The organism is Halomonas elongata (assembly GCF_029081005.1).
Lineage (GTDB): Bacteria > Pseudomonadota > Gammaproteobacteria > Pseudomonadales > Halomonadaceae > Halomonas > Halomonas elongata_B.
In genome coordinates, this window is record NZ_JAJQTQ010000001.1 from 57,672 (window position 1) to 114,600 (window position 56,929).

A 56,929-nucleotide genomic window follows, 5' to 3' on the forward strand; every position below is an offset into this window, starting at 1 on the left:
GGCTTGATCTGACCCGCATGCATCAGTACGAAGAACTGACGGATCAGGGCCCCGGCGAAGATGAACAACGTCATGATCACCCAGGCCAGGTCATGGGAATACGCGAAGGAATAGTGGTTGCTGATCATCAGCAACACCACCGGCAGCGTAAAGTAGGTGTTGTGCACCGAGCGCTGCTTGCCTCGCTTGCCATCCAGCGGATTCGGCGTCTCACCGGCCTTCATCGCCTTCACCATGCGGCTCTGGCCGGGGATGATCCAGAAGAAGACGTTCGCCGACATGGCAGTGGCCATGACCGCGCCGGTCAACAGGAAGGCGGCCCGGCCGGAGAAGATCTGGGTGCTCAGGTAGGCGACCACCACCATCATCACGGCCACGGCGAGGCTCAGGATGCCATCGCGATCCATGTTGGGGCTGATGCGCTTGCACAGCTCGTTATAGACCACCCAGCCACCGAGCAGGAACAGCAGTGCCACCACATTGGCCTGCCAGCCGGTCAGATTGGCGGCCCAGGCCCAGTCGCTTCCCGGATTGACCAGATAGAAGCTCGGGTTGACCATGTACAGCAACACGAACAGCCCGAAACCGGACAGCCAGGTGGCATAGGATTTCCAGAACGACCAGTGCAGATCCTCAGGCAACTTGGCCGGCGCACTGGCGTACTTCTGGTTGTGGTAGAAACCGCCACCATGCACGGCCCACATCTCGCCGAACACGCCCTTCTCCTTGTCCTCGTCCGCCTTGGGAGGACGCAGGCCATTATCCAGCATCACGAAATAGATCGATTCGCCGATCCAGGCAATGGCGGCGATCACATGCAGCCACCTCAACAGGAGGTTGGCGAAATCCAGTAGGTAGGCTTCCATCGGTCAGGCCTCGTTGGAATTATGCGATTGTTGTCTCGATACTTGGGCAGGGTGAGCACTGCTGATTGATGTCGCGGAGGCTGATCGTCGAGCGCAGCAATGACTCAGTGTTCCCTCAGCTTCCCCGATAGGTGGAATAGCTGTAGGGCGACAGCAGCAGCGGCACATGATAATGCTGGGACGCATCGGCCACCCCGAACCGCAGGGGAATCACATCCAGAAAGCGCGGAGCGTCACCGGCCACGCCCTGTCGGTCCAGATACTCGCCAGCATGGAAGACCAGCTCGTATTCGCCGACACTGAAGGCCTCGCCTTCCAGGATGGGTGAATCACAACGACCATCGTCGTTGGTGACGACCTCGCTCAGCCGGGTGCGCTCATTGCCTTCGAGGCGATAGACCTCGATGCGGATGCCCTTGCCCGGGAGCCCCGATGATGTATCCAGCACATGTGTCGTCAGGTATCCCATGTGTTTCTCCTCCAGTCGATGGAACCGACGTGCCCGTGGTCTGCCAGGCGCTCGCCTCTCGACGGACACGCTGCTCTTGAAGACATTTTTAGTACCAATAAGGGTACATTTCAAAACATTTTTTGTATACAGTTTATCGAGGCACGATAACGCGAACCTGTTTCCCGACTCGCAAGGAGACTCCCATCATGAGTGACAAGCTGCTCTCTCCCCGTCCCAGCACACTGGATCGGGCCGCCTTCATCGACCAGTATGGCGATATTTACGAGCACTCACCCTGGGTGGCCGAACTCGCCTGGGAGCGTGGCCTGGAAACGGCACAGGACACGCCGGAAGGACTCGCCGCGGCCATGGGCGAGGTACTCACGTCAGCCGACGCCGAACGTCAGCTGGAAGTGATTCGCGCCCACCCCGATCTGGCCGGCAAGGCCGCGGTCGCCGGCGAGCTTACCGATGACTCCACCCGGGAACAGGCCGGCGCCGGCCTCGACCAGTGCACGCCGGAGGAGATGGCCCGCTTCGAGCGCCTGAACGAGGCCTACAAGGCCCGTTTCGGCTTCCCCTTCGTGATGGCCGTCAAGGGCAGCGACCGCCACGCCATCCTGGACGCCTTCGAGACACGTCTGAAGAACGACCTCGCCGAGGAACGCCGTACCGCGATCGAACAGATCAACCGGATCGCGGCCTTTCGTCTGCACGACCGGGTCGCCTGAAGGCTCGGCTCAGGACCACTATACTGACGGAACGGCAAGCGGCATTTGAGGAAAACGCGATGTTCCGTCATCGACAGGAAGCCGCCGAGTCGCTGGCCCGGCGGCTCACCCACCTGAAGGGCCAGAATCCGTTGATTCTCGCCATTCCCCGGGGTGGCGTGCCCATGGGTCGACGCATCGCCGATATTCTGGAAGGTGAGCTGGATGTCGTGCTGGTACGCAAGCTTGGCGCGCCGGGCAACCCGGAGTTCGCCATCGGTGCGGTCGGCGAGGGAGACCGAATCTGGCTGGAAGACGCCGCCAACCACTTCGGCGAGGCCGCGATCACTCGGGAAATCGAACGACAGCGCGCCCTGATCGCAGAACGCCGCCAGCGCTATACGCCGGTGCGTGCCCCCATCGATCCCGCCGAACGCCTCGTCGTCGTCGTGGATGATGGCAGTGCCACCGGCGCGACCATGACGACGGCCCTGGAAAGCCTGCGCCCCCGCGGGCCCGTTCGTCTGATCGCCGCCCTGGGGGTTGCGCCGCCGGAGACCCTGGCACGACTGGAACGCCTCGCCGACGAGGTCGCTTGCCTCGAGGCGCCGGCGTACTTTCGTGCCGTCGGTCAGTTCTACGCCGACTTCTCGCCGGTCGACGACGATGAGGTGATTCGCTTACTGGGGAGCCAACCGGGATAAGCCCTTCAGAACACCCTCTTCACCGGTAAGCGCCCTCGATGTCCGTCACCCGCGTCGCCTGACGCCCGAGCCCACCATAAAGGTCGAGCATGCGCTCGAGCCAGGCGTAGACGGGGTCGGCATTGGACACCAGGTCGGCACTGGAGACACAACGCGCCCACATGAAATTGCCGAAAACGATGTAGTCGGCCCCGCCCGGCGCCTCGCCGTCAAGATATGTCGACTCTTCGAGGCGTCCGCGCAACGGCCCCAGGGCGGTATCGAGCTGCGACAGCCCCCTCACCGGCGAATGCACCTCCTCCAGGGTACGGCCGAAGCGCTTCTCGCGAGTTTCGCGGAAATAGGCCCGATCATCCGGATGAATGGCGTTGAGCAGATCCATGATGATGATGTGCAGCATCGCCGGCGCCAGGGAGCGTTCGGCATAGTGCGCCATGAAGCGCCCGCGAGCATCCGCCATGCTGTCCCCCAGCAGCGGCGCTTCCGGGTAGGTGCGATCCAGATAGCGCAGGATCTCGTAGCTGTCGGCCACCACCGTCTCGCCATCGACGAGCACCGGGACCTTGTCATGGTTGGCGAAGGCCAGGGCCTGCTTCTCGCTGAAGCGCCAGGGACGCGTCTCGACGTCGAGCCCCTTGTGGGCAAGGGCGTAGCGAACCCGCCAGCAGTAGGGAGAGAAGCGCAGCGCTTCGTCGATACCACAGAGATCGTAGAGCACCCGTGTCATGCCGACTCCTCGCATTCGATAAAGGAAAGGGAAGTGCCGATAGTGCCAGCAGTCATCGTCTATCGCCAATGCACCGAGACTTGCCCCGGGCTCTTGCCGTCGAGCCTGTCGAGGGTTGCCCCCTCCTTGTCCATTGGTATAGCCATTCGATCGTCACGGCGTCCTTGCCGTGTTGGCCTCCATCGCCAACTCGTTGAATCGCCAGCCAAGTGAATCCAGCGAGGCTGGACTACCTGCGCACCTTGATTGGTAAAACCAATGATCCCTGGATCGTCATGGCCGCCACCAGGGCCTATCGTGGTAGGGGTCTCGGCATCCTTGTCCAGACATGCCAGGACCGCCTGACGACTCCGCCCAACGCGGGTCGTCGTGATATCCACTCCATCGACCACAAAAAACGGAAAATAATTCCATAGATTTATGATGCGCTTTTCCCTAGCATCGAGATCAGTGGATGCCATTCCGTGACACCGGAGCCGCCATGAACCTCCTCTTCGACGAGCGACTCGACGGCGAACTACCCCACCGCGACAAGACGGCAGTGCTCGCCGAGCTGCAAGCCACCTTGCCGACCCTGACCCTGCTGCATCGCGAAGAGGACCTGCGTCCCTTCGAGTGCGACGGCCTGGCCGCCTATCGCGTGCTGCCCATGCTGGTGGCCCTGCCCGATGACCTCGAGCAGGTCGCGACCCTGATGCGATGCTGCCATGAGCTCGGCGTTCCGGTGGTCACGCGTGGCGCCGGCACCGGACTGTCCGGCGGCGCCCTGCCGCTGGAACGCGGCGTGCTGCTGGTGATGTCGCGCTTCCAGCGCATCCTGGAACTGGATCCCGAGGCTCGCACCGCCCGCGTCCAGCCCGGCGTTCGCAACCTGGCGATCACCGAGGCGGCGGCCCCCCATGGACTCTACTACGCCCCCGACCCCTCGTCGCAGATCGCCTGCTCCATCGGCGGCAACGTGGCCGAGAACGCCGGCGGCGTGCACTGCCTGAAATACGGCCTGACGGTACACAATGTGCTGGCCCTGGAGATCATCACCCTCGAGGGCGAGCGGATGCGACTCGGCGGTGAGGCCCTGGACGCCCCGGGCTTCGATCTGCTCGCCCTGTTCAACGGCTCCGAAGGCATGCTCGGCGTGGTGACCGAGGTCACCGTCAAGCTGCTGCCGAGCCCGGAGACCGCCAAGGTGCTGATGGCCAGTTTCGACGACGTCGGCAAGGCCGGCCAGGCGGTAGGCGACATCATCGCCGCCGGCATCGTCCCCGGCGGCCTGGAGATGATGGACAACCTGGCGATCCGCGCCGCCGAAGACTTCATCCACGCCGGCTATCCGGTGGACGCGGAGGCGATCCTGCTCTGCGAGCTGGACGGCGTGGAGGCCGACGTGGACGACGACTGCGACACGGTACGCGGCGTGCTCGAGAACGCCGGCGCCACCGATATCCGGCTCGCCCGGGACGAGGCCGAGCGCACGCGCTTCTGGTCCGGACGCAAGAACGCCTTCCCGGCGGTGGGCCGCATCTCGCCGGACTATTACTGCATGGACGGCACCATTCCACGACGCGCCCTGCCCGAGGTCCTCGGCACCATCGCCTCGCTCTCGGCCGAATATGGCCTGCGGGTCGCCAATGTCTTCCACGCCGGCGACGGCAACATGCACCCGCTGATCCTGTTCGATGCCAATCGCGAAGGCGAACTCGAACGTGCCGAGGCGCTTGGGGGACGCATCCTGGAAGCCTGCGTGGCAGCCGGCGGTTCGATCACCGGCGAGCATGGCGTGGGGCGCGAGAAGATCAACCAGATGTGCGTCCAGTTTCCCACCGGCGAGCTGACCACCTTCCACGCCGTGAAGGCCGCCTTCGATCCGGTGGGCCTGCTCAACCCGGGCAAGAACATTCCCACCCTGGCCCGCTGCGCCGAGTTCGGTGCCATGCACGTGCATCACGGCGAGCTGCCGCACCCCGAACTGCCCCGTTTCTGAGGAGGTATCATGGCGTCACATCAAGGCTCCCTCCCGGATCGGGACATCAGCGAGGCGCTCGGCGAGCGCATCCGCCGTGCCGATGCCGAGGGCACGCCACTGCGCATCGTCGGTGGCGACACCAAGGCCTTCCTCGGCAACACCGTCGACAGCAAGCCACTCTCCACCCGCGAGCACCGCGGCATCACTCGCTATGATCCGGTGGAATTGATCGTCTCGGTACGCGCCGGCACGCCCCTGGCCGAGCTGGAGGCCCGCCTCGACGAGCAGGGCCAGCGTCTCCCCTTCGAGCCGCCCCACTTCGGCGACGCCGCTACCGTCGGCGGCATGGTCGCCACCGGCCTCTCCGGGCCGCGACGTCCCTGGGCCGGCGCCGTACGCGATTTCGTGCTCGGCATTCGCCTGATCGACCGACACGGCGCCTCCCTGCGCTTCGGCGGCGAAGTCATGAAAAACGTGGCCGGTTACGACCTGTCGCGGTTGATGGTCGGCGCCCAGGGCTGCCTCGGCCTGCTCGCCGAAGTCTCGCTCAAGGTACTGCCAAAGCCCGCGGCGCAGCACAGCCTGCGCCTCGAGATGCCCCTGGCCCAGGCGCGTCGCCACCTCATCGAATGGGGCCGGCAACCGCTGCCGATCACCGCCGCCGCCTGGTTGGACGGCGCCCTCCATCTACGCCTGGAAGGTGGCCCCGGTTCGGTCGACGCCACGGGTCGACACCTCGGCGGCGAGTCGCTGGACGCGACTTTCTGGTCGGCCCTGCGGGAACAGCACCTGACCTTCTTCACCCGGGAGGACGACTCGCGACCGCTGTGGCGACTCTCGCTTCCTCAGCAGGCGCCCGCGCCCGAGCTGGAGGACGTCGACGAGACCACCATGCTTCACGACTGGGCGGGCGCCCAGCGCTGGCTGCGCTGCGCCGCCCCCGAAGAGACGGTGCATGACGAGGCGATTCGCCTGGGGGGCCACGCCACGCACTGGAGATCCGGCACCGGTAGCCCCTTCACGCCACTGCCGCCGGTGCTCGCCAAGTATCACCGCCGGCTCAAGGCCGAGCTCGATCCCAACGGCATCTTCAATCCCGGGCGACTTTACGCGGAGCTTTGACATGCAGACCCATTTCACCGAGCGAGACCTGGAACAGCCGCACCTCCGCGAGGCGGAGCGGGTCCTGCGCACCTGCGTGCACTGCGGCTTCTGCAACGCCACCTGCCCCACCTACCAGTTGCTGGGCGACGAGCGCGATGGCCCGCGGGGCCGCATCTATCTGATGAAGACGCTGCTGGAGAGTCGCGACGACGATAACCAGGCCACCGAGGAGACACGGCTGCACCTGGATCGCTGCCTCAGTTGCCGCAACTGCGAGACCACCTGCCCTTCCGGCGTGGAATATCACAAGCTGCTCGACATCGGTCGCGCCGAAATCGAACGCCGCGTGCCGCGCAAGGCTCCCGAACGGGCCTTCCGCTTCGCCCTGCGCAAGGCCCTGGTGGAGCCCGGACGCTTCAAGGCCCTGCTCAAGCTCGGCCTGACCTTTCGCCCCCTGGTGCCCGGCCCGATCAAGGCCAAGCTGCCGCCTGAGCCGGTGAATGCCGGTGTCCGTCCCGAGGGACGGGACCATGAGCGCCAGATGTTGATCCTCGAAGGGTGCGTCCAGCCCAGCCTGTCGCCCAACACCAATGCCGCCACCGCCCGCGTGCTGGACCGGCTCGGCATCGGCCTGACCCCGGCCCCCGAGGCCGGCTGCTGCGGTGCCGTCGACTTCCACCTCGATGCCCAGGAAGCCGGTCGCGACCGGGCGCGGGCCAATATCGACGCCTGGTGGCCATATCTCGAGAAAGAGCTTGAGAAAGAGGGCGAGGCCGGCTGCGAGGCCATCGTCCAGACCGCCAGCGGCTGCGGCGCCTTCGTCAAGGAATATGGCGACATCCTCGCCGACGACCCGGCCTATGCCGACAAGGCCGCCCATGTCAGCGCCCTGGCCAAGGACCTGGTGGAGGTCATGGAGGGTGAATCGCTCGACGGCCTGGCCCTGGAGAACGGCAAGCGCCTCGCCTTTCACTGCCCCTGTACCCTCCAGCATGCCCAGCGACTCGGTGGCCACGCCGAGGGCCTGCTCAAGCGCCTCGGTTTCCAGCTGACCCAGGTACGCGACGCCCACCTCTGCTGCGGCTCGGCGGGCACCTATTCCATCACCCAGCCGGCGCTTGCCACCCAACTGCGCGACAACAAGCTCGACGCCCTGGAGGAAGGCCGACCGGACGTCATCGCCACCGCGAACATCGGGTGCCAGAGCCACCTCGCCGGCGCCGATCGCACGCCGGTACGCCACTGGATCGAACTCGTCGACGACGCATTAACCCCAGCGACGAGCTGCGGGCCACGAGCAGCCCGTAGTTCGAAGCTCGAAGCTCGAAGCTCGAAGCTCGAAGCCACTACAACCACAAGGAGTCATCCATGAAGACCAAAGCCATTCTCGGCCTCGCCGAGGTCAACGCCGTTCTCGACGCCGCTCAGCGCGAGGCCGAAGCCAACCAGTGGACCATCACCGTGGCCGTGACCGACGACAGCGGCGAATTGCTCGGCCTGCGCCGGCTCGACGGTGCCGCACCGATGACGGCCATGATCAGCGCGCAAAAGGCGCGCACCGCCGCCCTCAGCCACAAGGAAACCCAGGTCTTCGAGAACATGATCAACGAGGGGCGAACCGCCTTTCTTTCCGCGCCGCTGGAGGGGTTGCTCGAAGGCGGCGTTCCGGTGGTCGTCGACGGTCGAGTGATCGGGGCGGTCGGCGTTTCCGGCGTCAAGGCCGACCAGGATGCCCAGGTGGCGAAATCCGGCATTGCCGCCATGCGGTGAGTCGCTGGTCGACGCTCAAGCGAATCGTTAAGCTGGCAGGATAGACAGCAGCGATGACGCTCGGAGGACAGACATGGCCGGCGGCTGGTCGAAGGATGGCGATGTACAGCAGCAGATCGACGACAGTGTGCGCGACGAGCTCGAGCGCGCCAGACGTGCACTCCCGCAGGGAGACAGTGCGCATTTCTGCCATGAGTGCGACGAGCCGATTCCTCGCGCGCGTCGGGAAGCGATTCCCGGCGTGCGCCTGTGCATCGACTGCCAGGCCGAACGCGACAGGAAGGGAGGCCCCGCCGGCGGCTTCAACCGACGGGGCAGCAAGGACAGCCAGCTGCGGTGACTGCTCCCCGCCCTAAGCGCTGACGCGCTACGGGCGAGGCTTCCCACTTCTCAGGCAGCAGCCGGCGATATGCCGGACTTACGCAAGCCTCCATGGGCAGAGACGGACAGCCCTTCCGCCTTCAACTTCACGATGCCTTGATGCTTGATGTTCAACGCTGCGTTGATGTCCCGGTCGTGCTGTGTGTGGCAGGCGGGGCACTCCCACGACCGGACGTTCAACGGCATGGCGTCCATCTTGTGCTGGCAGACATGGCAGGTCCTGGAGCTGGCAAACCACGGGTCGATCTTGACCAGATGCTTGCCCTGCTCCCTGGTCTTGTCGTCCAGCTTGGCAGTCAAGGCATGCCATGACGCATCGCCGATGTGCTTGGCGAGCTTGGCGTTCTTCATCATGTTGCGGACCTTCAGCGTCTCAACGATCACCGCTTGGTTATCGTCAACGATCTGTCGAGAGAGTTTGTGCTGAAAGTCGTTGCGGGCATTGGCGACCCGCTCATGCGCCTTGGCGACGAGTAACCGTGCCTTGGCGCGGCGTCGGCTGCCCTTCTTCGTGCGTGACAGCGCCTGCTGTTTGCGCTTGAGGTTCTTCTGCGCCTGCTTGAGGAATCGCGGATTGGCGATCTTGCGCCCGCTGGAGTCAATGGCCAGATGCGACAACCCCATGTCGAGGCCGACGACACTGGCAGCGTCAACGTCCATCAGCGGTTCTGGGGCGACGTGAGCTGTTTCAAAGAGCAGCGAGGCGTAGTGCTTGCCGGTGACCGTTCGGGTCAGGGTGATGCTTTTCAGTCTGCCTTCGACCTGGCGATGCATCCTGGCCTTGATCGGCCCGAGCTTGGGCACCTTGATCCAGCTATCGCCGGCATTGACGCCGACGCAGTGATAGCTGGACTGCTGGCCCCGCTTACTCTTGAAGCGCGGATAGCCGGCCTTCTGCTTGGGGTCGAAGAAGCGCTGGAAGGCTTGGTCGAGATTGATGCACGACTGCTGGAGAGCCATGGAATCCGCTTCTTTCAGCCAGCCATACTTGCGGGACTTCTTGGCCACCGGCAGCAGTTTCTTGATGTCGTGTTTGGCGCTCAACGACTGGCCATGGCGCTTGTAGCGATGAGACATGATGCGAAGGCCGGTGTTGTAGCAGAAACGCACCGCGCCGAACTGGCGGTTCAGAAACGCCACCTGCTCGACCGTGGGGTAGATACGTATCTTGGTGGCCTTCAGCATGGAACGTCATCAACAACTGGATGTATGTTCAGCGTATACCGCCGTGCCCAATGCCGCAAACCCAGCAGTGCTACCGCACTGCCCGCTTGTATCCCCGCCCGAGTAGGCGAGGGTTCACGCGGATTTTACTGAGAGGCTCGCTTCCCCCGCCAAGCGTTATCCGGACCAGGGTCATCTGTGCGCTATCACCCAGTCGAGAAAGGCCCGCTTGGCCGGGGCCCCATCACTCGGGTCGACATCGATGAGCCCATAACCACTGGAGGTCGCCACCCTGAGGTGCTCCAGCCCCACCAGCATGTCGCGTTCAATCAGATCATCCACCAGACCCTGCCAGCCCAGTCCCACGCCCTGACCGGCAATCGCCGCCTGAATCAACAACGTATAGTTGTTGAAGACCAATTCCGATGGTTCCCCATACGTCATGCCGGCCAGGCGGTCGAAATAGCCCGACCAATCCAGCCAGCCCTGGCCTTGATCGGCCGTCAACATCAACAAGGGCAACTCGGCGAGTCTCGCCGAATCCTCGATGGCCCCATGCGTGTCGAGAAATCCCGGGCTACAGACCGGAAAGACGTCTTCATGAAACAGGCGAGGCCTGGTTTCCAGCGTCCGGGCATCACAGAACGCGATCGCCACATCGACCTCCTGTCCATGCCAGTCCACCTCCCCATGGTTGGTCATGATGCGCACGTCGATATGCGGATGATCACGTCGAAACGTCGGCAAACGCGGCATCAGCCAATACGACGCCAGGGAAAAGTCGGTCAGGATATTCAATCGGGGATTGCGGTGTCGCTGCTGCAATTGCTCGATGGTCTTCTCCATGATCGAGAAGCCTTCCCGAACGCTGGCAGAGAGCAACTGGCCGGACTCGGTCAACCTCACGCCCCGATAGACGCGATCGAACAGACGCACGCCAAGTTCTTCCTCGAGGGCACGAACCTGCTGGCTGACGGCAGACTGCGTGGAACGCAACTCCTGGGCCGCGGCGGTGAAACTCAGATGTCGAGCCGCCGATGCGAAGACACGCAAACCGTTCGGCGACACTTTTCTGTCCATCAACGACATTAGCTTACCTTATGGATGACATAAAAAAAGACCGAGTTTACAGGTCATGAGATTAGTAAGGAGACTGACATAACACCAGCCAACCACTAACGGGAGCCCAACAATGACCGCTCGCCAGCCCAATATCCTGTTCCTGATGGCCGATCAGATCGCCGCCCCTTCGCTGCCCTTCTACGGCCATCCCGTCGTCCAGACCCCCAACCTGTCGCGCCTGGCGAGCGAAGGCGTGGTCTTCGACTCGGCATACTGCAACAGCCCGTTATGTGCCCCCTCGCGTTTCGTTCTGATGGCGGGCCAGTTGCCGTCGCGTATCGGTGGCTACGACAATGCCGCCGACCTGCCGGCGGATACCCCGACCTTCGCCCACTACTTGCGCGATGCCGGTTATCTCACCGCCCTGTCCGGCAAGATGCACTTCTGTGGGCCGGACCAGTTGCATGGGTTCGAGGAGCGCCTGACCACCGATATCTATCCGGCCGACTACGGCTGGTACGTCGACTGGGAACATTTCGATGAGCGCCCCAGTTACTATCACAACATGTCCTCGGTCATTCAGGCGGGGCCCTGCGTGCGGTCCAATCAGCTCGACTTCGACGATGAAGTGACCTTTCGCGCCCAACGTTTTCTCTACGACTATGCCCGTAATGGGGAGACGCGTCCCTTCTGCCTGACGGTCTCGCTGACGCACCCGCACGACCCCTACACCATTCCGCGTGAATACTGGGATCGCTATGATCATGACGACATCGACATGCCGAGTGTTCCTTACTCGCGCGACCTGATGGACCCGCATTCCAGGCGGTTGCGCTATATCTATCAACTCGACGAGAACACGATCGACGACGCGCAGATTCGCAATGCGCGGCATGCCTATTACGGGGAAATCAGCTACGTCGATGATCAACTGGGCAAGGTGCTCAAGGCACTCGAGGAAACCGGGCTGGACGAGGACACCATCATCGTCTTTTCCGGTGACCATGGCGACATGCTCGGTGAGCGTGGCCTCTGGTTCAAGATGAGCTGGTTCGAGCGCTCGGCGCGTGTCCCCATGCTCGTTCATGCCCCCGGCCGCTTTGCGCCTGGCAGGGTCAGCCAATCGGTCTCCACCGTCGACCTGTTGCCGACCTTCGCCGAATTGGCCAACGGCGGACAAGCTCCCGACTATGCGGTTCCCGTGGATGGCCGCAGCCTTCTCCCCCACCTGACGGGCCAGGGCGGACACGACGAAGTGATCGGCGAATACTGTGGCGAAGGCGCCATCGCGCCGTTGCTGATGATTCGTCGCGGACGCTACAAGTTCGTCCATTCGACGCCGGACCCCGACCAGCTATTCGATCTCGAGGCCGATCCCCTGGAACTCACCAACCTGGCCGAACGGGACGACTACCAGGGCCTGCGCCAGGAATTTCGTGAGGAAGTGGCCCGGCGCTGGAACCTCGATGCGTTCTACGACCGGGTGATCGATAGCCAGCGTCGCCGCAAGATGATTGCTCGATCGCTCATGAAGGGGCAGGTCACGACCTGGGATCACCAGCCGCAATTCGATGCCAGTACGCAGTACATGCGCAACACCATCGACCTGGATGATCTCGAGGCACGCTCACGCTTTCCGACCCCTGCATCCGAGCCCGCATGAACCTATCATCAACCCATCGACAACACCCCGGACCAGACGAGCCAGCATCGCTGGCCCCTTGAAGGCCGGCCAGGTGACAGCCGGGCCTGGAGGAGCCCGGCAGTGGATGACATCAATGCCACCGATATCGTGATAACAATATGAGAGGCATTCAACATGACACGACAACCGACAACAATACGTCACATCAATCCGACCATCTTCCAGGAAGCCGTTATCGGAACACCTGCGGGTGACTCTTCCTTTCACATCAGGAGGAGTCTCCCATGAGCTTGCCAAGCGACCCGGCCCCCTCCGCGGCGATGGACAGCGACATGCAGACGGACTATGTGGTCGGCCAGGACAATATCGAGGGACACCTGGGGCCCATCGGCTTCGATATCCACAACCGGGTCTTCGTCGTCTCGGCCCTCGCCTCCCTCCTCTTCATCGTGCTCACCCTGCTGTTTCCGGAACGGGCGGGCAGTGTTTTCCAGTCCATCGTCGCCTTCTCCACCGGCACCCTGGACGGGTACTTCATGATCGTGGTGGATTTCTTCATCCTGTTCTGCGTGGCGCTGGTCGTCCTGCCCTACGGCAAGGTCAGGCTGGGCGGGCCCGATGCCCGGCCGGAGCACGGCTACCTGTCCTGGTTCGCGATGCTGTTCGCCGCCGGCATCGGTATCGGCCTGCTGTTCTTCGGCGTGCTCGAGCCGGTCTATCATGCCAACGTTTCCCTGCCGCTGGGCGTCGCCTCGCCGTTCGGAACCGATGGCGAGCTGAACCCGGCAGCCATCGCCGAGGCCAGCGCCCTGGGCCTCGCCGGCACCTTCCTCCATTGGGGCATTCATGGCTGGGCTGTCTATGTGGTCATGGCCCTGGCGTTGTCCATCTTTACCTACAACAAGGGCCTGCCCTTCTCCATCCGTTCAGCGTTCTTCCCGATCCTCGGCGACCGCGTCTGGGGCTGGTGGGGGCATGTGATCGATATCCTGGCGGTCTTCTCCACCCTGTTCGGCCTGGCCACGTCGCTCGGCCTCGGGGCCCAGCAGGCCAATGCGGGGATGAACTTCGTCTTCGGGCTGGACGTCAACGCCACCACCCAGGTCACCGTCATCGTGCTGGTCACGGCGGTGGCGCTGGTGTCGGTCTGGCGCGGGCTCGAAGGCGGCGTGAAGAAGCTCTCCGAGATCAACATGGCCCTGGCCGTGCTGTTCTTCTTCTTCGTGCTGTTCGCCGGCCCGACCCTGGTGGCCTTGAGCGGCTTCTGGACGGGGCTTTCGACCTATGTCACGGAATTCCTCCCGCTGTCGGCGCCCTTCGGTCGCGACGATGACGCCTACCGCCAGTCCTGGACCATCTTCTACTGGGCCTGGTGGATCAGTTGGGCCCCCTTCGTCGGCATGTTCATCGCCCGGGTGTCGCGGGGCCGCACGGTCCGCGAGTTCGTGATCTGCGTGCTGTTGATCCCCAGCCTGTTCATCTTTATCTGGATGGGCGTTTTCGGCGCCACTGCGCTCGACCAGCTCTATGCCGACCCGGCCGGCAGCCTGGTCAAGGACTATGTGATCGACAACTACAGCCCCGAGCTGTCGCTGTTCGGCATGCTCAACGAGCTACCTCTGACGGGCCTGATGTCGACCCTGGGCATCATCCTGGCGCTGATCTTCTTCGTGACGTCCTCGGACTCCGGCTCTCTGGTGATCGATACCATCACCGCCGGGGGCAAGGTCGACGCCCCCCGTCCTCAGCGGATGTTCTGGGCTGCGGTCGAGGGCCTGATCGCCATCGTGCTGCTGCTCGGCGGCGGGCTTTCGGCGCTGCAGGCCGGGGTCACGGCGACGGCGATCCCGTTTTCCATCGTGATGCTGCTGATGTGCTACTCCATCATCAGGGCCCTCAACGGCGAACTTCGCCTGATGCGCAGCAGGGTTGCCTGACGCCATCGCCCACCTCATGAAATTACCTCTCCCGGGCGTCGCCGGGTCCGCCCCGGCGACGCCATCAAGAGGGTGTTGACAAAAGTCACGAACGACGGCCAGGGCCAGGGCGGGCCCACGCATTCCATGAGCGGGCGCAGGCATTTTTCAGGCACACGACGTAGCACTCTTGCCGATTCCCCCGTATCGTCGACACTCATCCTCCAGTCCCCCCATCCGGGACCCCGTTTCGACATGCCAGGGACGTCATGCCGCTACTCCATTTCCTCCCTCCGCTCGGCGCCGTACTGATCTGGTCGGGCAACATGACCATCAACCAGCTCACCGTGGGCGCCATCGCGCCGAGCAGCATCGCCTTCCTGCGCTGGTTGCTGGCGCTCGCCGTCCTCACCCCCTTCGTGGCCCCCGTGGCCTGGCGTCACCGCGCAACCCTGTGCCGAGAGTGGCCCAGGCTGGCCGTCCTCGGCCTGCTCGGCATGGGCCTCTGGCAGGGCCTCGCCTACGTGGCTGCCGAGACCACCTCGGCCACCAACATGGGCATCCTCGCCGCCATGGTGCCACTGCTCACCGTGCTGCTCAGCGCCCTGATCCTGCGGGAGCCGCCCAGCATCGGCGGTATCGTCGGCGGGCTGTTCGCCCTCATCGGCGTCGCCCTTCTGCTGGGAAGCGGTAACCCACTGTCACTGCTCGACCTCGAGATCGCCAGTGGCGACGCCCTGATGCTGGTCGCGGCCACCTGCTATGCCCTGTACGGCGTGATGCTCAAGCGCTGGTCCTTCGACCTGCCGCCCTGGGTGCTGCTCTACGGGCAGGTGATCTGCGCCGTGCTGATCCTGCTACCCCCTTATCTGCTCGGCCCCATGACCCCGGTGAACCTGGGCAACGTCGGCTTGATTCTCTATGCCGGCATCCCCGCCTCCATTGTCACGACCTACCTGTGGATGCTCGCCATCCGCCGCATCGGCGCCAGTCGAGCCAGTATCTTCATCAACCTGATGCCGCTGTTCAGCGCCGTGATCGCGATGGTCGCCCTGGGCGAGCGCCTCGCCGCCTACCACGTTCTCGGCGGCGCCCTGGTGCTCGCCGGCGTCATCATGGCCCAGACATGGACATCCCCCTTGCGCCGGAGCTCGCTGATACCGACCGACACGTCACGGCGCCGGCCATGACGCTGGCGGCGCGGCCAGCCAGGCATGCTAGACTGCCCTTTCGCCGCCTCGACAGGAGAAAGGACGCGCCATGTCTCTCGACGATCTCCACCTCAACCTGCGCAACCTGACGCCGGATGACTATCCCCAGCTCAAGACGCTGATGGACGCCGTCTACGACGATATCGGCGGCGCCTGGCCGGAACACACCATGGAGCGCCTGATCGAGGAGTTTCCGGACGGCCAGATCGGCATCGAGGACGACGAGCGGCTGGTCGGCGTCGCTCTGACGGTGCGGGTGGACTACGACGACTTCTCCAATCCTCATCAGTACGATGACCTGATCGGCCAGCGCGAGATCATCCTCAACGATGCCGAGGGCGATGCCATGTACGGCCTCGACGTGCTGATCCACCCGGCCTATCGCGGCTATCGGCTGGGCCGGCGGCTCTACGAGGCGCGCAAGGAACTGTGCCGCTCGATGAATCTGCGGGCGATCCTCGCCGGCGGCCGCATTCCCCAGTACCACCAGTACGCCGATGAGCTGTCCCCCACCGAGTACATCGACAAGGTCGCCCGCAAGGAGATCCACGACCCCATCCTGTCGTTCCAGCTGGCCAACGACTTCCAGGTCAAGCGTCTGCTGCGCAAGTACCTACCCGAGGACGAGAAATCCCAGGGCTACGCCACCCTGCTGGAGTGGAACAACATCCTCTTCGAGCCGGCGGAGCGAGTGCTGGAGACGCGCCGCACCCAGGTGCGCGTCGGCGCGGTGCAGTGGCAGATGCGTGAATTCGCCTCGGTGGAGGCGGTCCTGCAGCAGGTCGAGTACTTCGTCGACGCCCTGGCCGACTACCAGAGCGACTTCGCGGTCTTCCCGGAGCTGTTCAATGCCCCGCTGATGGGCCTGCAGGATCGCGCTGCCCAGCAGGATCAACTGGCCGCCATCCGTTTCCTCGCCGGCTTCACCGAGCGCTTCAGGACCGAGCTGTCACGCATGGCGGTCTCCTACAACATCAACATCGTGGCCGGCTCGATGATCGAGGTGGGCGAGGACGACCACCTCTACAACGTTTCCTATCTCTGTCATCGCGACGGCACTGTCGAGCGCCAGGCCAAGCTGCACATCACCCCCCAGGAGCGTCGCGACTGGGTGATCGAGGGCGGCGACGAACTACAGGTCTTCGAGACCGACGCCGGTCGGGTCGGCATCCAGATCTGCTATGACGTGGAATTCCCCGAACTCTCGCGCCTGCTCGCCGACCAGGACATGGACATCCTCTTCGTGCCCTTCTGGACCGACACCAAGAACGGCTACCTGCGCGTACGCCATTGCGCCCAGGCGCGGGCCATCGAGAACGAGTGCTATGTCGTGTTGTGCGGCAGTGTCGGCAACGTGCCCTCGATCGAGAACCTCGACATCCAGTATGCTCAGTCCTCGGTGTTCTCGCCCTCGGACTTTTCCTTCCCCCACGATGCGGTGCTCGCCGAGACCACGCCCAACACCGAGATGATCATGTTCTCGGATCTGGACCTGAACCGCCTCAAGGTGGTGCGCAACGAGGGCTCGGTGACCAACCTCAAGGACCGCCGTCAGGACCTGTTCGACCTGCGCTTGCGCGACTGGTCCTGGAAGTCCGGGGGTCGTGACGTAGAGGAAGGCTGATACCGTGCTTCGACGCCTGCAACGCTGGCGTGCCGCGCGTTTCGAGGCGCGCCATCCTTTCCCCGAGCATGACTGGCGAGAGGCCCGGGCGAGGCTGCCGTTGCTCGCCGCCCTGCCCGATGCCACGGCCGGCCGGCTCGGCCACCGGGCCTGGCGCTTCGCGCACGACAAGCGCCTGAGCCTGCATCCCGACCTGGTGGCCGAGCATTTCGAGTTCGACGGCCCCGCACGCCTGGCCCTGGCCGCTCAGGCCTGCCTGTTGACCCTCGGCTGGGGCGAGCGTGACCATCACGATGCCCTGGCCAGTGTCCACGAGATCCTGGTCCTGCCCGAGGCCTTTCACCGTCGGGTCGAAGAAATGGACGAATTCGGCGTGATGCACGAGTACGACGACGAGCGCGCCGGCGAGACCTCGCACCAGGGGCCGGTGGTGGTCGCCTATCCGGACCTGATGGCCAGCGGTGGCCTGGACGGCTTCAATGTGTTGATCCACGAACTGTCCCACAAGCTGGACATGGGCAACTCGCTGGATGCCGACGGTTTTCCACCGCTCTCGAGCGACATGGATCCCCGGGAATGGCACCGCGTCTTCACCGCCGTCTGGGACGATCTTCAGGCAAGGCTCGCACGCGACGAGGCCACGCCCATCGACGACTACGCCGCCAGTCACCCCGGCGAATGCTTCGCGGTCGCCTGCGAATATTTCTTCACCGCGCCCCGGACGTTGCATGACGCCTATCCGGCCCTCTACGACCTGCTGTCACGCTACTTTCGTCAGGATCCAGCCTCCGAGTACGCGTATTAAGCGAACCGCCTACTCGGCAAGCAGACACCGCCCCGAGAGTGAACGGGGCAGTGTCCGGGGCTTCTCGGAGGCGCCCTACAAGGTCATGAAGGGCGCAGACTCACCATCGGTAAACCGATAGACATTCCAATCCTCCTGCTTCGGGCCGGGCATGCCAGGCGTACCGCTCGGCATGCCGGCAAGTCCGAGACCATCGATATCGGGTCGTTGCTCATACAAGGTTTCCAGGGCGGCCATGGGCACATGCCCTTCGATCCAGTAGTCGCCCATCTCGATGGTATGGCAAGCCCCGAGGCCATGGGGCAAGCCGGCGGCCGACTTGATCCGGTTCATCTCGGCGTCATCGACGATCGTCACCTCGATCCCCAAGTCCTCGAGATGTCGAGCATAGCCATCGCAGCAGCCGCACTGCGGGTTCTTGTAGAGCGTCGCCGTGTCGGGCAAGGCGGCATGGGCCGTGGAAGCGCCCGCCAGCAGCACAGTGGACAGCATCAGGGAAGCGAGACGACGGTTCATGAGCGAACTCCTCGGTCGGATTTGGAACGGGGCGCAAAGAGGTACTTGATCAGGGCCGCGATGCCCAGGCCAAGCAGCAGGATGACGGCGGCGGGCATTAGCCAGCCCAACCAGCCCATGGTTGCCATCATGGAAAAGCATTCATTGGTCGTCATGGCGAGATCCTCGACGAACGTACGATGAACTTACGGTGGCAGACACGTGCACCACCGGATAAGGGTCGATCGTTCGGTCAGGCTCTGGGCGGGCGGCGCGGCGGCTGGGGAATATGATCGATCATGGCCGGCGCAGGGCCACCGGCCAGCGGCTCGGCCCTGGTGTCCGGCAACACGGCGTGGGCCGGCACGGGGGAGCAGGCGACGCACTCCGGCTCGCCGACATCGCTCGGGTCGACCTGGCTCATAACGCAGTCCGACGCACATGCCGCCGTGGCGGGCGCCACCAGGAGCGGACCCGACACGACAAGCACGAAGAGCAGCGCCAGTAGACGGCTCCCTCGCGTTCGATATCGCAATGTCTCAGGTTCGCTCATGGTCATGTCCCGCCAGCATGGTCCCCATGCAACTCAAGTATCCTGCCACCCACCGGCCCGCCCCTCAAGACGCCCGAACGCGACGCCCGCCTCTTTCGACAAGCGCCCCACCAGCCAATCCCATAACCTGGCCGCCTCGTCGCGGGGACGTCGCCGCGCCGGACGTACCAGCCAGAATCCTTCATCGCTGGGCACCGCCAGGGCCAGCGGCGTCACCAGGTCGTCTCGCCCTTCGAGCAGGCGGCGATGCGTCAGGGCCACGCCTCCGCCCTGGGCGGCCAGTGCCAGGGTCATGACCTGGCTGTCGCAGGTCAGGGCAGAGCACCTCGTTTCCAGGCCCGGCTGACCGGCCTGTTCCAGCCATGTCGGCCAGCCCACGGCGAAGCCGACCGCATGCAGCAGGGTATGCCCCGCCAGGTCCGACGGCCCGGCGATCTCCCGGGCCAGTGCCGGAGCACAGGCCGGCAGCATCGATTCCTCGCCGAGCGACACCGCTTCCACTCCCTGCCAATCGCCACGCCCGTAGCGAATCTCGATATCCGCACCCTCCGGTCCAAAGTCGTCGGGCCAGATCGCGCTGACCAGGCGCACGGCGATCTCTGGATACGCCCGCAGAAAGGCCGGCAGGCGTGGCGCCAGCCAGTTCTGCTGAATCACCGGCGTCGTACGCAGCGTCACCTGGGCATCATTGCCGGCCCCGCCGAATACCTCGCTGGTGCCCTCGCCAAGGCGCATGAAGGCATCCTGGATGGAAGGCAGCCAGGCCTGGCCCACCGGCGTCAGACTCAGGCTGCGGGGATGTCGCACGAACAGCTTCTGCCCCAGGCGGTCCTCGAGCAGACGGATGCGTTGGCTGATCGCCGCCTGGGTCACGCCCAGTTCATGACCGGCGGCAGTGAAACTGAGAGTGCGTGCCGCCGCTTCGAAGGCCTGCAGCCATCCCAGGGGAGGCAATCCTGTCATGGAGCATATCTCATCATGGAAAAGTCACACATAAGCTGAGCTTGGTCATAGGGGCCAGATTAATCGTTTGTCAGTGCCTCGGGCAATCGCCACCCTGTGCACCACACGAATCACAGGAGGCAACCATGACGACTGCCACCCCGTCCGAGACCCGACAGACCCGCGCCATCTGGCCCATGGGCGAGTTGACCGATCACAGCGGCAGCTACGCCCTCGTCGACGCCCTGACCAGCGGTGCTCGGGTGACTCTGACCTGGGAGGACCGTCAACAGGCACACTTCCCGCTGAGCTGGCTGCGCGACCACTGCCCCTGCACAGAGTGCCGCCACACCGCGACCCGAGAGCGCCTGTACATTCCGCTCGAGCTTCCTGACTCGGCCCCCGAGGCACGCCTCGAAGACGGCAACCTCGAGCTTACCTGGGCCGACGGCCACCTCAGCCGTTTCGACGCCGGCTGGCTCCGACAGCGCCGCCCCGGCCAGGAGAGCGGCGACCATGTTCCCGCTCGCCGTCCCTGGACCGAAGGCTTCCAGCCGGCCCGTGTCGCCCACGTCGACTTCGTGGATGGCGCCGCCGGAGAGCGCGAATGGCTGACCGCCCTGCTGCGCGATGGCCTGGTGTTGCTCGAAGACGGCCCCCTGGCCGACGAGGAGGTCCGTCGCCTGGCCGAGCGCATCGGCCCCTTGCGCGCCACCAACTTCGGTGCCCGCTTCGACGTGCGCTCCAAGCCCAACCCCAACAACGCCGCCTACACGGCGATCGGCCTGCCGTTGCACACCGATCTGCCCAACTGGCGCCAGCCGCCGGACATCCAGTTGCTGTACTGCCTGGAAAACGACGCCGAAGGTGGCGAGTCGACCTTCACCGACGGCTTCGCCGCCGCCGAGGCGCTGCGTGAACGTTCACCGGAAGCCTTCCGGCTGCTCAGCGAGACGCCCATCGACTTCCGTTTCCAGGACGATGGCCACGACATCGCCTGGCGCGCGCCCATCATCACGCTGGACCATGACGGCCAACTGCTAGAGATCCGTTTCAACAACTGGATCCGCGACTCTCTCCGCCTGCCTCTGGAACAGGCCGACGCCTGGTATCGCGCCTATCGCGAATTCTGGGACCTGGTGCACGACCCGCGCCAGCGCCTCGAGTTCTCCCTGCTGCCCGGCCAGATGATCGCCTTCGACAACCGCCGCGTGCTCCATGGGCGCAACGCCTTCGACCCCAACAGCGGGCGTCGTCATCTGCAAGGCACCTATCTCGACCTCGACCTGCTCGAGTCGCGCCTCCGGGTCCTGGCACGTTCCGCCTGACGCACGGCATTTCCCGTTTGAACCCATCATCGCCGGGCGTACCCGCCCGGCCGCAAGGAGAATAATATGCGAGTCCGTTCGACATCCGCCCTGTTGAGTCTGCCCCTGACCCTCGGCCTTGCCGCGCCGACGGTGGCCGACGATGCCACCCTGGACTTCGGCGTGCCGGCCTGGCCCGGCATCACCGTCAAGACCGAGATCGCCGCGCAGTTGCTGGAACCCCTCGGCTATGAGACGCGTTCCGAAGAACTCGGCATGCAGGTCGTCTACCAGGGGCTCGACAGCGGGGATCTGGATGTCTTCCTCGGCGGCTGGCTGCCGGCTCAGGACAGCATCTACACCCCGCTCGAAGAAAGCGGCGCCATCACCTCGCTGGCCAACAATGTCGACGGGGCACGCATGACCCTGGCCGTTCCCGAGTATCTCCATGAACAGGGCATCCAGAGCTTCGACGATCTGGACGCCAACCGGGATCGCTTCGACGGCAAGATCTTCGGTTTCGGCGCCGGCTCCGCGGCCAGCGAGATCCTCAACGAGGCCATCGACAACGATGCCTGGGGCCTGGGTGACTGGCAACTGGTGGATACCAGCGTGGTCGGCATGCTCACCGCCGCCCGCGACGCCATCTCCCGCGAGAAGCCCATCGTCTGGGTCGGCTGGACGCCCCACTGGATGAACCTCGATCTGGACATGCGCTATCTCGACGATCCGAAGGACCTGTTCGGCGAGAACAACGGCGCCAGCCAGGTGCTGACCGTGGCCCGAAGCGACTACGCCGAGGCGCATCCCAACCTGGTCGACTTCTTTGCCGACTTCACCTTCTCCGCCGAAGAGCAGAGCTGGATGATTCGCGAGTTCGGTCAGAAGGAACGAGGCGTCGAAGCCGTGGCCCGACAGTGGCTGAGCGAACACCCCGAGCGCGTCCAGGCCATGCTGGAAGGCGTGACGACGCGTGATGGTGACCCGGCCTGGCCAGCGGTCAAGGGCACGTTCGATCAGGATTCTGCCGAATAAGGCGATGTCGCGTCGCACGACGCGATGATGCCCGATGGCCGCTTTGGCCATCGGGCTCTCTGCCGTATCCTGTGGCGGGACGTTTACCAGGAAACCGTGCGCCCCATGTCCCGCCCACTCGGCATCCTCTGCATCACCCTGCTCGCCCTCGTCTCCCTCGGTCTGCTGTGGCAATGGCTGGCCATGCAGGATCTGCTCACCGTAGACCACCTGATGACCCTGGCCAAGGGCTCGGTCGCCTGGCGCGACGCCAACTGGGCGGTACTGGTGGTGATCGCCGTGTATGCCGGTGCATCACTGGTGATGTTTCCGCTGAGCCTGCTGGTTGCCCTGACCGGCCTGCTGTTCGGCCCCTGGTGGGGATTCGCCTACGCACTGGCCGGCACCCTGGCGGCCTCCGTCCTGACCTGGTGGATCGGCCGCCGATTGGGGCGCGACGCCTTGATGCGTCACGGCGGCAAGCATCTCAAGGGACTCTCCCGCTACCTCTCGGGTCGCGGTATCCGCACCATGACGGTAGTCAACCTGCTGCCACTGGCCCCTTTCACCCTGACCAACATGATGGCCGGCGCCTTTCATCTTCGCTTTCGCGACTACATGATCGGCTCGACCCTGGGGATCGTGCCGGGGTTGGCGGGCGTCACCCTGCTGGGCAGTCAATTGGGCGAGCTGGTCACGGCGCAGAGTGCCCGGGAAGTGATCCTCGCCCTGCTCGGGCTGTTGGCGGGTATCGGGGTACTCTACGGCCTCAAGCGCTGGGCGGAGCGACGTCGCCGCCGCTGAAGAAGATCATTCCGAAGGAACCTCGGGTTCACTATGTCGACCGCCCGGCCACCAGGAGGGGCGCTCTTGCTCCCACTCCTCCTGTACCAGGTGGCGCAGCAGCCGACCCCGGTAGCGCAGCATCTGCCACTCGGCACCCAGGCGGCCCCGCACCCTGTCCCAACCGCCATCGTCGGCGTGGGTGAAGGGCCCACCCCGGGCGATGACCTCGCGATAGACCAGCAGGCAACGCTCGGCGCAACGTCGCTCATCGTAGTCCGCCGCCGTCTCCAGCGCATGCCGGCGCAACGGTTCGCGACATCGCGGGTCAGCCAGCTCGTCCAATGCACGCGCCAGCGCCTCGGCATCGTCTTCCGGCAGCAGGCGACCGTTGTCGCCATCCACCACCACTTCGACGACACCCGGCGCGGCGACCGCCACCACCGGAAGACCCGCTGCCATCGCCTCGGCCACCACCATGCCCTGGGTCTCGCTATGCGATGCGAAGGCAAAGACGTCCATGGCGTGGTAGGCGTCGATCAATGCCCGCCCCTGCAGGCGCCCAGTGAAGTGAAAGCGCGCCGCCACGCCCCGCTCCTCGGCGATCTCCTGCATTTCTTCGGCGGCATCGCCGTCGCCGACGATCAGGAAATGCGCCTCTGGCCGCTCGAGCAGCGCCAGTGACACCGCTTCGGCCAGGAAAGGCAGGTTCTTCTCCTGGGCCAGCCGCCCCAGATGGCCGATGACATAGGCGTCGTCGGGAATGCCCAGGCGACGCCGACAGTCCTCGCCATTGCCGAGCGCGAAGCGCGCCGTGTCGACGCCGCTCGGTACCACCCGGATCGCCGAATTGGCCTCACGCTCGAGCAGCAGGTCGCGAATGCTCTCGCTGGGCGCGATGACGCTGTCGCACAGCCAGCTGTACTGGGTGGCCAGCGCGATGGCAAAACGCTGCATGCGTGGCGAATCCCCGGGCACATAATGGGTGTAGTGCTCATAGAGGGTATGGTGGGTGAACACCAATGGCAGGCCGTAGGTCTCGGCGGCACGCGCTGCGGTATCGCCCAGCAGGAAAGGATGGTGGGAGTGGACGATATCCGGCTCGAAGTCCTCGATGGCCTCGTAGAGTTGCCCGGGCATCGGCACCGGCAGGGAAAAATCACTGCCATTGAAGTGCTGCACCGCGGCCACTCTTACCACATCCGTCTCGTCCTCGGGCTGCCCCTCCAGGCGTGGCGCCACCACCAGCACACGATGACCGGCCATGCACAGCTGACGCTTGAGCCGCTGTACCGACTCGCTGACCCCACCGACGATCGGTTGATAAGTATTGGTGAACATCAGCACATTCACTGGGGCGACTCTCCTGTCAAAACACGGCGGGGAGGCACGCGCGACGGCACGCGACCTGCCATCTCCCGTTCGAGATAGGCGATAAAGGCGCGGATCCGCAGGGGCACATGGCGGCGCTGATGATACACGGCATGGAAGTCGGCACGCACGCCCCGCCACTCCGGCAGCAGCTCGACCAGTTGCCCGGCGGCCAGGTCATCGTACGCGTCCCACCAGGAACGCAGTGCCACACCATGGCCGTCGCGGGCCAACCGGCGGATCACCTCGCCATCGTTGCTGGCCATGGGACCCGCGACCTTTACCGCGCGTTCCTCGCCCGGGGTGTCACGATGCTGGAACCGCCACACGGCGTAGTCGCTGCCGTTCTCGCGGATCACCAGACAGGGATGCGACGACAGGTCGCGGGGATCCCGCAGTGGCGGCATCGTCTCCACATAGGCCGGGGCGGCGCACAGCACACGCCGGTTGGGGAGAATACGTCGCGCCACCAGACGGGAGTCCGGCGGCTCGCCGACCCGGATGCCGATATCGAACCCCTGATCGAACAGGCTGGCGGGAAAGTTGGTCAGCTCGAGGCTGCCTTCGATACGCGGATGCCGGGCGCAGAAGGACGAGAACAACGGCGCCACATGCTGCCGACCGAACCCGAAGGTGGCATTGATGCGCAACGGGCCGGACAACTCGGCGCGATGATCGCACAACGTTTCCTCCAGCTCGCCGAGCTCGTCGAGGATCGCCGCCCCTCGACCCAGGTAGAGCTCGCCCTCGGCGGTCAGCGTCAATCGCCGAGTGGTGCGGCTGGCCAGGGCTACGCCCAGGCGCGTCTCGAGCTGCTTGAGCCGCTTGCTCACCGCCGAGAGCGAGAGCCCCAGCTCACGGGCGGTGGCGGTCAGGCTGCCGGCTCGGGCCAGGCGCTGGAAGAAGGCAAGGTCATCGAGTTGAGACAAGGTATTCTCCACTCATGCGCAATAATACCTTTCATTCTAGGCTGATTATCTCTTCCGGCCCAGGGCGTAGGCTGTCCTCTGACCCGGGCAATCGGCGCCCGACCATACACCGCGGAACATCAGGAGGAGCGACATCATGACCCATCGCATCGCCATCATTCCCGGCGACGGCATCGGCACCGAGGTGGCGCCGGAGGGCCGGCGCGCCCTGGAAGCCGCCGCCCGACGCTTCGATATCGCACTCGACTTCGAGACCTTCGACTTCGCCAGCTGCGACTATTACCTCGAACATGGCCGAATGATGCCCGAGGACTGGCGCCAGACCCTCGGCGAGTTCGACGCCCTGTTCTTCGGCGCGGTGGGGTGGCCGGAAAAGGTCCCGGACCATGTATCGCTATGGGGATCACTGCTGCAGTTTCGCCGTGAATTCGACCAGTACGTCAACCTGCGTCCCTGCCGACTGCTGCCCGGCATCAAGAGCCCGCTGGCCAACCGCCGCCCCGGCGACATCGACTTCTACGTGGTGCGCGAGAATACCGAGGGCGAATACTCCAGCGTCGGCGGCACCATGTTCGAGGGTACCGAGCGCGAGGTAGTCATCCAGGAGACGGTGATGACCCGCACCGGCGTCGATCGGGTCCTGAAATACGCCTTCGACCTGGCCGCCAGTCGTCCCCGCAAGAAACTCACCTCGGCCACCAAGTCCAACGGCATCGCCATCACCATGCCCTGGTGGGACAAGCGCGTGGCGGCGATGAGCGAGCACTATTCGCAGGTCTCGGTCGACCAGTTCCACATCGACATCCTGACCGCCAACTTCGTGCTGCATCCCGACTGGTTCGACGTGGTGGTGGCCAGCAACCTGTTCGGCGACATCCTCTCCGATCTGGGCCCGGCCTGTACCGGCACCATCGGCGTGGCGCCCTCGGCCAACATCAACCCGGAAGGACGCTTCCCGAGCCTGTTCGAGCCGGTGCACGGCAGCGCGCCCGACATCGCGGGTCGCGGCATCGCCAATCCCATCGGCCAGATCTGGTCCGGCGCCATGATGCTCGAGCATCTCGGCTATCCCGAAGCCGGCCGCGCCATGCTCACCGCCATCGAAGCGGTGCTCGACGAGGGTAACGAACGTCTACTGACACCGGACCTCGACGGCCAGGGCTCGACAGAGGCCCTTGGCCGAGCCATCGCCGAGCGTATCGCAAGCTGATCGAGAGGCGAACAAGGATCGTGCGTGACGCCCCGCATCGTTGATCGGCCTTGCGTCCCGACCCGAGCCACTATCCCTGAAACGGACCCGTCGCTCGGGTCAACCGTGGCAGGTGAGATCAGCCTTCCCGCTGACCATCGACGAGCCGGCCGAGGCCCTGCGGGTTATGCCCCTTGAGGGCATCCGGCAGCAGCGCATCCGGCATGTCCTGATAGCAGACCGGGCGCAGGAAACGGAAGATCGCCGCGGTGCCCACGGACGTGGTGCGCGAATCCGACGTCGCCGGGAAGGGACCTCCATGGACCATCGCATCGCACACTTCGACGCCGGTCGGCCAGCCGTTGACCAGAATCCGTCCCGCCTTGCGCTCGAGTGTCGGCAGCAGCGTACGGGCGGCATCCAGATCGGCATCGTCCATCTGCAGCGTGGCAGTGAGCTGGCCTTCCAGATGCTCGGCCAGCCTGACGAGCTCCTCGACATCCGCGCATTCGACCACCAGCGAAGCGGAGCCGAAGACTTCCGCTTGCAGCGCCTCGCTGGCAAGGAAATCCGGTGCCGAGGTCGCGAACAGGCCGGTTCGGCACTGATTGGGGCCCTCGCCTTTCCGGCCACGGGCGATTTCGCGAACCCGGCCACTGCTCGCCAGTGCAGCAACGCCACCTTCGTAGGCCTCGAAGATGCCCGGGGTGAGCATGGTCTGGGCGGCGCTGGCCTCGACGGCGTCTCCGGCGGCTGCCAAGAAGTCATCGAGTCCCTGGCTCTTGATCGCGATCACCAGCCCCGGGTTGGTACAGAACTGGCCGGCTCCCATGTTGAGTGAACCGACGAAGGCTTCACCCAGCGCCTTGCCACGCGCTTCGAGCGCCGCCGGCAACAGGAACACCGGGTTGATCGAACTCATTTCGGCGTAGAAGGGAATCGGCTCGGGACGCGACTGGGCAGCCTGCCATAGCGCCAAGCCGCCGCGACGCGAACCGGTGAAGCCGGCCGCCTTGATCCGCGGGTCGGAGACCAGCGCCTGGCCGATTTCGCGGCCGGAGCCGAACAGCAGGGAGAACACGCCTTCCGGCAGGTCGCACTTCTTGACCGCTGCCTGAATCGCACGACCGACCAGCTCGCTGGTACCGGGGTGTGCGGAATGCGCCTTGACGATCACCGGGCAGCCGGCGGCCAGGGCGGACGCCGTGTCCCCACCGGCAACGGAGAAGGCCAGCGGAAAGTTGCTCGCGCCGAACACGGCCACCGGACCGAGGGCAACATGACGCTGACGCAGATCGGCGCGCGGCAGAGGCTGGCGATCCGGCAATGCAGGATCGACGCGCACATCGAGCCACTCACCGGCGCGCACGGTCCTGGCGAACAATCGCAGTTGCCCGCAGGTCCGTCCCCGTTCGCCCTCGATTCGCGCCCACGGCAAGCCGGTCTCGGACACCGCGCGCTCGATCAAGGCATCACCTGTCGACTCGATCTCGTCGGCCACGGTCTCGAGGAACGCGGCACGCGTCTCCAGCGACGTTTCGCGGTAACCATCGAACGCCGTCCAGGCCAGTTCGCAGGCACGCTCGACGTCGGCCCGGGTCCCCCCGGGATACGTCGGCTCGAGGCGCTCGTCGGTGGCCGGATTGATGGCCTGGATGGCCTCATGACGGCCTTCGATAGCCTGCTGGCCGATCAGCAACTTGCCTTCCAATATCATGTTCGTCTCCTTGACGCCTGTCCTTTCCCCCTGGACGCACAGAGGACCCAGGGCGCGAACGTAACCTCGCTTCGATCCAACCGCCGTTTCATGACTCGCGGATGGAAACGGACCACTGCGCATACCACTCGCGGAACAGCGCGTACTGTTTCTCCACATAGTGGCGTTGTGCATCGCTGAGGGCATCGGTTTCGTTGAAGTGCAACGCGTATTCGCGTTCGCCGTTCAGCACCATGAGGTGCTTGTAATACAGCACCAGATCCGGTCCCTCATCGAAGGAAGACAGCACACCCAGGGCCGTTTCGAGTTCCTGAGCCTGGCGGCGCGCCTTGACGTCGCCCCGAGCGGCCTGCTTGCTCAACGAGACGAGGTGCAGGACCTCCCGCGGTAGCGCGTTGCCGATGCCGGTGATCGCACCGGTCGCACCACAGTTGACGAAGCCATGGAACACCGTGGTGTCGACGCCGACCATCAGAGTGACGTCGTCGCTCAGAGAGGTGATGTTTTCCGCCGCGTAGCGCAGATCGTCGGCGCCACCGAACTCCTTGAAACCGATCAGGTTCGGGTGCTCTTCACGCAACGCGAAGAACAGGTCGGCACGAGTGGCAAAGCCATAGTAGGGGCTGTTGTAGATCACCGCCGGGAGGCTGGGCGCCGCCTTCAGGATGGCGGAAAAATGCGCCTTCTGGGCCACCACCGAGGTGCCGCGCGACAGCACGCGGGGAATCACCATCAACCCCTTGGCGCCGACCTTGGCGGCATGAGCCGCGTGGGACACGGCCTCCCTGGAGTTCACTGCACCAGTGCCCACGATCGTCGGCACGCCGGCAGCAACCAGTCGCGCCACGCCCTCCTGGCGCTCTGCCTCGGTCAACAGCGGCCAGTCTCCCATCGATCCGCAATACACCACGGCGCTCATGCCGGTCTCGATGAGTTCTCGTCCCTTGGCGACGAGCGCGTCGTAATCCGGTTTCCGCTCTGGTGTGCAGGGCGTCATCAGGGCAGGAATACAGCCAGTAAAAATATTGTCGCTCATCGTTGCTTCCTCTGAGGTTTCTCGGACCCGTCCAGTGCATGGGTTGTCGTTCTTTTTATATTTTATACAATCTTCAAAAAGATTTTTGAAGTCATCCCAACCAAAAAGATGGCCATTGCCGGGACGCCTCTTTCCCACGCTGGACAACACGGCCTCATCGAGCGCCATATGGCGACTTTCCAGAATGACCAACGGCTCATGTATACTGTATAAAACTTCCTTTTCGAGCCGCCGACCCCACCATGGCCTACAAGACCCGCGCCCAGTTCGTTGCCGATGATATCCGCCACCGTATCCTGAGCGGCGAGTTCCCCGGGGGTACCCAGTTACGCCAGGATGCCCTGGCGGCGGACTATGACGTGAGCCGGATTCCAGTGCGCGAGGCACTGCTCACCCTGGAAGCCGAGGGCCTGGTCGAGTTCTACCCGCACCGCGGCGCCTTCACTACCGAACTCTCGGTGTCCAAGATCCGCGAACTCTTCGACTTGCGAGTACTGCTGGAGGGGCATCTGCTGCGACAGGCCATTCCTCGGATGACCGAGCCCGTCCTGCACAAGGCCGGACAGATTCTCCTGGAATATGATGCCGCCCTCGACAGCGGCAGCCAGATCGACAACTGGAGCGACTACAACTTCGCTTTCCACGAGGCGCTCTACAGCCCCGCCGGCCTCCCCGAGGCCATGAACCTGGTATCGCAGCTCAATACCAAATCGGACCGCTATATCCGCATGCAGCTGCTGTATACCCGAGAGATCGAGAAGGCCGAGCGAGAACACCACGATCTGCTCGAGTTCTCCAGGCAAGGCAAGGCCGACGCCGCCTGCGAACTGCTGGAGCGGCATATCCTGGAAGCCTGCGAGGGGATCGTCGCCGTGCTGGAGGGGCGGGTCCAGGCCAGTCAGACGCCCGACACCCCCCACCTGCAACATCAGAAGTAGCGATTACGGGGCAGCCCTTCCGGCCAGGTCCTGCCAGTCGGGCCACCCGTTCCGATAGGCGCTTAGTCAGATGCCACCACCGACTTGAGGTATTGGCCGACCTCGGAGTGATGCTGGATCGAGGAGACCGGCAGGATGGTCTCGGCCGGCCCCCAGGCGAAGACATTCACCGGGGTATGGGTATGGGTGCCGGTGCCCCAGACGACATTCTGCTCGGTACCCAGGACACGTCCCAGGATATCGCCCCGATCGTTATAGGGGTAGAACGCATCGAAGTCCTGAATGGCCGGGACTTCCTCGGCCTCGAGGTAACTGTGCCCTTCCACGTGGTAGGGGTTCGGCTTGTCGGCCAGGACCGCTTCCGCCTGCGCCTCGTCGATCTGGAAATCGCTGTTGGCATTGACCATTTCCATCAGGCGAGCCGGCGTTCTCTGCTCCTCTTCAAGTGCCCCGAATTCGCTCAGCAGCGTCGCGAAGCTAGCCTTCTGCTGGTAGAGGGAATCGAGAATCGAGAAGTCGCCAAAATTGAAGTTGGGAGCATAGTCCCGCTCCGCGAAGGCTGGCCCCGACTTCGCCTGCGGTTCCGGCAGGTTGGCCGATGAGTAACTGAGCCCGAACGCGCCCGTTTCATGATCCGCCGTGACCAGAATCACGGTGTCGTCGCGTCCTTCAGCCCATTCGTGGACGCCCTGAACCGCTTCCTCGAACTTGACCATCTCGTTGAGCATGGTACCGGCATCGTTCGAGTGCCCGGCCCAGTCGATCTGACCGCCCTCGACCATCAGGAAGAAACCGTCTTCGTCCTGCTCGAGCCTGTTCAGTGCCGTCTGCGTCATCTCGTGCAGGGTCGGCTCGAGGCGCTCGGCGTCGCCCTTGGTATTGCGATACTCGATACCATCGGCCATGCCGGAGTTGGCGAACAGGCCCAGCAGCTTGTCGCTCTGGCTGGCCTCGAGTTGCTCGCGGTTGAACGCCAGGCCATAGCCCTTTTCGGCGGCTTCCACGAGCAGGTTTCGATCGTCCTGGCGCTTGGAGACCGGCTCATAAGCGCCATCCATCAGGCTCGCGACCTCGGCATCCTCGCTCGCCGATTGCGGCACCCAATGGCGCAACCCGCCCGAGAGCATGACATCGGGCCCCACCTCGAGCATGTCTTCGGCAATCGCGTTCTCCAGCGAACGATGGGGCTGGTGGGCGGCGAAGGCCGCAGGCGTGGCATGGGTCAGGCGAGTATCCGAGACCAGGCCGGTCGCCTTGCCCTGGGCCTTGGCCAGCTCGAGTACCGTCTCGACGGGATTGCCCTCCGCATCGATACCGATCACCTCGCTACCGGTGAAGACACCGGTCGATAATTGCGTGGCGGAGCAGGCGGAATCCACGACGACGGCATCCTCGGGATGCGTCAGGGAGAAACCGACGACACCTTCCTTGGCCAGTCGGTGGAACGCCGTCGACTCGCCATCGTAGATGGAATCGGGGGCCTGATTGGCATAGGTCTCCAGCAGCCCCACCTGCTGGGGCCCCATGCCGTCCCCGATCATCAGGATCACGTTCTTGATCTCGGCGGCATTGGCCGGCGCCGCGACCGCAGCCAGCAACACGCCGCCAAGCAGGGGGCCGACTGTCGTCTTTTGCTTCATGCAAGATGTCATGCTTCATCCTTCTTGTCGTTTATTCTCGGCAATGCGCGATGGCGCACTGCATTACGATCTATCATCCGCACTCTTTAATTCAACTCTGTTACCGAGCCAGTCTCCTCCTGAGATGTCCCATCAAGAATACTCAGCTCATCCTTGAATCCCACGTTCATGTCAGGCCACCCAGCCGCCCTACCAGCAGCCGGGCGCCCCCGTCGGTGATCCGGCCGATGACGGCACCATGAAGGGGCACCCACGACATGGTCAGAACACGCCGTTCAGGAGTTCGTGGCGACACCCGGGACAGCGGTGTCCTCCTGCGACTCGCCGGTCCGCCAGATGGCGATATTGGCGTAGCCGTAGAAGATGGTGATCAGCAGCACCAGCATGTGGTACCAGAGAAACGGCAGATAGGAGAGCGTGGAGACACCCAGCGTCATGGCCATGAAGACACCGCCATCCGTCCAGGGCACCATGGGCGTGGTGATGGTGCCACCGGCTTCGGCGTTGCGGGACAGCACGCGACGATCAATACCTTGCTTGTCGTAGTTCTTCTCGGTAATGGTGCTGGCAGTGATCAACGAGACATAGGCCGCTCCGCCGAAGAAGTTGCCGAAGAAGCCCCCCAGCATGGTGGAGATCGTCAGACGACCGGGATTGTCGGCCCAGCGCAGGAAGCCGTTGCTGATCGTCTGCAGCACACCGACACGCTCCATCAACCCGCCGAGCCCCAGGGCGAACAGGATCAACGCGATGACCCCGAGCATGGATTCGATGCCACCCCGGTTGAGCAGCGTGTTGAGGAAGTCCACATCGGACTGCATGGCATTGCCGACATAGGCAGTCCGCATCGCATCGAGCGGTGCCACATCCTGGGCGAGCCAGGCGCAGAGGATCCCCATCACGGCCCCGAAGGTGATCACCGGGATGGCGGGATAGCGGCGAATCAGCAGGCCGATGACGACAACGGCCGGCAGCAGCAGCCATCCATTGATGGTGAAATGTGACTGCAGGGCCTGCATGGCCATGTCGGCGCGTTGCGTATCGACGCCCTCTCCGACATAGAAGAAGCCCACCACCAGGAACAGCAGGGCGGCGATCAGGGCGGCGGGGCCGCTGACCAACGACATGGAACGGATATGGTCCACCAACCCGACCCGGCACAGCGACGCCGTCATCACGGTGGTATCGGACAGCGGTGACATCTTGTCGCCCACATAGGCGCCGGAAATCACCGCCCCCGCCACCAGCGGCAATGGGATGCCAAAGCTATGACCGATGCCGATCATGGCGACCCCGGCGGTCCCTGCCGTGCCGAACGACGTCCCCGTGGACAGGGAAGTGACGGCACAGATGATGAAGGCCGCACACAGGAAGATCTGCGGATTCATCACCGACAGGCCGTAGTAGATGATGCTGGGCACGATGCCACCGGCGATCCAGGTGCCGATCAATGCCCCCACGGTCGTCAGCACCAGCACGGCTTCCATTCCATTGTGGATACCGTCGATCAGCCCTTTCTGCATGGCGTCATAGGACAGCTTGAGCTTCACCCCGAGCCCCATCACCAGGAACCAGGACGTGAACAGCGCCAACTGGATCGGCAATTCGAAGACGTTGATGAACAGGAACATGATGGCGATAAACCCCACCATCACGGCACCCACTTCACCCAGGGAAGGCAGGCGGCCCCCCGCTTGCTGCTCGTTCATGACTCACTCCACTTGTTGTTGTCGCAATGTTGATTGGCTTGATGCCGGCCAGCGCCGGCCTGACTATCTGGCAAAGCGTGCCAGCCGGTAGGGGGCCAGCGACGGCAGTGCCGACTCTGTCGACTCCCTCTCGGGAGAGATGAACTGGCTGACCAGGCGAGCAGTGACTGCCGCCTGGGTCAGCCCGAGATGGTGATGTCCGAAGGCGAGCCAGACCCGGCCTTCGGGGCCGGTCCGGTCGATGATCGGCAGTGAATCCGGCAAGGACGGGCGGAATCCCATCCAGGGGGTCGCATCCGCCTCGTCCAGAGGACGGGAGAACAGGCCGTGTGCCAGCTCGCGGAGCCGCCAGGCACGCTCCATGTGCGGCGGTCGCTCGAGACCGGCGAACTCCACGGTGCCGGCCAGGCGCAATCCCTCGGCCATGGGCGTCATGATGAAGCGCCGCTCCAGGGAGGTGACCGCCATGGAGATCCGCTCACCTTCCCGTGGCAACATCAGGTGGTAGCCACGCTCGGTATCCAGCGGAACCCGTACCCCCGTCAGTTCGGCAACCAGAGGCGCCGAGTGGGCACCGGCGGCGACCAGCACCTTAGGCACCGCCAGACTGCCCTCGCTCGTCTCCAGGCGGACGCCACGGGCATCGGCCCGAGCGCTTTGCACGGTGGCCCGAGAAAAACGCACTCCGGCGGCCCTGGCGGCCCTCACCAGTTCCTTTACCACCCAGAGGGGATCGATCACATGACCGGTCTCGGGAAAGAAGAGGCCTCCGCGGATACGCTCCGACAGTTCGGGAACCCGACGACGGACTTCCTCACCGTTCAACCATTCCTGCGCGACGCCCTGGGCGGCGAAGCGTGCCGCCGACGCTGCCAGGGCATCCGCTGTCTCGGCCTTCTCGTGCACCAGCAGAGAACCGTGCCCACAAAGCAGGTCGGAACGTCCGATGGACGCCAGCAGCTCCCGCCAGGCCACCAGACTCGCTTCATTGAGCGCTCGGATACCTGCCACGCTGTGCCGATAGGGGGAGGGGCGCAGGTTCCACAGCAATCGCACCAGCCAGGGAGTGGCCTTCGGCAGGTACCGCCAGTCCAGCCGCAGCGGTCCCAGTGGATCCATCAGCATCCCGGGGATACGCTTCAACAGAGAGGCATCGGCGATGGGGAAGATCTGCTCGGTGGCCAAGTGACCGGCATTGCCGAATGAAGCCCCCATGCCCGGCTCGTCGCGGTCCAGCACCCGCACCCGAAGGCCCTGGCGAGCCAGTTCCAGGGCACAGGCAGTGCCGACCACGCCGGCACCGACTACCACGATGTCAGCATCGTCAAAGGCAGTATCCGCCGTGGATCGAACTTGCGGGGAGGCCTTCGGATCGGGGCTCGCCTGGGTCATGATCGTTCTACTCGCTTGAAGGGCGCCTGAGATGCGTTCCGTTGAATGTATAAAATATATAATCTATCTTGGCAAGCCTGGTCGACCAGGATCGAACCACCCGGTCATCCCCAACACACAACGAGAGGACGATGCATGAAGCGCATCCAGGTGCTCGATTCCCATACCGGTGGAGAACCAACGCGGCTCGTGATGGAGGGCTTTCCCGATCTCGGCAAAGGGAACTTGCGTGAGAAGCTCGAACGGCTGCGTGGCGAGCACGATCGCTGGCGCACCGCCTGCATGCTGGAACCACGGGGGCATGACGTTCTGGTCGGCGCCCTGCTCTGCGAGCCGGAGACGCCGGAAGCCACCTGCGGGGTCATCTTTTTCAATAACAGCGGCTATCTGGGCATGTGTGGCCACGGCACCATCGGCCTGGTGGCCTCGCTGGCTCATCAGGGCCGGCTAATGCCAGGCCGACACTGGATCGATACGCCGGTGGGGAGTGTCGAGGCCACACTGCATGACGAGGGAGACGTGACGGTGCGCAATGTGCCGGCCTATCGCTATCGCCAGTCGGTACCCCTGGAAGTGCCCGGCCATGGTCGAGTGCATGGCGACATCGCCTGGGGCGGCAACTGGTTCTTCCTGATCAGCGATCACGATCGACGCCTAACGCTGGACAACGTCGATGCCCTGACCGACTTCACCTGGGCGATCCGCCAGGCACTCGAGGCACAGGGCATCACCGGTGAAGACGGTGGAGAGATCGATCATATCGAGCTGTTCGCCGAGGATTCTCGCGCCGACAGCCGCAACTTCGTGCTCTGCCCCGGCAAGGCCTATGACCGCTCGCCCTGCGGCACCGGCACCAGCGCCAAGCTGGCCTGCCTGGCTGCCGACGGCAAGCTGGCTCCCGGCCAGTCCTGGCGTCAGGCCAGTATCACCGGCAGCGAGTTCGTGGCCCATTACGAACCAGAGGGCGACCGGATTCGCCCCTACCTGCGCGGCAGAGCCCATATCAGCGCGGAAGCCTCACTGCTTGTCGACGAGACGGATCCCTTCGCCTGGGGCATCGCCGCCGACACTTGATACTCATGTCGTCACCCAGGCTCCCTCGATGATGCGCACCCTGTCGTCGGCCAGGTTGTCGAGCAGGTTGCGCCCCATCTCGCTGAAGATGTCACCGAAGAGATCGGCCGGCCCGGGCAGTGCGGCCGATGACTGGTGATCCGATTCCTGACGACCGTGCTTGCGACGCCAGGCCAGTGCCTCGGCGGTGACATCAGTGACATCGACCGGCTGGAAGCCCGCCGTTTCCAGCCGCTGCTCCAGGCACCACCGCGTCTGCAGGTGGCTCGTGGCTCGCTCCCTGGCCCAGGGCACCGGCAGCGTCAAGGCGGCCGGGTTGTCGCCGGCCACCACTTCATGCAACAACACCCGCCCCCCGGGCGCCAGCAGACGATGCCATTCTGCCAGCACCGCTTCCATATCGGGCATGTTCATCAGCGCGTGCTGGCACCAGACGACATCCACGCAGGCATCCGACAACGGGGTCGCGGCAGCATCGGCGCAACCGAACCGAGTACGTGACGACAGGCCCGTGGCACGACTCAGCCAGCCGGCGACCTCGACGAAGGGCGCGGTGATATCGATCCCGACCACCTCGACGCCATGCTCCTCGGCGAGTAACCGGCTGGCGCCGCCGGTCCCGCACCCGACGTCCAGCACTCTGTCGCCCGGCGAGAGCGCGCCGAGCCTCGCCAGTGAGCGGCTGGCTCGCCGCCCTCCCAGGTGCAGTTGATCGATACCGGCAATGTCATCGAGGGACAGCCGGTCCGGGTTACGTCCGCTGGCGACAAAGGCCCGACGCAACCTGCCGACCAAGGTTTTGCGATTTCCATCTTCCGTTCCGCCGGCGCCGGCATAGTGCCGGGCCAACCGCTCGGCATCCCGGGACGTGCCTGCCTGAACCCCTCCATTGCGGCTCTCTACACCACGGCCACCGTTCGTCATTCTCTTTTCTCTCCCTTGCCGCCGCTCCCGCTATCCATGGCGCGAGCCGCCTGTCTCGAGTAGCAAACGACGGCACATCGCACAAATGTATAACATACATTATCAATAGCACCACATACGCTGGAGGTGCGGGCGAACCGGCCCGCCGGTCTATTCACTCGATAACCACAAGGATACCTTCATGACACTGGAACGACGCCAGTTTCTCACCGCTTCCATGGCCCTCGGGGCTGCCGTTGCCACACCTAGCCTGCTGGCCGGTACCCCGACACCATCACGTTACCCGGACAGTACCTGGCAGGTCATCGACGAACGCTTCGAGCGATACATGCTGTTCAACACGCCGCTGGAGCGCCAGTGGACGGGCGGCCTGTGGCTCGAGGGACCGGCCTGGAACGCCGTGGGTCGCTATGCCGTCTTCAGCGACATCCCCCGGGCACGGCAGATGCGCTGGGACGAGGTCACTGGCGAGGTCTCGGTGCTGCGACGTCAGGTGGGGCACTCGAACGGCCATACCTTCGATAACCGAGGACGCTTGATCGCCTGCGAGCATTCCCCCGCCCGCGTGGTTCGCTACGAATGGGACGGCAGCATGAGCGTGCTGGCCGAACACCATGACGGCAAGCCTCTCAATGCCCCCAACGATATTGTCGCCCTGGACAACGGCGGCCTGATCTTCACCGACCCGGGCTATGGCGCCCATGTCGACTATGAGGGGCAACGTCGCAAGCTACAACTGGATACGGCCGTCTACTACTGGGAAGACGGCATGGACGAGCCCCGGGTGCTGACCACCGAGCTCTACAAGCCTAACGGCATCGCCCTGGGGCCGGACGGTCGCAGCCTGTACATCACCGATACCGCGCCCTCCCATCATCCGGACCAGCCGGCCACCATCACGCGCTTCACCCTGGCCGAGGGCGGTAAGGCCCTGCAGGACGCGAAGCGACTCGTCGAAAGCCGCGAGGAAGGATACGACGGTCTGACCTGCGACGCGGATGGCAATCTCTGGGTGGGGACCTCCGGCGGTGAGGGCATCGACGGCGTCAGTGTCTTCACCCCGGATGGCACCTTGATCGGACGCATCCTGCTTCCCGAGATCTGCGCCAATGTCTGCTTCACGGGAGAAGATCGCAACCGCCTGCTGATGACCGCGAGCCAGTCGATCTACACGCTTTATACTGCCGCTCGCGGCGCCTGAAGGCACTGCGATGCCTCCGCTCCCGGCGTGGCTTTTCATTATCGCACCCGCCTCTTTCATCAAGTCGACGCCGGGTCTTGAGCCCTCACCCGACAGTGATGAAGGTAGCGAGGCCAATAACGAAACCACGACCGGGAGCAACATGATCACCGCGCCATGCCTCCGACGCCCCAGCGTCGAGAACGTCTTCACGCCCTGCCGGGACGATCGCCATGCTGGCTGACTGGTTGGAGCGGAGCCTGAGCGAATCGGTCTCGTCGCCCGAGCGGGGCGACATCCCGGGCGGGCGTTTCCGGGTCCCTGGTCCAGGATTACTGGAACTCACGCCGGATACCGACGAGGCACAAGCACCCACCGTCGTGCTGTCGACCGGTATTCACGGCAATGAAACGGCCCCCATCGAGCTGCTCGGCGCCAGCCTGGCTCGACTGGAAGCCGGCCTGCTACAGCTTGGCGGCCCCGTCCTGGTGATCCTGGGCAATCTCGAGGCCATCCGCGCCGGCACCCGCTTCGTCAACACCAACCTCAACCGCCTGTTCCGTCGCGACCTGGTCGAGGACGGCATGGAACCGGATCGAGCCCGCACCTTGATGGAAGCCGTGGATGCCTTCCATGAGCGCCACCCGGGCCGCCGACGCCTGCACTACGACCTGCACACGGCGATCCGCGACAGCCAGTACCCGCGCTTCGCGGTGGAACCCTTCGCCGACACCGCCACCACGCCCGAACAGTGGCAATGGCTGGCCGGCGCCGACATTCAGGCAGTGCTTCACCAGCACGATCACAGCTGGACCTTCTCCCACTACAGCAAGTATTACCATGGCGCCCAGGCCTTTACCCTGGAGCTCGGCCGAGCCCTTCCCTTCGGCGCCAATGACCTCGCACCTCTGGCGCCCATGGGCCGGCTGCTCGATGCGCTGCTGGAGGCACGCGAACCCGCATCGGCCAGCCCCGCTCGCTTGGCCTTCTTTCGGGTCGAGCACGAGCTGATCCGCCATGCCGAGGCCTTCCGGCTATGCTTTCCCGACGACACCCCGAATTTCACCGAGTTCGCCCCCGGTACGCGACTATCGGAAGACGCCGAGGCCGGTCCCTTCACGGTCGGCGACACGCCCCTGCGCGTGGTCTTTCCCAACGCCAGGGTCGAACTTGGCGCTCGAGCGGCGCTGCTGGTGACGCCGGTCCGGGATGCCGACGCGGAGTAACGACGCCTTACACGTTTCACCAACGGTGAATAAAACTGCAAAATAACAACAAGTTGGAGTTATTTTATGTTTCGAACCACTGCCTCCATAGACCAAGGTCGCATTCCTGATGGCGTGACATGGCCTGCCGATGGCCGTCTGGCCTGTTAGAATCGCCCACCTTTTTCGCGCCGGCCACACGCTGCCCGGTCCCGACCCAGGCGACCTTTCCCGAACTGGAGTCCGTTTCATGGCCGATACCCCGATTCCGCTGGAAGTGCGCAACATCACCAAGCGCTTCGGCGATACAGAAGTCCTCAAGGGCCTCTCCCTGAAGGCCCACAAGGGTGATGTCATTACCCTCATCGGAGCCTCCGGCTCCGGCAAGAGCACCTTCCTGCGCTGTATGAACCTGCTGGAGCAGCCCAACGAAGGCGAGCTGATCGTCCACGGCGAGTCGATCCGCTTCAAGGAGGCCAAGCACGGCCGCGAACCGGCAGACTGGAAGCAGGTCGTCAACATGCGCGCCAAGCTCTCCATGGTGTTCCAGAGCTTCAACCTCTGGGCCCACATGACGCTGCTCGAGAATGTCATCGAGGCACCGATCCATGTGCTCGGCAAGTCGAAACGCGAGGCCATCGACCATGCCCGCGAGCTCCTCGAACGCGTCGGTCTCGGTGAACGCGCCGACTACTACCCGGCCCAGCTTTCCGGCGGTCAGCAACAGCGCGGCGCCATCGCCAGGGCTCTGGCCATGGATCCCGAAGTGATGTTGTTCGACGAGCCGACCTCGGCCCTCGACCCGGAACTGGTCGGCGACGTGCTGAAGGTCATGCGCGACCTCGCCGAGGAAGGCCGCACCATGATCGTCGTGACCCACGAGATGGCCTTCGCCCGCGACGTTTCCACCCAGGTGATCTACCTGCATCAGGGCCAGGTCGAAGAAGCCGGACCTCCCGACCAGGTCCTCGGCAACCCGAACTCCGAGCGGCTCAAGCAATTCCTGGCGCCCAAGCACTGAGGCGGCCCGGATGAGGAGATTCCCATGATCGACCTGCACGGCTACGGCCCGCGCCTCGCGGAAGGCGCCCTGGTCACCATCGAACTGGCGATTCTGTCGCTGATACTCGCCATCGTGCTGGGCCTGGCCACCGCCAGCGCCAAGATGTCGCGCAACTGGGTGCTGCATCGCCTCGGCACCCTCTATACCACCCTGATCCGGGGCGTGCCCGATCTGGTGTTGATGATGCTGCTGTTCTTCGGCGGCCAGATCGGCGTCAACATGTTCACCGACTGGCTCTACAACCGGTTCGACATCGATATTTTCATCAACATCAACGAATTCGTCGCCGGCGTGGTGACCATCGGCCTGATCTTCGGGGCCTACATGGGCGAGACCTTCCGTGGCGCCTTCCTCGCCGTGGAAAACGGCCAGATCGAGGCCGGCCGCGCCTATGGCATGTCTCACTGGCTGGTCTTTCGACGCATCCGCTTCCCGCAGATGATGCGTCACGCCCTGCCGGGGCTCTCGAACAACTGGATGGTACTGCTCAAGACCACCGCGCTGGTCTCGGTGATCGGCCTGTCCGACATGGTGAAGGTGGCCGCCGAGGCCTCCAAGGCCACCCGCGAGCCCTTCACCTTCATGATCATCGTCGCCGTCATCTACTTGCTGATCGCCAGCGTCTCCGAATGGGGCTTCGCGCGACTGCAGAAGCACTATGACATCGGCTATGGGGAGGCGGACTGATGGAAAGCCTGATGAACTGGCTGCAGGCCCAACTGGCCGACAACAGCATCTTCACCCTGCAGACCCTCTCCTACTACGGGGACGGCCTGGTCACCACGATCCAGCTGGTCTTCCTCTCGCTGATCATCGGCCTCGTGCTGGCCGTACCGCTGGCCATCGGCCGCGGCTCCAGGCACGCCTGGGTGCGCCTGCCGATCTTCTTCTACTGCTACGTATTCCGGGGCACACCGCTGCTGGTCCAGCTCTACCTGATCTACTACGGCGTGGTCTTCGTCGAAGGCATCCAGGACACCTGGCTGTGGGTCATCCTGGAGAAGCCGTTCGTGCCCGCACTGGTCGCCTTCACACTGAATACCGGGGCCTACACCACCGAGATCTTCCGCGGCGCCATCAAGTCCACGCCCAAGGGCGAAATCGAGGCCGCCCGCGCCTACGGCATGTCCTGGTCACTGATGCTGCGACGCATCGTGCTGCCCAGCGCCTTTCGTCGCGCCCTGCCGGCCTACGGCAACGAAGTGATCTTCATGCTGCATGCCAGCGCCATCGCCAGCGTGGTGACCATCATGGACCTGACCGGAGCGGCCCGCTTCGTCTATGCCCGCTTCTACGCGCCCTTCGACGCCTTCCTGTTCGTCGCGGCGATCTATCTCTGCCTGACGTTCACGATCATCTACTTCTTCCGTCACCTGGAGAAGCGGCTGCTCGCCCATCTCAAGCCGGCCAGCGGCTGACGACCGTCGAACGAACGTTGGTTCACAACGTTCGTTCACGGCCTTTCGACCCGTCCCGCCTTCGGCTATCGTGGACGAGTCGCCACCCTTGGACGCCGTTCGACCTTCGAACCCGGCCTTGCGGTGAAGCCATCAACAAAAAGGGAAGTGATTCATGAAACTCAACAAACTACTGAGCATCGGCGTACTCGGCGCCAGCATGATCGCCGGCGTCGCCAACGCCGAGGTCCGCGATATCCGCATCGGCGTCGACGTGCCCTACGAGCCCATGGAATACCGCACCCCCGACGGCGAGTTGACCGGCTTCGACATCGAGCTCGGCAACGCCATGTGCGAAGAGATCGGCATCCAGTGCGAGTGGGTCGTCCAGGGGTGGGATGGCATCATCCCCGGCCTCCAGGCCCGCAAGTACGACGCCATCATGTCGTCCATGACCATCAACGATCAGCGGCGTGAGCAGGTGCTGTTCTCCGACCCCTACATCACCCCGCCCTCCGCCTGGTTCGCGCCGACCGATACCGAAATCGAAACACCGAGCGAGGAAAGTCTCGAAGACAAGACCATCGGCGTGCAGCGCGGCACCCTCCAGGACAACTACGTGACCGACCTGTACGGCGACGTGGCCGACGTCAACCGTTATGCCACGGCCGACGACATGGTGCTGGACATGGATTCCGGTCGCCTGGACATCGTCTTCCTCGACTTCCCGATCGGCAAGTCCACCCTGCTCGACAGCGAGGCCGGCGACTACACGACCGTGGGCGAGAAGATCACCGAACCCAAGGAGTACTTCGGTGAAGGATTCGGCATCGCCTTCCGCCAGCGGGACGAAGCGCTGGCCAAAGCCTTCAACGAGGCCCTTGCCACCCTGAAGGAAAACGGCACCTACGCCGAGATCGAAGCCAAGTACTTCAGTGAATAAGCTCTGCTGCGACTGACGCACCTCGTGCATTCGCCATGCTTTGCGGCCCCTGGAGACAGGGGCCGCATTTTATTCCGCTCGTCCGCCACTCCCTTCTCACACCCGAGGATGCGTGCCCGGCACATGTTCGGCGTCTTCACTCGAGAGCGTCTCCTGCGGCGGCCGGGACAGTGCATCGAGAATGCCGCACTCGGCGGCCGGACGCTGCCCCTGGCAACGGGCTCGCAGCGCCACCAGGGATTCCTCCAGTACCTGAAGCTGGGAAATACGCGCCTTCACATGCATCAGGTGTTCGTCGATCAGGATGTCGGCCTGATGGCAGGTCCCCTCCGGATCGTCATGGCATGCCAGCAAGGCCCGGATCTCGTCCAGGGTCATGTCCAGCGCCCGACAATGCCGGATGAAGGCGAGACGCTCGACGTGCACCTCGCCATAGAGGCGGTAATTCGCCTCGCTCCGCGCCGGTTCGGGCAGCAAGCCTTCCCGTTCGTAATAGCGAATGGTCACGACTCGGCATCCCGTGCGAGTCGCCAGCTCACCGATTTTCATCATCGACCTCCACTCACTCAGCGTCAGGGCTTGACCCTATACAGACTATAGGGTGTGTGATGTCGGCAAGATATCACGAACGGAGCCCGAGATGTCCGATGACACGCCTCAGGAACATGGCTGCTGCTGCGGCGGCCATCCCGAACCTCGCGAGACCGTGACCGCCCCGGCCGACAGCGACACCCTGCGCCTGCGTATCCAGGAGATGGACTGCCCCACCGAGGAAGCCCTGCTGCGCAAGGCCCTGACCTCGGCCCCCGGCGTCGCCGCCCTGGAGTTCGACCTGATGGGCCGGATCCTGAGCATTCATCATCACGACGCCGACACCGAAGCGCTACAGGCACGCGTGCGCGGCCTGGGCATGACGCCTCGCCCCCTGGACGGCATTGACGATAGCGCCGATGACGCCCCTGACGGCGACGAACCCCGATGGGGCCGGCTGATACTGGCCGGGATCCTGGCGCTGTCGGCGGAGATCGCCGGCTGGACGCCCTGGCCCTGGACCGGCTGGCTCTCCCCGCTGCTCGCCCTGCTGGCCATCGCCCTGGTGGGCCTGCCGACATGGCGCAAGGGCTGGGTGGCGATTCGTCACCGCACCCTCAACATCAACGCCTTGATGAGTGTGGCGGTGACCGGTGCCCTGCTGATCGGTCACTGGTCGGAGGCCGCCATGGTGATGGTGCTGTTCACCCTGGCGGAACGCATCGAGGCAGGTTCCCTGGAGCGCGCCCGCCGTGCCATCCGCGACCTGCTCGACAGTGCGCCCCGTCAGGCCCGACGACGCACGGAGGCAGGCGAATGGGAGACCGTGGCCGCCGAAGACGTGGCCATCGGCGACGTCGTACGAGTACTCCCCGGCGAGCGCCTACCACTGGACGGCGAGGTCGTGCGCGGTCATCCCAGCCTGGACGAATCGCCGATCACCGGCGAGAGCTTGCCCGTCGACAAGGCGCCGGGCGACAGCGTCTTCGCCGGCGCCATCAATCATGACGGTGACTTCGACATCCGCACCACCCGAGAGGCCAGCGACACGACCCTGGCGCGCATCATTCACGCCGTCGAGCAGGCCCAGGCCAGCCAGGCCCCCACCCAACGTTTCATCGACCGCTTCGCCGCCGTTTACACGCCCGCGGTCTTCGCCCTCGCCATGCTAACGGCCCTGGCCTGGCCCTGGATCGTCGGCGGCGTCTGGCTGGACGGTATCTATCGTGCCCTGGTGCTGCTGGTGATCGCCTGCCCCTGCGCGCTGGTCATTTCCACGCCGGTGACCATCGTCAGCGGCCTTTCCGCCGCCGCCCGAGCCGGCATCCTGATCAAGGGCGGCCGCTTCCTGGAGCAGGGCCGGCACCTGACCTGGCTGGCCCTGGACAAGACCGGCACCCTGACCCGGGGCGAGCCGACACTCGAACATTGGGAAGCACTCGACGTATCCTCGGAAGAGGGCCTCCAGGACCTGGCGCGGCAAGCCTCGCTGCTCGCCGGTCGCTCGACCCACCCCGTATCCGCCGCCATTCAGCGTGCCCTCTCATTGGATTCGAATGACGGCAACGTCGATGATGTCCGCGAACGCCCCGGTCAGGGCATCGAAGGCCGGGTGGATGGCCAGGCACTCTGGCTCGGCAACCGCCGGCTGGCCGATGCGCAGGGCCTGATCGACGCGACGCTCGCGGAGCGCATCGAGGCACTGGAGCGGCGCGGCGCCAGCGTCGTGGCACTGGGCTCATCGGAGCGTGTACTGGCGCTGTTCACCGTGCGCGATCCACTCAAGCCCACCAGCCTGGCAGCCATCGAGGCCCTTCACGGGCTCGGCGTGAAGACCCTGATGCTCTCCGGCGACAACCGGCACGCGGTAACGGCCATCGCCGGAGAAGCCGGCATCGACAGCGCCCGAGGAGAATTACTCCCCGAGGACAAGCTCGCCATCATCGAGGAAAGCGGTCGCGACGGCGTGATCGGCATGGTCGGTGACGGCATCAACGATGCGCCGGCGCTGGCCCGTGCCGATATCGGCTTTTCCATGGGGGCAGCCGGCAGTGACGTGGCCATCGAGACCGCCGACGTGGCACTGATGGACGATGACCTCGGCAAGTTGCCGGCCTTCCTGCGCCTGTCCCGTGCCACGCACAGCATCCTGGTTCAGAACATCGTGCTGGCTCTCGGCATCAAGGCCGTCTTCATGATCCTGGCCTTCGCCGGTCAGGCCACTCTGTGGATGGCGGTGTTCGCCGATCTGGGCGCCAGCCTGCTGGTCATCGGCAACGGACTGCGCCTGCTGCGTATCCGGCCCGGATGAGAGGCCCGAACGGCGACATTCAGCACCAATCGCCATTGCTCCGTGACCAGGCCAGTGTTCCGTAATCGGGCAAGACCGGCCTAGAGGCATCGGCGCATGAAATTGAGTATCCAGCGCACCATCAAACGGTCATCGACCGGGGCATCCAGCGAGGCCAGCCCCCGGTCGACCCGTTCGGCACCGACCAGGCCGGCACGCAGCCGCATCAAGTCCGCCGAGTAGGCCTTGGCGAACTCGGGATGTCCCTGCACGCCGAGGAAACATTCACCGACCTGCATCAGATACAGGGGGCAGAAATCGCTTCCCGCCAATACTCTGGCGTTCGGGGGAGGCGTCGCCACCTGGTCCTGGTGGCTGACCACCAGATCGAGTCCATCCTGCCATGGGTCCATCCAGTCGGCCCGTCCCGTCACCTCATTACAGGACATGCCCACTCCCCAGCCCCTGGAACTCTTGACGACCTCCCCGCCCAACGCCTTGGCGATCAACTGATGGCCAAAGCAGATGCCGACCAGGGGGCTATCGGTCTCCCACAGCCGTCGGATGAAATCGCACAGCTCATCGATCCACGGCAGGCCATCATTGACCCCGAACCTGGAACCGGTCGTCAGCCAGGCATCCACCGCCCCGGGATCATCAGGCAACTCGCCATCCAGGCAACGCCACACCTGGAAGGTCAGTGTCGGATCCACCGAGGTGAACAGTCGCTCGAACATCGCCGGATAGTTGCCGTGCCGCTCCCGCAGCTCCGGCGCCACATCGTCACACTGCAAAAGGCCTATGCGCATCGCCCCTCCTCCCGTTGGGGAAACACTGCTTAAATGCCTGCGCATGCAAATCGCTGCGTTACGCGGTGCGCGAAAGCTCGCCTAACGACACGTTATGTCTCGCTTTCTGTGCTCCGTGTGCCTTGCGCTTCACTATGCTCGGCGATTTATTCAGCATTTCCTTGATCCCGTCGTGATGCTTCCCCCGCTCGGCATGCGCCTAGAGACGGCCCTCGACCGCATCGACGAAAATGTCGCGATATCGCTCGGGCTCGAAGGCGATGGGATTGGAAGCAGATGACGGATCGGCGACGGCCATCCGGCCGACCTTCTCCGCCTGTACGGTATCGATGCCCAGCGCCGCCAGCGTAGGCGGTATGCCCAGGCGCTCGCGCAGATCGAGCACCCAGTCGATCACCGCCCCGGTACCCGGCTGACGCAGGTCGAGGTAGCGTCCCAGGCGCACCATGGGCTCACCGATGGCCTGCTCGTTGGCTCGCAGCACATAAGGCATCAGCACTGCATTGAGAGTCCCGTGATGCGCGTCGTACAAGGCGCCGAGCGGATGGGCCAGGGCATGCATGGCCCCCAGCCCCCGCTGGAAGGCGGTTGCGCCCATCATCGAGGCCACCAGCATGTGCTGGCGTGATTCGAGGTCTCGGCCGTCGGCATGGACGCGGGGCAGATGATCGCGAATCCGCCGCATGCCCTCCACGGCGATCCCCTCGGCCATGGGATGGTAATTGGGCGAACACCAGGCCTCGAGACAGTGCGACAACGCATCCATCCCCGTGGCAGCGGTGAGCGACGCCGGCAAACCGATGGTCAGCTCAGGATCGAGAATCACCGTCGCCGGCACCATCCGAGGGTGAAAGATGATGCGCTTGACGTGCTCCTGCTCGTTGGTGATGACCGAGGCACGCCCCACCTCGGACCCCGTGCCGGCAGTCGTCGGTACGGCGACCACCGGCGCCACGGCATCACCGTCGGCGCGCTTCCAGTAGTCGCCGATATCCTCCAGTTCCCAGATCGAGAGCTCGTCACGCTGCCCGGCCATCAAGGCCACCGCCTTGGCGGCATCCAGCCCTGAACCGCCGCCGAAAGCGATGACACCATCATGTTCGCCCTCCCGGAAGGCCGTTACCCCGGCCTCGACATTGGCCCCGGTAGGGTTGCCCTTGATCTCGCTGAACACGCTGACCCTCAAGCCCTCATCGGCACAGTGCTGTACCAGATCGTGCACCATCGGCAACCCCGCCAGGCCGGGATCAGTCACCAGCAAGGGCGCGCACATGCCCAGCGCCCGGCACGCCTCCGGCAGTTCCCGCACGCGCCCTGGCCCGGCGAGAATCCGGGCAGGATAGTTCCAGGTGGCAATGAACTGACTCATGTCGTCTTTGCTCCTCATATCCTCAGTCTCCAATATCGGCGGCATGGCACTCGAAGCTCGAAACCCAAAGCATACGAGCAGCGAGATACGAGATCCGAACCCCGACAACCACCTCCAGAGCGGCAACTCCCTGCTCGTCGCTCGTAGCTCGAAGCTCGAAGCTCGAAGCTCGAAGCTCGAAGGCAATGTGAATCCCCGCTCCCTAGGGCCAAGGGTTTTCTTCCAGCTTCAAGCTTCCAGGCGCGAAGCGCCGCTCTTCCTTCTTGTTCAATGCTTCAGATGAAAGGACTTGGGTCGGGTCAGCGTCTCGTAGCCCAGTCGCGACAACGAGCAACCGCGTCCCGACTGCTTGACGCCGGTCCAGGCCAGCTCAGGGTCCAGGTAGTCGCAGCGATTGGTGAAGACGGTCCCCGCGTCCAGGCGCCGCGCCAACTGCTCACCGGCAGCGATATCGCGCGTGAAGATCGCGGCAGTCAGGCCGAAGTCGCTGTCGTTCATCAGCTCGATGGCCTCGTCGTCGGAATCCACCGGCATGATGCCCACCACCGGGCCGAAACTCTCCTCGCGCATCACGCGCATGGAATGCTCGACATCCGTCAGCACCTGGGGCGCCAGGTAGGCACTCCCTGGTTCGGATAACGGATAGTCGCCGGGATCGATCCAGGCTTTCGCACCGGCGGCCACCGCCTCTTCCACCTGTCCCCTCACGAAATCTGCCGCCGCCGGCTTGACCAGAGGCCCCAGGGTAGTCGTCGGGTCGGTGGGATTGCCCAGCCTGAGCTGCCGCACCCAGGCCACGGCCCGCTCGACGAAGGCATCATGCAGTTCGCGATGCACATAGATTCGCTCGATGCCGCAGCAGCTCTGGCCGGCATTGAAGAAGGCACCATCCATCACGCCCGGTACGGCGGCATCGAGATCGGCATCGGCGCGCACATAGGCGGGATCCTTGCCGCCCAGTTCCAGGCCGGTGGCGATGAAACGCCCCGCCGCATTGCGCTCCACCATATCGCCGCCACCGACCGATCCGGTGAAGGACACATGGTCGATGCGCGGATCGCGAATCAATGCCTCGGTCGCCGGATGGGACAGGTGAAGGTGCTGAAAGACCCCCTCGGGCAGACCGGCCGCCTCGAAGGCCTGCTGGAGTCGCTCGGCACACAGAGGCGTCTGGGCGGAATGCTTGAGGATCACCGTGTTGCCGGCCATGAGCGACGGCACGATGGCATTCACCGCGGTCATGAACGGAAAGTTCCAGGGCGCGACGATGAACGACACGCCCAGCGGCTCACGCGTGATATAGCGGGTGAATCCCGGCTTGTCGGACAGCGTGATCGGTGCCAGCGCCTCCTCGGCCAGAGCGATCATGCCGCGGGCCCGCTCCTCGAAGCCGCCGATCTCCCCGCCTCCGGCGGAAATCGGCCGCCCCATCTGCCATGTCAATTCCTCGGCCAGCTCGTCGCGACGGGCAACGAAGGCGTCGACCATTGCCGAACAGAAACCGGCGCGCTCGGCGATCGACGTCGCACGCCAGGCCCGTTGCGCCGCCACTGCCCGTTCCAGAACCGCCTCCACCCGCGCCGCATCGGCCAGCTCCCGCTCGACATACACCGAACCATCCACCGGCGAAATCGTCTGTTGTACGGCCATAGTGCCTTGATCCTCTCGTTATCAACGGCGAGTCATGTAACGCCTCGAGCTACGAGCCTCGAGTTTCGAACCCCACCCCACTTCTCATCGCTCGCATCTCGTCGCTCGTCGCTCGTCGCTCGTCGTTCAAATAATTTCGAAGTAGCGATCCAACTCCCAGTCAGTAATATGCTGCCGGAACGCCCGCTCCTCCCATTCCCGGGTCGCCGCGAAGTGGTCGACGAAGGCGTCGCCGAACAGCTCCCGAGCCGCCTCGGATGCCTTGAGGCGCTGGGCCGACTCCCACAGGGTGCGCGGTAGCGCCTGATGGGCCGGGTGATCGAGTTCATAGGCATTGCCCTTGACCGGCTCATCGGGCTCGAGCCGGTGCCGAATGCCATAGAGCCCGGCGCCGATGGCAGCGGCCAGCGCCAGGTACGGATTCGCATCGGCGCTGCCGAGCCGGTACTCGACCCGCTGGGACTTGGCGCTGCCCGGTATCACCCGCAATGCGGTGGTGCGATTCTCCACGCCCCAGGTGGCTTCGGTGGGCGCCCAGAAGCCGGGGATCAATCGGGTATAGCTGTTGATGGTGGGTGCGAACATGGCCAGGAACTGCGGCATCAGCTTCTGCTGGCCGGCCACGAAATGGCGCTGCACATCGCTCATGTGATGGGGCTTGTCGGCATCGAAGAACGCCGACTCGCCACTCTCCCGATCCTGCAGCGACAGGTGGATATGCCCGCTCTGTCCCGGATAGTCAGGCGACCACTTGGCCATGAAGGTGGCCATCAGTCCGCGACGCTGGGCCCAGACCTTGGTGAAGGTCTTGAACAACGCGCCCTTGTCGCCGGCGGCCATGGCATCGTCCACCGCAATGGCCGCCTCGAGCACGCCGGGGCCGGTTTCGGTGTGCAGCCCCTCGATGGGAAAGTCCATGTCCTGCGAGAGCGCCAGGAGCTCATGGTAGAGCTCGCTATGCACCGAACTTCGCAGCATCGAGTAGCCCATCATGTCCGGTGTCAGAGGCTTGAGATTGCGGAATCCCTTTTCGCGCACCGACTCGGGCGTCTCCTGAAACAGGAAAAATTCATACTCCAGGGAGCCACTGGCTTCGTAGCCCATGTCTTGCCCGTGCTCCAGGACCCGACCGAGCAGGCCGCGCGGACAGATATCGCTGGCGGGACCGACAAATTCGGCCAGGAACAGCAGCATCCCGTCGCCCTCGCTCGGCATCTCGCGACAACTGTCGACGACGATCCTCAGGGGGGCGTCGGGATAGCCGGTATGCCAACCGGTGAAGCGCACGTTGTCATAGAGCTCATCCTTGCTGTCCCACCCCAGCACCACGTCGCAGAAGGCAAAACCGTCTTCCAGGGCAGAGAAGAACTTGTCGCGCTGCATGTACTTGCCGAGCATCACGCCGTCGATATCGAACATGCCCACCTTGACGTGACTCAGGCCGCGTGCCTCGACGATGCGCCGAGCGTCCTCTGCCGTCTTGATGTCTCTCGCCTGCATCTCGCTCATCCTGCCTTCTCCCTACCTGTTGTCACGACCTCGATCGCGTTTTTCCGGCCGGGCGGGGAGGACTCCCCGCGCCGGGCCGGAGCCTCGATTCAGGCATAGCGGTAGGGAGGGCCGGCCTGCTGCATGATCTGGCGGTACTCCTTGAGAATCTTCACCACACGAGCGTTGCGCTCGCTCTGCTCGGCGATCTCGTCCCAGAAGGTCAGCGCCTCGTCCTCTATCGTCTGCCACTCGGACTCGGGGATCGAGGTCAGCTCCAGCTTGCCGCCCTGGGTGCGATAGTGGGCCTCGCCCCACCAGTACCAGTGCTGGCGATAGTAATGGGAGCTATCCATGCACATCCGGAACAGCGTCTTGAGATGTTCGGGCAGCGCTTCCCAGCGCTCGCTGTTGGCGAAGTAAGACCCCGCCCAGGCACCGGAGATATTGTTGGTCAGGTAGTACTTGCTGACATCGGCCCAACCGACGGTATAGGCCTCGGTGATGCCGGCCCAGGCGATGCCATCGAGCTCCCGGGTCTGCATCGCCACTTCGATGTCTTCCCACGGCAGGGTCACCGGCACGACGCCGAAACGGCTCAGGAAGCGTCCGGCCGTCGGGAAGGTGAACACGCGCTTGCCCTCGAGGTCAGCGATACTGCGAATCGGCTCGCGCGTCACGAAATTGCACGGGTCCCAGGACCCCGAGCCGAGCCAGGTCACGTTCTCGATCTCGTTATAGGCTTCTTCCCAGATCTCCTTCAATCCGTAATGATTGAACAAGGTGGGCACATCGAGACTGTACCGGGAAGCGAACGGGAAATAGCCGCCGAACACCGACACGTCGACCGGTGCATTGATCGAGTCGTCGTCGCTCTGCACCGCATCGATAGTTCCTCTCTGCATGGCCCGGAACAGCTCGCCGGTGGGAACCAGTTGGTCGGAGAAGTACAGCTCGATCTCCATCTCGCCGTTGGCGGCCCGATTGAAGGCATCGATGGAGGGCTTGATGACGTGCTCCGCCAGTGCCGGCCCCGCATAGGTCTGCAAGCGCCAGCGGATCGGCTTCTTCGACTGGGCATGGACATAGGGCGCCGAAAAGGCGGCGGCGCCGACCGAAGCGGCACCGGCCATTCCAGCCTTCTTCAGAAAGTCGCGACGATTGTTGGTCATGACCTCATCTCCTTCACTACGTTGTTGTTGTCGAGCGGCCCGGTATACACCGAGGCCATGGGTAACGCCTTTATCGTTGCTCTTGGCGTACCTCCCGAAGTCGCCTCAGTAGCCACGCACCAGCTCAGGCAGCCAAAGCGCCAGTTGCGGGAAGATGGTGATCAACGCCAGGCCCAGTAGCATGATGCCGACGAACGGCCAGACGCTGCGGTAGATGTCGGAGAGCGACACCTCCGGCGGCGCCATGGCACGCATCAGGAACAGGTTGTAGCCGAAGGGCGGCGTCATGTAGGCGATCTGCACGGTGATCGTATAGAGCACGCCGTACCAGATCGGGTCATAGCCAAGCGTGATGACCAGCGGCACGTAGAGTGGCGCCACGATCACCAGCATGGCGGTGTCATCCAGAAACATGCCCAGCAGGATGTAGGACAGCTGCATCATCACGAGAATCTGCCAGGGGCTCAGTCCCATGTTGTCGAGGAATACCGACTCGATCGCCCGCACTGCGCCGAGGCCGTCGAAGACGGCGCCGAAGCATAGTGCCGCGAGGATGATCCACATGAACATGCAGGTGATGCCGAGCGTCTTGCGCACGGTGCCCTCGATGACCGTCATGTTCAGGCGCCCCTTGAACAAGGCCGCCAGGGTGGCAGCCAGGGCCCCCACGGCGGCGCTCTCGACCAGGCTCGTCACGCCCATCAGGAACAGGCCGGTCATGGCGAAGAAAATCGCCAGGGGCAGAATCCCGGCGCGCAGCAGGGCCAACTTGTCACGCAGCGGCATTCGCCGCTCGTCTTCGGGCAACGCCGGACCGAGACTCGGCTGCAGACGGCAACGAATGACGATATAGAGCACGAACATCGTCGCCAGGATCAGGCCGGGGATGGCCCCGGCAAGCCACAATTGGCTGACAGGCTGGCGCGCGATCATGCCATACAGCACCAGCACCACACTGGGCGGTACCAGAATGCCGAGCGAACTGCCCGCCTGAATCACGCCGGTTACCATGATCTTGTCGTAGCCACGCCGCAGCAGCTCGGGTAACGCGATGGTTGCCCCGATCGCCATGCCCGCCACGCTCAGGCCGTTCATCGCCGACACTACGACCATCAGGCCGATCGTGCCCACCGCCAGGCCGCCCTTTAGAGAGCCCATCCAGACGTGAAACATCTCGTAGAGCTCGCTGGCGATGCCGGATTCCGACAGCATGTACCCCATGTAGATGAACAACGGCAGGGTGAGCAGCGGATACCAGTTCATCAACTGAATGCTGGCACTGAACGGCATCTCGACACCGCCGTCTCCCCATAACAGCAGTGCCGAGGCGGCACCGACGAAACCGATCACGCCGAACACGCGCTGGCCGGTCAGCAGCAACAGCATCATCGACGAGAACATGGTCAGGGCGATCATCTCGTAGCTCATGACAGCCCCTCCCCACGCAGGCAGGCGATGTCCTTGAACAGCGTCGAGAGGCTCTGCAGCAACATCAGCAGAATGCCGAACGTCATCAGCGCCTTGATGGGCGCCAGGGGCGGCGCCCATGAAGAGTAGTTGGTTTCGCCATACTGGATGGCATAGCTCGTGCTGGAGATGCCGCCGAGCAGCAACACCACCAGAAAGACGATCAACAGCAGGATGGTGAGTCCATCGACAAGGGCCCGGGTGCGCACCGACCAGCGCGAGTAGAACAGATCCATCCGCACATGCTCGCCGAGCTGCATCGAGTAGGCGCCACCGAGCAGGTAATAGGACACCATCAGGAACTGCGAAACCTCGACACCCCATATCAACGGGCTGTCAAACAGGGTCCGCGAGATCGAGGCATAGAGCAGCACCCCGATCATGATGAAGATCAGATACATCACCAGGCGCCCGACGCGGCGATTGAAGCGATCCACGTAGTGGACGTAGAGGCGTATCGGTCTCGGCATGGCGTTTCCCCGTCTCCCCGCAAGCGTTGCTGCGACAAAGCTTGGATGCGGGGGGCCAGCCGCGCCACATGCATCGGTCTGGATGACGTCCGAGCTATAGGTAAAACCGATATTAGGGCTCGGCCTTACGAGACGCGGTCTCGGGAAAACGGTCCTGGGGAAAGCCGTCTCAGGAAAAACGCCCCAGGGATGCCTCCAGCCAGGCATGGCGCGCCCGCAACGCCCGTCGAAACTCGCCATCGAGCAGCCGCCTCGCATCGCGGGCCAGTTGCGCCGGCAGGTCACCGAGTTCATCGCGTCGGGCCACCAGGGTCAGTTCCCGGCTCAACGGCGAAAGAGGCAGCGGCTCGATGCGCAGATCGAGCGTATCGAGCCCCGCCTGGAACAGGCATAGCGGTGTGGTAATGGTCCACCCCACGCCATGACTGACCAGCCTCATCAGGGCGCAGGTGTTGTCGAGATGAAGGCGTGGCGGCAGTTCCAGCCCCTCGAGGCGAAGGTAGCGCTCGATGGTCTGGCCGATCAGCGAATGCGGTACGTAACGGGCAAAATCCAGCTGCCGTGATAACCAGCGCAGGTTGTTGACCGGCCCGCTCCAACTGCCGGGCAGCACCAGCACGAAGGGCTCGCGCAATATGGCATGACGCTCCAGGCCATCGTAATCCTGCAAGGGGTCATCGGAGATGATCACATCCACATGCCGCGTCAGCAGAGAATGGGCATGCATGTGCGACAATCCGGTGGTCAGGGTATGGTCGCGAGTATGGCGGCGAATCATCTCGATCAGCGGCTTGCCCACGGCAGTGGCCAACGAGTCGACCAGAGCCAGGCGGACCTGATGCAACTGGCCGAAACCACCGGAAACCAGCTCGCGGCGCGTCACTCGCGCCTCCTTGAGCAGCCGTTTGGCGCGATCATGAAAGAAGCGCCCGGCGCTGGTCGCTTCCAGCGGTCGCGAACGACGATCGAAGAGTGCCACGCCCAGCGCCTCTTCGAGATTGGCCAGGCTCTGCGACACCGAGGACTGCTTGATGCCGAGATAGTCTGCCGCGGCACTCTGGCTGCCGCGTTCCAGCGTCTCGACGAAGATCTCCATACTGCGCAGGTCAAACCCGAAGCCGCTTCGCATCCCCTGTCTCCCCTGTCCTGACCGGCTCACAGCATGCCATAGCGACGCGCACCGGGCGCGTCACGACGGTATCGACTCGACGAGGAACACCTTGAAGGCCTGCCACAGCGGACTGCGATAACGCTCGGGATGCCAGACCAGCGAGAAAGTCCGACGCAGCGACAGCTCACTGTCGAGCGCCACCAGCTCGCCCCGCTCGAGTTCGCCTTCCACGCTCAGCCGGGACAGGCAGCCGAGCCCCAGGCCGGCGCGCACGGCCTGCTTGATGGCCTCGTGCTGCCCCAGCTCCATGCGCCCCCTGGGAAGAATGCCACGGGCCTGCATCGCCCGCTCGAAGACCGACCGGGTGCCAGAGCCCGACTCCCGCAGGATCCAGTCCGCTTCGGCAAGGGTGTCATCATCGAGCCATGCCCGCTGGACCAGCGGATGGGTCGGCGCGGCGACGATGACCAGTCGATCTTCGCACCAGGCCTCGCTGGCCAGTCGGGGTTCACGGCATTCTCCCTCGATCAGTCCCAGATCCGCCTCCAGGCGCAATACATCGGTGATGACCTCGAAGGTATTGCGCAACTTGAGGCGCAGATCCACCGCCGGGTGATGCTCGCTGAAGCGACCGGCCAGACCGGGCAGCAGATAGGTCCCCACGGTGGCACTGGCGGACACGCTGAGCGCCCCGTGCAGCTCGCCCCCGGGCTCCCGGGCGGTCGCCACGAAATCCGCGACGCCCTCGAGCAATTCTTCCGCCCGCGGCATCATCCGACGCCCCAGTTCATTGAGCAGCAGACGACGACCGGGGCGCTCGAACAACGCCACCTCGAGCTGACGCTCGAGATCGGACAACGCCTGGCTGGTCGCCGACTGCGACAGGCTCAGCGACTCTGCTGCCGCACTCACCGTGCCCAGCCGCGCCACCGTGACGAAGACTTGCAGTTGTCGAAAACTCACCGCGGGCGTCATATCGGTTTTTCCGAAAAGAGGTTTCGTTATTAGTTGATAACCAGATGAGCTATTAGCGCATAGGATGCTCGACAGAAACAACGTCGTCGAGGTTCCCAACATGTGGCAAGGTCTGTTGATATGTGCCGCCCTCACCACCGCCGGGTTCAGCCTGGTACAGCTGCCCGGTCTCGCTGAAGGCAGCGTCAGTCCGCTGGTGGTGGCGCTGCTGCTCGGCATCCTGATCGGCAACCTGCCACTGGCACGCCGCATCGAAGGTGCCGGCCCCGGCCTGGCCTTCGCCACGCGCAGGCTGCTGCGCGGTGGCATCGTGCTGTTCGGCCTGTCGCTGACCCTGCAACAGGTCGTCGCCCTGGGCCCCAAGGTCCTGCTGCTGGATATGCTGGTGATCACCGGCGTACTGACCGCAGGTTACGTGATCGGTACGCGCGTGCTGGGCATGGATCGCGAGACCACCCTGCTGACCAGCGCCGGCAGCGCCATCTGCGGCGCCGCCGCGGTACTGGCCACCGAATCCACCATTCGCTCGCGCCCCGCCGCCACCGCCATGGCGGTCGCCACCGTGGTGCTGTTCGGCTCGCTGGCGATGCTGCTCTACCCGCTGCTCTATCCACTGCTGGGCATGGACGAAGGCCTCTTCGGCATCTATATCGGCGCCACCGTTCACGAAGTCGCCCAGGTCGTGGCTGCCGG

53 protein-coding genes (2 of these 53 only partly in view) are annotated in these 56,929 nt (G+C 64.3%); 26 read left to right on the forward strand and 27 right to left on the reverse strand.

Annotated elements, in window-relative coordinates:
• Positions 1-866, reverse strand: the 5' portion of a protein-coding gene (locus LU493_RS00235; RefSeq protein WP_275285767.1) for a urate hydroxylase PuuD. 421 nt of this gene lie to the left of the window's left edge; only the first 866 of its 1,287 coding nucleotides appear in the window; its start codon is at positions 864-866; its stop codon lies off the left edge, out of view.
• 115 nt (positions 867-981) lie between these two features.
• The gene (gene uraH / locus LU493_RS00240) at positions 982-1,335 is read right to left on the reverse strand and encodes a hydroxyisourate hydrolase (RefSeq protein ID WP_275285768.1); all 354 of its coding nucleotides are present in this window, start codon (positions 1,333-1,335) and stop codon (positions 982-984) included.
• 188 nt (positions 1,336-1,523) lie between these two features.
• Here uraH and uraD point away from each other — a divergent pair, with 188 nt between their 5' ends.
• Positions 1,524-2,048 carry a 2-oxo-4-hydroxy-4-carboxy-5-ureidoimidazoline decarboxylase gene (gene uraD / locus LU493_RS00245; RefSeq protein WP_275285769.1) on the forward strand — a complete coding sequence of 175 codons (525 nt, stop codon included), beginning with the start codon at positions 1,524-1,526 and terminating at the stop codon, positions 2,046-2,048.
• Positions 2,049-2,107: 59 nt separating this feature from the next.
• Positions 2,108-2,731, forward strand: coding sequence for a phosphoribosyltransferase (locus LU493_RS00250; RefSeq protein WP_275285770.1), 624 nt, complete (start codon positions 2,108-2,110; stop codon positions 2,729-2,731).
• A 19-nt stretch (positions 2,732-2,750) separates the two neighbouring features.
• Here LU493_RS00250 and LU493_RS00255 read toward each other — a convergent pair whose 3' ends face one another.
• Positions 2,751-3,458 (reverse strand): glutathione S-transferase N-terminal domain-containing protein, encoded by a 708-nt coding sequence (locus LU493_RS00255; protein WP_275285771.1) that lies wholly within the window; start codon positions 3,456-3,458, stop codon positions 2,751-2,753.
• Between the two features lie 481 nt (positions 3,459-3,939).
• Between LU493_RS00255 and glcD the strand changes: the two genes are divergently transcribed.
• The 5 genes from glcD to LU493_RS00280 all read left to right on the forward strand — a co-directional run bounded on the left by glcD (position 3,940) and on the right by LU493_RS00280 (position 8,635).
• Positions 3,940-5,439 (forward strand): glycolate oxidase subunit GlcD, encoded by a 1,500-nt coding sequence (glcD, locus tag LU493_RS00260; protein ID WP_275285772.1) that lies wholly within the window; start codon positions 3,940-3,942, stop codon positions 5,437-5,439.
• 9 nt (positions 5,440-5,448) lie between these two features.
• Positions 5,449-6,543, forward strand: a complete 1,095-nt coding sequence (gene glcE / locus LU493_RS00265) for a glycolate oxidase subunit GlcE (RefSeq protein ID WP_275285773.1) — start codon at positions 5,449-5,451, stop codon at positions 6,541-6,543.
• A 1-nt stretch (position 6,544) separates the two neighbouring features.
• Complete coding sequence (gene glcF / locus LU493_RS00270; protein ID WP_275285774.1) at positions 6,545-7,897, forward strand: glycolate oxidase subunit GlcF; 1,353 nt, start codon at positions 6,545-6,547, stop codon at positions 7,895-7,897.
• Positions 7,894-8,295 carry a heme-binding protein gene (locus tag LU493_RS00275; RefSeq protein ID WP_275285775.1) on the forward strand — a complete coding sequence of 134 codons (402 nt, stop codon included), beginning with the start codon at positions 7,894-7,896 and terminating at the stop codon, positions 8,293-8,295. Before glcF ends, LU493_RS00275 begins: the two co-directional genes overlap by 4 nt.
• 73 nt (positions 8,296-8,368) lie before the next feature.
• Complete coding sequence (locus LU493_RS00280; protein WP_275285776.1) at positions 8,369-8,635, forward strand: DksA/TraR family C4-type zinc finger protein; 267 nt, start codon at positions 8,369-8,371, stop codon at positions 8,633-8,635.
• Positions 8,636-8,685: 50 nt separating this feature from the next.
• Here LU493_RS00280 and LU493_RS00285 read toward each other — a convergent pair whose 3' ends face one another.
• Together LU493_RS00285 and LU493_RS00290 are read right to left on the reverse strand one after the other, a co-directional pair.
• A complete protein-coding gene (locus LU493_RS00285; RefSeq protein ID WP_275285777.1) occupies positions 8,686-9,861 on the reverse strand; it encodes an RNA-guided endonuclease InsQ/TnpB family protein in 1,176 nt (391 codons plus the stop codon).
• 171 nt (positions 9,862-10,032) lie between these two features.
• Entirely contained in the window at positions 10,033-10,908 is an 876-nt protein-coding gene (locus LU493_RS00290; RefSeq protein WP_275285778.1) for a LysR family transcriptional regulator, read from the reverse strand.
• 124 nt (positions 10,909-11,032) lie between these two features.
• Between LU493_RS00290 and betC the strand changes: the two genes are divergently transcribed.
• From betC to LU493_RS00315, 5 genes are all read left to right on the forward strand, one after another.
• Entirely contained in the window at positions 11,033-12,565 is a 1,533-nt protein-coding gene (gene betC / locus LU493_RS00295; protein WP_275285779.1) for a choline-sulfatase, read from the forward strand.
• Between the two features lie 266 nt (positions 12,566-12,831).
• Complete coding sequence (locus LU493_RS00300; protein ID WP_275285780.1) at positions 12,832-14,484, forward strand: BCCT family transporter; 1,653 nt, start codon at positions 12,832-12,834, stop codon at positions 14,482-14,484.
• A 248-nt stretch (positions 14,485-14,732) separates the two neighbouring features.
• On the forward strand, positions 14,733-15,653 hold the full coding sequence (locus LU493_RS00305) for a DMT family transporter (protein ID WP_275285781.1): 921 nt from the start codon (positions 14,733-14,735) through the stop codon (positions 15,651-15,653).
• A gap of 70 nt (positions 15,654-15,723) precedes the next feature.
• Positions 15,724-17,298 carry a bifunctional GNAT family N-acetyltransferase/carbon-nitrogen hydrolase family protein gene (locus LU493_RS00310; RefSeq protein ID WP_275285782.1) on the forward strand — a complete coding sequence of 525 codons (1,575 nt, stop codon included), beginning with the start codon at positions 15,724-15,726 and terminating at the stop codon, positions 17,296-17,298.
• Between the two features lie 4 nt (positions 17,299-17,302).
• A complete protein-coding gene (locus tag LU493_RS00315; RefSeq protein ID WP_275285783.1) occupies positions 17,303-18,103 on the forward strand; it encodes a zinc-dependent peptidase in 801 nt (266 codons plus the stop codon).
• Between the two features lie 75 nt (positions 18,104-18,178).
• Here LU493_RS00315 and LU493_RS00320 read toward each other — a convergent pair whose 3' ends face one another.
• The 4 genes from LU493_RS00320 to LU493_RS00335 form a co-directional block, all read right to left on the reverse strand.
• Positions 18,179-18,619 (reverse strand): DUF411 domain-containing protein, encoded by a 441-nt coding sequence (locus tag LU493_RS00320; RefSeq protein ID WP_275285784.1) that lies wholly within the window; start codon positions 18,617-18,619, stop codon positions 18,179-18,181.
• Positions 18,616-18,774, reverse strand: coding sequence for a hypothetical protein (locus LU493_RS00325; protein WP_275285785.1), 159 nt, complete (start codon positions 18,772-18,774; stop codon positions 18,616-18,618). Before LU493_RS00325 ends, LU493_RS00320 begins: the two co-directional genes overlap by 4 nt.
• A gap of 77 nt (positions 18,775-18,851) precedes the next feature.
• Positions 18,852-19,022 carry a hypothetical protein gene (locus LU493_RS00330; protein ID WP_275285786.1) on the reverse strand — a complete coding sequence of 57 codons (171 nt, stop codon included), beginning with the start codon at positions 19,020-19,022 and terminating at the stop codon, positions 18,852-18,854.
• Positions 19,023-19,184: 162 nt separating this feature from the next.
• Positions 19,185-20,114, reverse strand: coding sequence for a LysR substrate-binding domain-containing protein (locus LU493_RS00335; protein WP_275285787.1), 930 nt, complete (start codon positions 20,112-20,114; stop codon positions 19,185-19,187).
• 125 nt (positions 20,115-20,239) lie between these two features.
• On the opposite strand from LU493_RS00335, the gene LU493_RS00340 reads away from it, so the two are divergent.
• The 3 genes from LU493_RS00340 to LU493_RS00350 all read left to right on the forward strand — a co-directional run bounded on the left by LU493_RS00340 (position 20,240) and on the right by LU493_RS00350 (position 23,218).
• The gene (locus LU493_RS00340) at positions 20,240-21,421 is read left to right on the forward strand and encodes a TauD/TfdA family dioxygenase (RefSeq protein ID WP_275285788.1); all 1,182 of its coding nucleotides are present in this window, start codon (positions 20,240-20,242) and stop codon (positions 21,419-21,421) included.
• 66 nt (positions 21,422-21,487) lie between these two features.
• Positions 21,488-22,435, forward strand: coding sequence for an ABC transporter substrate-binding protein (locus tag LU493_RS00345; RefSeq protein ID WP_275285789.1), 948 nt, complete (start codon positions 21,488-21,490; stop codon positions 22,433-22,435).
• A 105-nt stretch (positions 22,436-22,540) separates the two neighbouring features.
• Entirely contained in the window at positions 22,541-23,218 is a 678-nt protein-coding gene (locus LU493_RS00350; RefSeq protein WP_275285790.1) for a TVP38/TMEM64 family protein, read from the forward strand.
• Between the two features lie 6 nt (positions 23,219-23,224).
• Here LU493_RS00350 and LU493_RS00355 read toward each other — a convergent pair whose 3' ends face one another.
• Both LU493_RS00355 and LU493_RS00360 read right to left on the reverse strand, forming a co-directional pair.
• Complete coding sequence (locus LU493_RS00355) at positions 23,225-24,550, reverse strand: glycosyltransferase (protein WP_275285791.1); 1,326 nt, start codon at positions 24,548-24,550, stop codon at positions 23,225-23,227.
• The gene (locus tag LU493_RS00360) at positions 24,547-25,497 is read right to left on the reverse strand and encodes a LysR family transcriptional regulator (RefSeq protein ID WP_275285792.1); all 951 of its coding nucleotides are present in this window, start codon (positions 25,495-25,497) and stop codon (positions 24,547-24,549) included. The genes LU493_RS00355 and LU493_RS00360 overlap by 4 nt, the downstream gene beginning before the upstream one ends.
• 136 nt (positions 25,498-25,633) lie before the next feature.
• Between LU493_RS00360 and LU493_RS00365 the strand changes: the two genes are divergently transcribed.
• Positions 25,634-26,707: a tartrate dehydrogenase gene (locus tag LU493_RS00365; RefSeq protein ID WP_275285793.1), complete on the forward strand. Its 1,074-nt coding sequence runs from the start codon at positions 25,634-25,636 to the stop codon at positions 26,705-26,707.
• Between the two features lie 118 nt (positions 26,708-26,825).
• Here LU493_RS00365 and LU493_RS00370 read toward each other — a convergent pair whose 3' ends face one another.
• Together LU493_RS00370 and LU493_RS00375 are read right to left on the reverse strand one after the other, a co-directional pair.
• The gene (locus LU493_RS00370) at positions 26,826-28,403 is read right to left on the reverse strand and encodes an aldehyde dehydrogenase (NADP(+)) (RefSeq protein WP_275285794.1); all 1,578 of its coding nucleotides are present in this window, start codon (positions 28,401-28,403) and stop codon (positions 26,826-26,828) included.
• 88 nt (positions 28,404-28,491) lie between these two features.
• On the reverse strand, positions 28,492-29,439 hold the full coding sequence (locus LU493_RS00375; protein ID WP_275285795.1) for a dihydrodipicolinate synthase family protein: 948 nt from the start codon (positions 29,437-29,439) through the stop codon (positions 28,492-28,494).
• Between the two features lie 242 nt (positions 29,440-29,681).
• Here LU493_RS00375 and LU493_RS00380 point away from each other — a divergent pair, with 242 nt between their 5' ends.
• Positions 29,682-30,377 carry a GntR family transcriptional regulator gene (locus LU493_RS00380; RefSeq protein ID WP_275285796.1) on the forward strand — a complete coding sequence of 232 codons (696 nt, stop codon included), beginning with the start codon at positions 29,682-29,684 and terminating at the stop codon, positions 30,375-30,377.
• A gap of 62 nt (positions 30,378-30,439) precedes the next feature.
• Here the strand turns inward: LU493_RS00380 and LU493_RS00385 are convergent, their stop codons facing one another.
• From LU493_RS00385 to LU493_RS00395, 3 genes are all read right to left on the reverse strand, one after another.
• Positions 30,440-32,017 carry an alkaline phosphatase gene (locus LU493_RS00385; RefSeq protein WP_275285797.1) on the reverse strand — a complete coding sequence of 526 codons (1,578 nt, stop codon included), beginning with the start codon at positions 32,015-32,017 and terminating at the stop codon, positions 30,440-30,442.
• 275 nt (positions 32,018-32,292) lie between these two features.
• Complete coding sequence (nhaC, locus tag LU493_RS00390; protein ID WP_275285798.1) at positions 32,293-33,726, reverse strand: Na+/H+ antiporter NhaC; 1,434 nt, start codon at positions 33,724-33,726, stop codon at positions 32,293-32,295.
• A 63-nt stretch (positions 33,727-33,789) separates the two neighbouring features.
• Entirely contained in the window at positions 33,790-35,118 is a 1,329-nt protein-coding gene (locus LU493_RS00395; RefSeq protein ID WP_275285799.1) for an NAD(P)/FAD-dependent oxidoreductase, read from the reverse strand.
• Positions 35,119-35,253: 135 nt separating this feature from the next.
• On the opposite strand from LU493_RS00395, the gene LU493_RS00400 reads away from it, so the two are divergent.
• Positions 35,254-36,192 (forward strand): 4-hydroxyproline epimerase, encoded by a 939-nt coding sequence (locus LU493_RS00400; protein ID WP_275285800.1) that lies wholly within the window; start codon positions 35,254-35,256, stop codon positions 36,190-36,192.
• A gap of 3 nt (positions 36,193-36,195) precedes the next feature.
• On the opposite strand, the gene LU493_RS00405 is transcribed toward LU493_RS00400, so the two are convergent.
• Positions 36,196-37,116 carry a class I SAM-dependent methyltransferase gene (locus tag LU493_RS00405; RefSeq protein WP_275285801.1) on the reverse strand — a complete coding sequence of 307 codons (921 nt, stop codon included), beginning with the start codon at positions 37,114-37,116 and terminating at the stop codon, positions 36,196-36,198.
• A 181-nt stretch (positions 37,117-37,297) separates the two neighbouring features.
• On the opposite strand from LU493_RS00405, the gene LU493_RS00410 reads away from it, so the two are divergent.
• The 6 genes from LU493_RS00410 (at position 37,298) to LU493_RS00435 (ending at position 42,904) form a co-directional block, all read left to right on the forward strand.
• Positions 37,298-38,317 carry an SMP-30/gluconolactonase/LRE family protein gene (locus LU493_RS00410; RefSeq protein ID WP_275285802.1) on the forward strand — a complete coding sequence of 340 codons (1,020 nt, stop codon included), beginning with the start codon at positions 37,298-37,300 and terminating at the stop codon, positions 38,315-38,317.
• Positions 38,318-38,529: 212 nt separating this feature from the next.
• Positions 38,530-39,522 (forward strand): succinylglutamate desuccinylase, encoded by a 993-nt coding sequence (locus LU493_RS00415; protein WP_275285803.1) that lies wholly within the window; start codon positions 38,530-38,532, stop codon positions 39,520-39,522.
• Between the two features lie 229 nt (positions 39,523-39,751).
• The gene (locus LU493_RS00420) at positions 39,752-40,522 is read left to right on the forward strand and encodes an ABC transporter ATP-binding protein (RefSeq protein WP_275285804.1); all 771 of its coding nucleotides are present in this window, start codon (positions 39,752-39,754) and stop codon (positions 40,520-40,522) included.
• Positions 40,523-40,546: 24 nt separating this feature from the next.
• Positions 40,547-41,251 (forward strand): ABC transporter permease, encoded by a 705-nt coding sequence (locus LU493_RS00425; RefSeq protein WP_275285805.1) that lies wholly within the window; start codon positions 40,547-40,549, stop codon positions 41,249-41,251.
• The gene (locus tag LU493_RS00430) at positions 41,251-41,982 is read left to right on the forward strand and encodes an ABC transporter permease (RefSeq protein WP_275285806.1); all 732 of its coding nucleotides are present in this window, start codon (positions 41,251-41,253) and stop codon (positions 41,980-41,982) included. Before LU493_RS00425 ends, LU493_RS00430 begins: the two co-directional genes overlap by 1 nt.
• Positions 41,983-42,136: 154 nt before the next feature.
• Positions 42,137-42,904: a transporter substrate-binding domain-containing protein gene (locus tag LU493_RS00435; RefSeq protein ID WP_275285807.1), complete on the forward strand. Its 768-nt coding sequence runs from the start codon at positions 42,137-42,139 to the stop codon at positions 42,902-42,904.
• 96 nt (positions 42,905-43,000) lie between these two features.
• Here LU493_RS00435 and cadR read toward each other — a convergent pair whose 3' ends face one another.
• Positions 43,001-43,453, reverse strand: coding sequence for a Cd(II)/Pb(II)-responsive transcriptional regulator (gene cadR / locus LU493_RS00440; protein ID WP_275285808.1), 453 nt, complete (start codon positions 43,451-43,453; stop codon positions 43,001-43,003).
• Positions 43,454-43,544: 91 nt separating this feature from the next.
• Here cadR and LU493_RS00445 point away from each other — a divergent pair, with 91 nt between their 5' ends.
• Positions 43,545-45,746, forward strand: a complete 2,202-nt coding sequence (locus tag LU493_RS00445; protein WP_275285809.1) for a heavy metal translocating P-type ATPase — start codon at positions 43,545-43,547, stop codon at positions 45,744-45,746.
• An 80-nt stretch (positions 45,747-45,826) separates the two neighbouring features.
• Here LU493_RS00445 and LU493_RS00450 read toward each other — a convergent pair whose 3' ends face one another.
• The 9 genes from LU493_RS00450 to LU493_RS00490 all read right to left on the reverse strand — a co-directional run bounded on the left by LU493_RS00450 (position 45,827) and on the right by LU493_RS00490 (position 56,236).
• The gene (locus LU493_RS00450) at positions 45,827-46,534 is read right to left on the reverse strand and encodes a glutamine amidotransferase-related protein (RefSeq protein ID WP_275285810.1); all 708 of its coding nucleotides are present in this window, start codon (positions 46,532-46,534) and stop codon (positions 45,827-45,829) included.
• Positions 46,535-46,733: 199 nt separating this feature from the next.
• Positions 46,734-47,903 (reverse strand): iron-containing alcohol dehydrogenase, encoded by a 1,170-nt coding sequence (locus LU493_RS00455; RefSeq protein WP_275285811.1) that lies wholly within the window; start codon positions 47,901-47,903, stop codon positions 46,734-46,736.
• A 267-nt stretch (positions 47,904-48,170) separates the two neighbouring features.
• Positions 48,171-49,553, reverse strand: a complete 1,383-nt coding sequence (locus LU493_RS00460; RefSeq protein ID WP_275285812.1) for an aldehyde dehydrogenase family protein — start codon at positions 49,551-49,553, stop codon at positions 48,171-48,173.
• Between the two features lie 126 nt (positions 49,554-49,679).
• Positions 49,680-51,062, reverse strand: a complete 1,383-nt coding sequence (locus LU493_RS00465; RefSeq protein ID WP_275285813.1) for a glutamine synthetase family protein — start codon at positions 51,060-51,062, stop codon at positions 49,680-49,682.
• A gap of 89 nt (positions 51,063-51,151) precedes the next feature.
• Complete coding sequence (locus LU493_RS00470; protein WP_275285814.1) at positions 51,152-52,213, reverse strand: TRAP transporter substrate-binding protein; 1,062 nt, start codon at positions 52,211-52,213, stop codon at positions 51,152-51,154.
• A gap of 105 nt (positions 52,214-52,318) precedes the next feature.
• A complete protein-coding gene (locus tag LU493_RS00475; RefSeq protein ID WP_275285815.1) occupies positions 52,319-53,641 on the reverse strand; it encodes a TRAP transporter large permease in 1,323 nt (440 codons plus the stop codon).
• Positions 53,638-54,150, reverse strand: a complete 513-nt coding sequence (locus LU493_RS00480; RefSeq protein ID WP_275285816.1) for a TRAP transporter small permease subunit — start codon at positions 54,148-54,150, stop codon at positions 53,638-53,640. Before LU493_RS00480 ends, LU493_RS00475 begins: the two co-directional genes overlap by 4 nt.
• A gap of 169 nt (positions 54,151-54,319) precedes the next feature.
• Positions 54,320-55,279, reverse strand: a complete 960-nt coding sequence (locus tag LU493_RS00485) for a LysR family transcriptional regulator (RefSeq protein ID WP_275285817.1) — start codon at positions 55,277-55,279, stop codon at positions 54,320-54,322.
• Between the two features lie 60 nt (positions 55,280-55,339).
• The gene (locus tag LU493_RS00490; RefSeq protein WP_275285818.1) at positions 55,340-56,236 is read right to left on the reverse strand and encodes a LysR substrate-binding domain-containing protein; all 897 of its coding nucleotides are present in this window, start codon (positions 56,234-56,236) and stop codon (positions 55,340-55,342) included.
• 100 nt (positions 56,237-56,336) lie between these two features.
• On the opposite strand from LU493_RS00490, the gene LU493_RS00495 reads away from it, so the two are divergent.
• On the forward strand, positions 56,337-56,929 hold the 5' portion of the coding sequence (locus LU493_RS00495; protein WP_275285819.1) for a YeiH family protein. 400 nt of this gene lie beyond the right edge of the window; the window shows 593 of its 993 coding nt (coding positions 1-593); the start codon lies at positions 56,337-56,339; the stop codon falls past the right edge of the window.

Coding starts and splice junctions, on each gene's coding strand:
- LU493_RS00460 (WP_275285812.1), bottom strand. CDS start 49,553: ATGGCCGTACAACAGACGATTTCGCCGGTGGATGGTTCGGTGTATGTC.
- glcE (WP_275285773.1), top strand. CDS start 5,449: ATGGCGTCACATCAAGGCTCCCTCCCGGATCGGGACATCAGCGAGGCG.
- uraD (WP_275285769.1), top strand. CDS start 1,524: ATGAGTGACAAGCTGCTCTCTCCCCGTCCCAGCACACTGGATCGGGCC.
- LU493_RS00320 (WP_275285784.1), bottom strand. CDS start 18,619: ATGAACCGTCGTCTCGCTTCCCTGATGCTGTCCACTGTGCTGCTGGCG.
- LU493_RS00385 (WP_275285797.1), bottom strand. CDS start 32,017: ATGAAGCAAAAGACGACAGTCGGCCCCCTGCTTGGCGGCGTGTTGCTG.
- LU493_RS00285 (WP_275285777.1), bottom strand. CDS start 9,861: ATGCTGAAGGCCACCAAGATACGTATCTACCCCACGGTCGAGCAGGTG.
- glcD (WP_275285772.1), top strand. CDS start 3,940: ATGAACCTCCTCTTCGACGAGCGACTCGACGGCGAACTACCCCACCGC.
- LU493_RS00275 (WP_275285775.1), top strand. CDS start 7,894: ATGAAGACCAAAGCCATTCTCGGCCTCGCCGAGGTCAACGCCGTTCTC.
- LU493_RS00370 (WP_275285794.1), bottom strand. CDS start 28,403: ATGATATTGGAAGGCAAGTTGCTGATCGGCCAGCAGGCTATCGAAGGC.
- betC (WP_275285779.1), top strand. CDS start 11,033: ATGACCGCTCGCCAGCCCAATATCCTGTTCCTGATGGCCGATCAGATC.
- LU493_RS00310 (WP_275285782.1), top strand. CDS start 15,724: ATGTCTCTCGACGATCTCCACCTCAACCTGCGCAACCTGACGCCGGAT.
- LU493_RS00335 (WP_275285787.1), bottom strand. CDS start 20,114: ATGACAGGATTGCCTCCCCTGGGATGGCTGCAGGCCTTCGAAGCGGCG.
- LU493_RS00350 (WP_275285790.1), top strand. CDS start 22,541: ATGTCCCGCCCACTCGGCATCCTCTGCATCACCCTGCTCGCCCTCGTC.
- uraH (WP_275285768.1), bottom strand. CDS start 1,335: ATGGGATACCTGACGACACATGTGCTGGATACATCATCGGGGCTCCCG.
- LU493_RS00365 (WP_275285793.1), top strand. CDS start 25,634: ATGACCCATCGCATCGCCATCATTCCCGGCGACGGCATCGGCACCGAG.
- LU493_RS00430 (WP_275285806.1), top strand. CDS start 41,251: ATGGAAAGCCTGATGAACTGGCTGCAGGCCCAACTGGCCGACAACAGC.
- LU493_RS00465 (WP_275285813.1), bottom strand. CDS start 51,062: ATGAGCGAGATGCAGGCGAGAGACATCAAGACGGCAGAGGACGCTCGG.
- LU493_RS00330 (WP_275285786.1), bottom strand. CDS start 19,022: ATGAGCCAGGTCGACCCGAGCGATGTCGGCGAGCCGGAGTGCGTCGCC.
- LU493_RS00340 (WP_275285788.1), top strand. CDS start 20,240: ATGACGACTGCCACCCCGTCCGAGACCCGACAGACCCGCGCCATCTGG.
- LU493_RS00380 (WP_275285796.1), top strand. CDS start 29,682: ATGGCCTACAAGACCCGCGCCCAGTTCGTTGCCGATGATATCCGCCAC.
- LU493_RS00305 (WP_275285781.1), top strand. CDS start 14,733: ATGCCGCTACTCCATTTCCTCCCTCCGCTCGGCGCCGTACTGATCTGG.
- LU493_RS00445 (WP_275285809.1), top strand. CDS start 43,545: ATGTCCGATGACACGCCTCAGGAACATGGCTGCTGCTGCGGCGGCCAT.
- LU493_RS00250 (WP_275285770.1), top strand. CDS start 2,108: ATGTTCCGTCATCGACAGGAAGCCGCCGAGTCGCTGGCCCGGCGGCTC.
- LU493_RS00455 (WP_275285811.1), bottom strand. CDS start 47,903: ATGAGTCAGTTCATTGCCACCTGGAACTATCCTGCCCGGATTCTCGCC.
- LU493_RS00300 (WP_275285780.1), top strand. CDS start 12,832: ATGAGCTTGCCAAGCGACCCGGCCCCCTCCGCGGCGATGGACAGCGAC.
- LU493_RS00435 (WP_275285807.1), top strand. CDS start 42,137: ATGAAACTCAACAAACTACTGAGCATCGGCGTACTCGGCGCCAGCATG.
- LU493_RS00415 (WP_275285803.1), top strand. CDS start 38,530: ATGCTGGCTGACTGGTTGGAGCGGAGCCTGAGCGAATCGGTCTCGTCG.
- nhaC (WP_275285798.1), bottom strand. CDS start 33,726: ATGAACGAGCAGCAAGCGGGGGGCCGCCTGCCTTCCCTGGGTGAAGTG.
- LU493_RS00400 (WP_275285800.1), top strand. CDS start 35,254: ATGAAGCGCATCCAGGTGCTCGATTCCCATACCGGTGGAGAACCAACG.
- LU493_RS00410 (WP_275285802.1), top strand. CDS start 37,298: ATGACACTGGAACGACGCCAGTTTCTCACCGCTTCCATGGCCCTCGGG.
- LU493_RS00475 (WP_275285815.1), bottom strand. CDS start 53,641: ATGAGCTACGAGATGATCGCCCTGACCATGTTCTCGTCGATGATGCTG.
- LU493_RS00480 (WP_275285816.1), bottom strand. CDS start 54,150: ATGCCGAGACCGATACGCCTCTACGTCCACTACGTGGATCGCTTCAAT.
- LU493_RS00470 (WP_275285814.1), bottom strand. CDS start 52,213: ATGACCAACAATCGTCGCGACTTTCTGAAGAAGGCTGGAATGGCCGGT.
- LU493_RS00255 (WP_275285771.1), bottom strand. CDS start 3,458: ATGACACGGGTGCTCTACGATCTCTGTGGTATCGACGAAGCGCTGCGC.
- LU493_RS00490 (WP_275285818.1), bottom strand. CDS start 56,236: ATGACGCCCGCGGTGAGTTTTCGACAACTGCAAGTCTTCGTCACGGTG.
- LU493_RS00450 (WP_275285810.1), bottom strand. CDS start 46,534: ATGCGCATAGGCCTTTTGCAGTGTGACGATGTGGCGCCGGAGCTGCGG.
- LU493_RS00485 (WP_275285817.1), bottom strand. CDS start 55,279: ATGCGAAGCGGCTTCGGGTTTGACCTGCGCAGTATGGAGATCTTCGTC.
- LU493_RS00405 (WP_275285801.1), bottom strand. CDS start 37,116: ATGACGAACGGTGGCCGTGGTGTAGAGAGCCGCAATGGAGGGGTTCAG.
- LU493_RS00375 (WP_275285795.1), bottom strand. CDS start 29,439: ATGAGCGACAATATTTTTACTGGCTGTATTCCTGCCCTGATGACGCCC.
- LU493_RS00345 (WP_275285789.1), top strand. CDS start 21,488: ATGCGAGTCCGTTCGACATCCGCCCTGTTGAGTCTGCCCCTGACCCTC.
- glcF (WP_275285774.1), top strand. CDS start 6,545: ATGCAGACCCATTTCACCGAGCGAGACCTGGAACAGCCGCACCTCCGC.
- LU493_RS00425 (WP_275285805.1), top strand. CDS start 40,547: ATGATCGACCTGCACGGCTACGGCCCGCGCCTCGCGGAAGGCGCCCTG.
- LU493_RS00325 (WP_275285785.1), bottom strand. CDS start 18,774: ATGACGACCAATGAATGCTTTTCCATGATGGCAACCATGGGCTGGTTG.
- LU493_RS00395 (WP_275285799.1), bottom strand. CDS start 35,118: ATGACCCAGGCGAGCCCCGATCCGAAGGCCTCCCCGCAAGTTCGATCC.
- LU493_RS00280 (WP_275285776.1), top strand. CDS start 8,369: ATGGCCGGCGGCTGGTCGAAGGATGGCGATGTACAGCAGCAGATCGAC.
- cadR (WP_275285808.1), bottom strand. CDS start 43,453: ATGAAAATCGGTGAGCTGGCGACTCGCACGGGATGCCGAGTCGTGACC.
- LU493_RS00420 (WP_275285804.1), top strand. CDS start 39,752: ATGGCCGATACCCCGATTCCGCTGGAAGTGCGCAACATCACCAAGCGC.